General features: G+C 72.5%; 34 protein-coding genes (1 of these 34 running past the window's edge). 24 read left to right on the top strand and 10 right to left on the bottom strand.

Features of this window, described 5'->3' with window-relative positions; genetic code table 11:
* On the bottom strand, positions 1-47 hold the beginning of the coding sequence (locus ACYVL2_RS09115) for a helix-turn-helix transcriptional regulator (protein WP_460542428.1). 694 nt of this gene lie to the left of the window's left edge; 47 of the gene's 741 nt are visible here — the first part of the coding sequence; it begins with the start codon at positions 45-47; its stop codon lies off the left edge, out of view.
* Between the two features lie 118 nt (positions 48-165).
* Here ACYVL2_RS09115 and ACYVL2_RS09110 point away from each other — a divergent pair, with 118 nt between their 5' ends.
* The 4 genes from ACYVL2_RS09110 to ACYVL2_RS09095 all read left to right on the top strand — a co-directional run bounded on the left by ACYVL2_RS09110 (position 166) and on the right by ACYVL2_RS09095 (position 5,029).
* On the top strand, positions 166-1,785 hold the full coding sequence (locus ACYVL2_RS09110) for an FAD-dependent oxidoreductase (RefSeq protein ID WP_460542426.1): 1,620 nt from the start codon (positions 166-168) through the stop codon (positions 1,783-1,785).
* 61 nt (positions 1,786-1,846) lie between these two features.
* On the top strand, positions 1,847-3,178 hold the full coding sequence (locus tag ACYVL2_RS09105) for an ABC transporter substrate-binding protein (protein WP_460542424.1): 1,332 nt from the start codon (positions 1,847-1,849) through the stop codon (positions 3,176-3,178).
* Positions 3,179-3,326: 148 nt separating this feature from the next.
* Positions 3,327-4,178 (top strand): carbohydrate ABC transporter permease, encoded by an 852-nt coding sequence (locus ACYVL2_RS09100; RefSeq protein WP_460542422.1) that lies wholly within the window; start codon positions 3,327-3,329, stop codon positions 4,176-4,178.
* Complete coding sequence (locus ACYVL2_RS09095; RefSeq protein WP_460542420.1) at positions 4,175-5,029, top strand: carbohydrate ABC transporter permease; 855 nt, start codon at positions 4,175-4,177, stop codon at positions 5,027-5,029. The genes ACYVL2_RS09100 and ACYVL2_RS09095 overlap by 4 nt, the downstream gene beginning before the upstream one ends.
* Positions 5,030-5,168: 139 nt before the next feature.
* Here ACYVL2_RS09095 and ACYVL2_RS09090 read toward each other — a convergent pair whose 3' ends face one another.
* From ACYVL2_RS09090 to ACYVL2_RS09060, 7 genes are all read right to left on the bottom strand, one after another.
* A complete protein-coding gene (locus tag ACYVL2_RS09090) occupies positions 5,169-5,696 on the bottom strand; it encodes a DUF1697 domain-containing protein (RefSeq protein ID WP_460542418.1) in 528 nt (175 codons plus the stop codon).
* Between the two features lie 63 nt (positions 5,697-5,759).
* Positions 5,760-6,614, bottom strand: a complete 855-nt coding sequence (locus ACYVL2_RS09085) for a DUF6039 family protein (RefSeq protein ID WP_460542416.1) — start codon at positions 6,612-6,614, stop codon at positions 5,760-5,762.
* 80 nt (positions 6,615-6,694) lie between these two features.
* Entirely contained in the window at positions 6,695-8,200 is a 1,506-nt protein-coding gene (locus ACYVL2_RS09080; protein WP_460542414.1) for an ABC transporter ATP-binding protein, read from the bottom strand.
* Positions 8,197-8,988: an ABC transporter permease gene (locus ACYVL2_RS09075; protein ID WP_460542412.1), complete on the bottom strand. Its 792-nt coding sequence runs from the start codon at positions 8,986-8,988 to the stop codon at positions 8,197-8,199. The genes ACYVL2_RS09080 and ACYVL2_RS09075 overlap by 4 nt, the downstream gene beginning before the upstream one ends.
* Positions 8,985-9,941 carry an ABC transporter permease gene (locus tag ACYVL2_RS09070; protein WP_460542409.1) on the bottom strand — a complete coding sequence of 319 codons (957 nt, stop codon included), beginning with the start codon at positions 9,939-9,941 and terminating at the stop codon, positions 8,985-8,987. Before ACYVL2_RS09070 ends, ACYVL2_RS09075 begins: the two co-directional genes overlap by 4 nt.
* Entirely contained in the window at positions 9,938-11,443 is a 1,506-nt protein-coding gene (locus ACYVL2_RS09065) for an ABC transporter substrate-binding protein (protein ID WP_460542407.1), read from the bottom strand. The genes ACYVL2_RS09070 and ACYVL2_RS09065 overlap by 4 nt, the downstream gene beginning before the upstream one ends.
* 88 nt (positions 11,444-11,531) lie before the next feature.
* Positions 11,532-12,257 carry a Crp/Fnr family transcriptional regulator gene (locus ACYVL2_RS09060; RefSeq protein WP_460542405.1) on the bottom strand — a complete coding sequence of 242 codons (726 nt, stop codon included), beginning with the start codon at positions 12,255-12,257 and terminating at the stop codon, positions 11,532-11,534.
* Positions 12,258-12,605: 348 nt separating this feature from the next.
* Here ACYVL2_RS09060 and ACYVL2_RS09055 point away from each other — a divergent pair, with 348 nt between their 5' ends.
* The 5 genes from ACYVL2_RS09055 to ACYVL2_RS09035 all read left to right on the top strand — a co-directional run bounded on the left by ACYVL2_RS09055 (position 12,606) and on the right by ACYVL2_RS09035 (position 17,181).
* Positions 12,606-14,066: a class I adenylate-forming enzyme family protein gene (locus ACYVL2_RS09055; RefSeq protein WP_460542403.1), complete on the top strand. Its 1,461-nt coding sequence runs from the start codon at positions 12,606-12,608 to the stop codon at positions 14,064-14,066.
* Between the two features lie 74 nt (positions 14,067-14,140).
* The gene (locus ACYVL2_RS09050; protein WP_460542401.1) at positions 14,141-15,079 is read left to right on the top strand and encodes a DUF6039 family protein; all 939 of its coding nucleotides are present in this window, start codon (positions 14,141-14,143) and stop codon (positions 15,077-15,079) included.
* Positions 15,076-16,323: an NAD(P)/FAD-dependent oxidoreductase gene (locus ACYVL2_RS09045; RefSeq protein ID WP_460542399.1), complete on the top strand. Its 1,248-nt coding sequence runs from the start codon at positions 15,076-15,078 to the stop codon at positions 16,321-16,323. Before ACYVL2_RS09050 ends, ACYVL2_RS09045 begins: the two co-directional genes overlap by 4 nt.
* A gap of 85 nt (positions 16,324-16,408) precedes the next feature.
* On the top strand, positions 16,409-16,762 hold the full coding sequence (locus ACYVL2_RS09040; RefSeq protein ID WP_460542397.1) for a VOC family protein: 354 nt from the start codon (positions 16,409-16,411) through the stop codon (positions 16,760-16,762).
* 14 nt (positions 16,763-16,776) lie between these two features.
* Positions 16,777-17,181: a DUF3224 domain-containing protein gene (locus tag ACYVL2_RS09035; RefSeq protein ID WP_460542395.1), complete on the top strand. Its 405-nt coding sequence runs from the start codon at positions 16,777-16,779 to the stop codon at positions 17,179-17,181.
* Here ACYVL2_RS09035 and ACYVL2_RS09030 read toward each other — a convergent pair.
* A complete protein-coding gene (locus ACYVL2_RS09030) occupies positions 17,160-17,960 on the bottom strand; it encodes a 4'-phosphopantetheinyl transferase family protein (RefSeq protein WP_460542393.1) in 801 nt (266 codons plus the stop codon). The genes ACYVL2_RS09035 and ACYVL2_RS09030 overlap by 22 nt on opposite strands.
* A 141-nt stretch (positions 17,961-18,101) precedes the next feature.
* Between ACYVL2_RS09030 and ACYVL2_RS09025 the strand changes: the two genes are divergently transcribed.
* The 15 genes from ACYVL2_RS09025 to ACYVL2_RS08955 all read left to right on the top strand — a co-directional run bounded on the left by ACYVL2_RS09025 (position 18,102) and on the right by ACYVL2_RS08955 (position 56,812).
* The gene (locus ACYVL2_RS09025) at positions 18,102-19,304 is read left to right on the top strand and encodes a hydroxymethylglutaryl-CoA synthase family protein (protein ID WP_460542391.1); all 1,203 of its coding nucleotides are present in this window, start codon (positions 18,102-18,104) and stop codon (positions 19,302-19,304) included.
* Between the two features lie 3 nt (positions 19,305-19,307).
* Positions 19,308-20,069: a Clp protease/crotonase-like domain-containing protein gene (locus ACYVL2_RS09020; protein ID WP_460542389.1), complete on the top strand. Its 762-nt coding sequence runs from the start codon at positions 19,308-19,310 to the stop codon at positions 20,067-20,069.
* Complete coding sequence (gene fabD / locus ACYVL2_RS09015; protein WP_460542387.1) at positions 20,066-22,279, top strand: ACP S-malonyltransferase; 2,214 nt, start codon at positions 20,066-20,068, stop codon at positions 22,277-22,279. The genes ACYVL2_RS09020 and fabD overlap by 4 nt, the downstream gene beginning before the upstream one ends.
* Complete coding sequence (locus ACYVL2_RS09010; protein ID WP_460542385.1) at positions 22,276-31,914, top strand: amino acid adenylation domain-containing protein; 9,639 nt, start codon at positions 22,276-22,278, stop codon at positions 31,912-31,914. Before fabD ends, ACYVL2_RS09010 begins: the two co-directional genes overlap by 4 nt.
* A 332-nt stretch (positions 31,915-32,246) precedes the next feature.
* Entirely contained in the window at positions 32,247-33,488 is a 1,242-nt protein-coding gene (locus ACYVL2_RS09005; RefSeq protein WP_460542383.1) for a hypothetical protein, read from the top strand.
* Positions 33,485-34,165 carry a thioesterase II family protein gene (locus ACYVL2_RS09000; protein ID WP_460542381.1) on the top strand — a complete coding sequence of 227 codons (681 nt, stop codon included), beginning with the start codon at positions 33,485-33,487 and terminating at the stop codon, positions 34,163-34,165. Before ACYVL2_RS09005 ends, ACYVL2_RS09000 begins: the two co-directional genes overlap by 4 nt.
* Entirely contained in the window at positions 34,162-35,901 is a 1,740-nt protein-coding gene (locus ACYVL2_RS08995) for a non-ribosomal peptide synthetase (RefSeq protein ID WP_460542379.1), read from the top strand. Before ACYVL2_RS09000 ends, ACYVL2_RS08995 begins: the two co-directional genes overlap by 4 nt.
* A 59-nt stretch (positions 35,902-35,960) precedes the next feature.
* Positions 35,961-36,242, top strand: coding sequence for an acyl carrier protein (locus ACYVL2_RS08990; protein ID WP_460542377.1), 282 nt, complete (start codon positions 35,961-35,963; stop codon positions 36,240-36,242).
* Positions 36,243-36,250: 8 nt separating this feature from the next.
* On the top strand, positions 36,251-37,198 hold the full coding sequence (locus ACYVL2_RS08985; protein ID WP_460542375.1) for a 2OG-Fe(II) oxygenase family protein: 948 nt from the start codon (positions 36,251-36,253) through the stop codon (positions 37,196-37,198).
* Complete coding sequence (locus ACYVL2_RS08980) at positions 37,195-38,055, top strand: alpha/beta fold hydrolase (protein ID WP_460542373.1); 861 nt, start codon at positions 37,195-37,197, stop codon at positions 38,053-38,055. Before ACYVL2_RS08985 ends, ACYVL2_RS08980 begins: the two co-directional genes overlap by 4 nt.
* Positions 38,056-38,057: 2 nt before the next feature.
* The gene (locus tag ACYVL2_RS08975; RefSeq protein ID WP_460542371.1) at positions 38,058-54,221 is read left to right on the top strand and encodes an SDR family NAD(P)-dependent oxidoreductase; all 16,164 of its coding nucleotides are present in this window, start codon (positions 38,058-38,060) and stop codon (positions 54,219-54,221) included.
* Positions 54,218-55,144: an LnmK family bifunctional acyltransferase/decarboxylase gene (locus tag ACYVL2_RS08970; protein WP_460542369.1), complete on the top strand. Its 927-nt coding sequence runs from the start codon at positions 54,218-54,220 to the stop codon at positions 55,142-55,144. Before ACYVL2_RS08975 ends, ACYVL2_RS08970 begins: the two co-directional genes overlap by 4 nt.
* Positions 55,141-55,383: an acyl carrier protein gene (locus ACYVL2_RS08965; protein WP_460542367.1), complete on the top strand. Its 243-nt coding sequence runs from the start codon at positions 55,141-55,143 to the stop codon at positions 55,381-55,383. The genes ACYVL2_RS08970 and ACYVL2_RS08965 overlap by 4 nt, the downstream gene beginning before the upstream one ends.
* Positions 55,380-56,564 (top strand): hydroxymethylglutaryl-CoA synthase family protein, encoded by a 1,185-nt coding sequence (locus ACYVL2_RS08960; RefSeq protein ID WP_460542365.1) that lies wholly within the window; start codon positions 55,380-55,382, stop codon positions 56,562-56,564. The genes ACYVL2_RS08965 and ACYVL2_RS08960 overlap by 4 nt, the downstream gene beginning before the upstream one ends.
* Positions 56,565-56,569: 5 nt before the next feature.
* On the top strand, positions 56,570-56,812 hold the full coding sequence (locus tag ACYVL2_RS08955; RefSeq protein WP_460542363.1) for a phosphopantetheine-binding protein: 243 nt from the start codon (positions 56,570-56,572) through the stop codon (positions 56,810-56,812).
* A gap of 80 nt (positions 56,813-56,892) precedes the next feature.
* On the opposite strand, the gene ACYVL2_RS08950 is transcribed toward ACYVL2_RS08955, so the two are convergent.
* A partial coding sequence (locus ACYVL2_RS08950) for an RNA-guided endonuclease InsQ/TnpB family protein (RefSeq protein ID WP_460542361.1) occupies positions 56,893-57,671 on the bottom strand: 779 nt, incomplete at its 5' end.

Below are 57,671 nucleotides of genomic sequence, written 5' to 3'. Positions count from 1 at the left end.
ATCTCCTGCTGGCGCCGGGGCCCGATACTGGAACCGGCGGGCTGCACGAGCTGTCTCGCCGTCGCGTCCGCAATGCGGAGGCGACGCGCGTGGGCATCAAACTGGGACACAGATCAGTGTATTACAGCTATGTAAATAGTGGTTGAATACTGGTGTCATATCCGCATGAGTGAAACTGAGACACAGCTCCTGGTAGTAGGGGGCGGCGTCGGCGGCGTCATGGCCGCCGTGTCCGCCGCCCGCCGCGGCATCCGCGTGACGCTCACCGAGCCGACTGACTGGCTGGGCGGCGTGCTGACCGCCCAGGCGGTGCCGCCGGACGAGCACGTGTGGATCGAGCAGTTCGGCAGCACGGCGACCTACCGCGCATATCGGAACGCGGTGCGCGAGTACTACCGGCGGTACTACCCCCTGACCGACGCCGCGATGCAACGGCGGGCGTTCAATCCCGGCGGCGCGAAAGTCTCCGACCTGTGCCACGAGCCGCGGGTGACGGTGGCCGTGCTCGAAGGCATGGTGGCACCGCTCCGGGGCTCCGGGCAGCTGCGCATCCTCATGGAGCACGAGCCCGTCGCCGCCGAAACCGACGGGGACCGCGTCACGGCCGTGACGGTGCGAAGCAGGCGGACCGGCGATCCGACGGTGATCACCGCGCAGTGGGTCGTCGACGCGAGCGAAACCGGCGAACTGCTGCCGTTGGCCGGCGTGGAGCACGTCACCGGTGCCGAGGCGCAGCGCGAGACCGGTGAACCCCACGCCGCCGACGAGGCCGACCCGCTCAACATGCAGCCGGTGTCGGTGTGCTTCGCGCTTGACCACCGGACAGGAGAAGACCACACCATCGACAGGCCGGAGGGCTACGAGAAGTTCAAGGCCGCCCGGGCCGTCGACTGGCCGAACGGCCAGCTCTCGTTCACCGCCCCGCACCCCAAGACGCGCCGGACGGTCCAGCACCAGTTCTGGCCCAATCCCGACGACGATCCAGCGGCGATCCGGCCCGACTACGCCGATCAGCGCGTCGGCTCGATGGACCGGAACCTGTGGACGTTCCGGCGGATCGCGGCCCGGAAGTACTTCCGGCCGGGGGCGTATCCGAGCGACATCACCCTGGTCAACTGGCCGCAGATGGACTATTGGGGCGGCCCGGTCTTCGGCACACCGGAAGCCGACGACCATGTCCGGGCCGCTCGGGAACTGAGCCGTTCGTTCCTGTACTGGCTGCAGACCGAGGCGCCCCGGCCCGACGGCGGCACCGGCTGGCCGGGGCTGCGACTGCGCGGCGACGTCGTCGGCGACACCGACGACGGCCTGGCGAAATCGCTGTACATCAGGGAGTCCCGCCGCATCAGTGCCGAGCACACGGTCGTGGAGCAAGAGCTCTCCCTCGCGGTGCGGGGCGATGCCGGCGCGGTCGCACACCCCGACAGCGTCGGAGTGGGCATGTACCGGATCGACCTGCACCCCTCGACCGGAGGCGACCCGTACATCGACATCGGCTGCTGCCCGTTCGAGCTGCCACTGGGCGCGCTGATCCCGGTGCGCGTCGAGAACCTGCTGCCGGGAGCGAAGAACATCGGCACCACCCACATCACCAATGGCGCCTACCGCATGCCGCTGGTGGAGTGGAACATCGGTGAGGTCACCGGTCACCTGGTCGCCTTCTGCGCACAGCGCAAGGTCACTCCCCGGAAGGTCCGATCCGACGAGGCACTGCTGGCCGACTTCACCAGTGAACTGGACGAGGCCGGCGTGGAGCGGCACTGGCCGCGAGTCGCCGGCTACTGACGACAACCGCATACAGCGACGAACCCTTCATTCACAACAGATCATCAAAGGAGATGACGTCATGAGCAAGGCCAGAACGACAACAGCGGTGACAGCTGGGGCAGCTGCGCTGCTGGCGATGGCCGCCGGATGCGGCTCCGGTTCGGACACCGCCGACTCGGGCGAGGTGGTGATCACCTGCGCCACCTGCCAGGAGAGCCCGACCGATCCGTTCCTGCAGTACAACTACGAGGCGGCGCTGCGGTTCAACGAGGAATTCGCCGGACGGTACCGGATTGAGATGATCGAGAACCCGAACGCCGGATCCAGCGCCGACCGCCTGCAGTACTACCAGCGGCTCGCGCTCGCGGGCGACCTGCCCGATGTATTCCAGCTCAACTCCGGCGAGATCAAGGCGATGCAGGAAACCGGCAGGCTGCACGACTTCACCCCGGACCTCGAAGCGGACGGCGAGTGGGCCGAGACCTTCCAGGACGAGGCGTTCGACGCGTTGACCGGCTCGGACGGCCAGATCTGGGCCATACCGCAGCAGCGCGACGCGATCGGGATCTACTACAACTCCGAGCTCCTCGAAGCGGCCGGATACGACGAGTTCCCGACCACCTGGGACGAGTTCGAGGATCTGGCCGCCGAACTCGAGCAGCAGGGCAAGATCGCCATCGCCATGGACGGCGACTGGGCGACGAAACTCATGTGGGCCAACCTCATCGGCACCAAATCGGACGGCGCGGAGTTCTTGAACGAAGGAGTCGCCCAATCGGACGACTGGGGCGAGTATCCCGCGGTGGTCCGAGCGACCGAGCGCCTGCGAGACTGGCACGCAGCCGGCTACGTCAACTCCGACGCGTTCTCCGGCGACTTCCAGAACGCGGCCGCTCCTTATCTGACCGAGGAGGCGGCGATGGTCGCGAACGGGCCCTGGTTCGTCAAGACCAACCTCAAGACCGACGCGGCCGCACCGGGCTTGTACGAGCGCACCGGCTACGCGCCCTCACCGGGCTGGACCGAAGGCGACCAGGGCACAGTGGTCGTCTCCGGCGCCGGCTGGGTCTCCGGCGCGACCGACGAGCGGAAACTCGAGGCGGTCAATGCGTTCGTCAAGTTCATGACCTCCGAGGAGGAGGCCCTCACGCAGGCGCAGGAGACGGGCGCCAACCCGCCGGTGAAAGTCGACACCGCGGCGATCGAAGCGGCGGACCTGGAACCGCTGTCGGCCGGCCTCATCGCGGAAGCCGCCGAGCTGACGTACCGCTACCCGCACGCGCGCGTCCACGGCCCGGCCGGGCTCGACACGTCCTGGAAGAACCTCTGGCCCGCGTATGTGCAGGGAGACATGAACACCGACGAGTTCCTGCAGCGCCTGACCGACGAGTCCACGTCGAACGGGATGTAGGCGAACGACGATGAGTGCTTCCACCGCTCTCCGGCCGCCGCGCCCCGCCCCCGCCTACCGGCGGGGCGCGGCGGCCGGCCGGCCCGCAACCGGCAGACGACCGAAACGACCGGCGAGGCGCGGCTCCGGGACGAGAATCCCACGGGGTATGCGCGGACCGGTCGCGGTGTCGCTGCTGCCCGGAGCCATCCTGTTCGGCGCCTTCTTCCTGGTGCCGTTCATCGTCTTGACCGCCACCGCGTTCTCGCGATGGGGAGGCCTCGATTTCACGTGGACGGGCCTGGAGAACTACCGGCGGATGTTCGACGACCCGGTGTTCTTCAAAGCCTTCGGCAACACGCTGTTCTACGCTGCCGCATCGGTGTTCATCCAGGTCCCGCTCGGCGTCGCCGTCGGCATGGTGCTCGCGCTGCGGCCACCCGGATGGCGGGCACTGCGCACGGTCATCTTCATACCGTTCGTGATCTCGGGCGCGGCCTATGCCGTCATCTTCTCTATGTTCTACAACCCCAGGTCGGGGCTGCTGAACAACCTCCTCGGCGCGCTGGGGATGCCCGGCGACCGGGACTGGCTCTTCGACACCGCCACAGCACGATGGGCCGTCGCCGGGACGTTCGTGTTCATCATCGGGTTCGTCGTCGTGCTGGTGATGGCCGAAATCGCCTCGATCCCGAATGAGCTGTACGAGGCCGCCTCAGTCGACGGAGCCTCGACCTGGCAGCAACTCACGCGCATCACCCTGCCATTGCTGCGCAACGTCATCGGGACCGCGATCCTCATCCGCCTGCTGGTGGACATCGGCATGTTCGACCTGGTGTTCATTCTGACCGCCGGAGGACCCGACGACGAAACCGCGACACTGGCGCTGTACGCCTACCGGGCCTACCTCAGCGGTGAATGGGGCTACGCCAACGCGATCGGCTCGGTCATCATCGTCATCGGCCTTGCGTTGATCGTGACCGTACGACGCGTGTTCCGAATCGGGGAGCGAGCGCTATGACCAGTGCAGTCGAAACCACCACTACCGCGCGCCGTTCCGTGTGGGCATACGCGCTGATCTACGGATTCCTCGGCGCCGTGGCGCTGCTGTCGCTGACGCCGACGGTCTGGGTGATGGCCTCGAGCTTCAAGACCGGCAATCAGATCTTCAGCGGGGAAGGCTTCTGGCCCTCGCCGTTCACGTTCCAGGGATTCTCCGACGTCTTCACGCAGATTCATCTCCATGACTATCTGCTGAACACCCTCGTCTACGCGGGATTCGGGACCCTGGGCGCGCTGAGTGCAGCGTTCCTGGCCGCCTACCCGCTGGCCCGGTACGCGTTCATCGGCCGCAACGCGCTGGTGGCCCTGTTCTCGCTGGCGCTGGCCCTGCCGCTGGTGGGCTTGGCGACACCGGTGTTCTTCGTCGTCCGTGAGCTGGGGATGTTCGACTCCCGCCTGGGGATGGTGATCTTCTACTCGGCCCTGCAGTTCCCGTTCACCTTCGTCGTGCTCCGAGCGTTCCTCGTCTCGACACCGCCCGAACTGGAGGAAGCGGCGATGATCGACGGCGCCGGGTACTTCACCACACTCTTCCGCGTGGTGCTGCCACTGACCCGGCCCGCCCTGGCGACAGCCGCGGTCGTGGCCTTCGTGAACATCTGGAACGAGTTCTTCTTCGCGAACCTCCTGCTGGTGTCGCAGGAGAACCGGAATGTCCAACTGGCACTGGCCGGATTCAAGTCGCAGTTCGGCTTCAACGTCACCGCCGCGATCACCGGGGCGACGCTGGTGATGCTGGTACCGATCTGCATCTTCCTGATCCTGCAACGCCAGGTGATCTCCGGCCTCACCGCCGGAGCCGTCAAGTAAGGAGAGCGACAGAATGTCGACTCCACCGGACCGGTCGGGACTCGACGCCGAGGGCCACTCGGTCGCGGTCATCTCGGGTCGGGCGCTGCGCGAGAGGTGCTCGAGACCGATCGGCGCTCCGTCCGATGAGGACGGCATGTCACTGGCGGGCCATGTCGCGGAGTTTCTGGACCGTGCGCAGGTTCCGGGCGGTCACGGCCGCCTTGCCCAACGGCTTCCAGAACGGGGTCCGGTCGAGCTTGCTCTTGCCGATGCCGGTGGGGTAGTACACCCACACTTCCCGGCCGAGCGTGTGGGCCTCCTCGGGCCGGCCGTCGGGGACCGACAGGGTCTCGGGGGCCGGATCCGCCAAGAGGCTGACGATGACCTTGGACGGATCGAGGTCGCGCCCGGCGAACGGGTCGGCGGCCAGGATCGCCTCCAGCTCCTCGGCGGTCCGGACGATCACCGGGGTCTCGATGTCGAAGCGGTCGGCCAGCGCGGTGCGCACGGTCTCGGCGACCTGCGCGCTGCTCAGGTCCGAGTCGAAGACGGCGTTGCCGGACTGGATGTAGGTCGCGACGTTCGCGAAGCCGAGCTCGCCGAGGACGCTTCGGAATTCGGACATCGGGAGCTTGTTCTTCCCACTGACGTTGACACCGCGCAACATGGCCACCATTCGCGTCATAACGGGATGGTAGCGAAGCGCCGCGGTCCGACGGCGCGCGGTGCCCCTCGCGCCGTCGGCCGGTCAGTCCTGCGGCGGCGCGACCGGGCGCAGGACGGTCTCGGTGATGGAGCCGTCGAGGATGAGCCCTTCCCAGGTGCCGCCGCCCTTGAACTTGGGGATCCAGTCGCGGGCGAGCAGCTCGCGCATCTCCTCGTGGTCGCGTTCGAGCGCGCGGGCCCGGTCGAGGGTGTCCCAGTCGCGGGCGTGGACGAGCAGGTGCAGCCGGTCCTGCTGCCCCCACATCTCCTCGTAGAGGAACGCGGTGGCCTCGCCGGCGAGCAGTTCGGTGACCTTGGCGGCCCATTCGTAGCAGAACAGGCGCGCCTCCTCGCGGAGCGCGTAGGCGGCGTTGAGCGTGCGGTGCAGGATCAGCGGCGCGTTGGCGGTGTGCAGCAGCTGGTCGTACGGCAGCACGGTCTGGTGGCGCGCGGGCGGCTGGAACGCGGCCTCGTCGGGTTCGCCGTGTCCCAGGCCGTGCTGGGGGCACATGACCGTCTCCTGGATGCCGCGCTCGACGAACATGCGTTCCCAGCCGCCGCCGCCCTTGGTCGGCAGGCGGTCCATGTCGGCGATCTCCTGCCACTTCTTGTCGTGGTCGACCATGTCGAGCAGGCGGCCGTAGTCGTCGGGCCGGTTCATGTGGAGCATCCAGTGGAGCCGGTCGGTGTCGCCGAAGACCTCTTCGTAGAGGAACACCGACACGTGGCCGGCGTGGGCGGGGTTGATGAAGGAGACCAGCTCGCGGGCGAACGCGGTCGCTTCGCCGCGGAACTCGTACTTGATCTGGCCGGCGCGGTGGACGAGGAAGCCGGCGGTCGCCGAGTTGAGCAGTTGCTCCGCTGGGACCGCCGATTGTTCGGCTGCGGTGTGCGGCATGTCGTGCGCCTCGCATTCTGGGTGGGGGACAGGCGGCTTCATCATGGCCCGGTGCGGGGCGCGCGAATAGCCAAGATTGATCACCGGACGGCGTGCGCGGCGCTGTCGCCTTCGGGCGGCGCTCCCGGGTAGCGGGTCCACGGGTTGCTCGGCGAGGCCATGACTCGTTCGGTCGGCCCCGACTCGGAGATCCGTCCCTCGTGGAGGACGAGGAGCCGGTCGGTGTACCGGGCGATGAGGTCGAGGTCGTGGGTGACCATGAGGACGGCCGTGCCGAATTCGGCGCGCAGGTCCGAGAGCAGCGCCATGACCGAGTCCTGGGTCTCCGGGTCCAGGTCGGAGGTGATCTCGTCGCACAGCAGCACCCGCGGGTCGCACGCGAGGGCGCGGGCGATGGCGACTCTTCTGCACTGGCCCCCTGACAGCTCCGCGGACCTGCGGTGGGCGATCGCCTCGGGCAGCCCGACGGAGCCGAGCAGCCGGACGACCTCGGTGCGGACCGCGCGGCCGCGGAGCCCCCGCAGTTTGCGCAGCGGGGCCGCCAATGTGGAGCCGATGGAGTGGCGCGGATTGAGCGAGGCGGTGGCGTCCTGCGGTATCAGCTGTATCGACGTGATCGGTCCGGCGCCGAGCGGCATGGTTTCGCCGCCCAGCCGCAGGGTGCCCGAGCAGGCCGAGTGGCGGCCCGCCAGCGTTCGCGCGAGCGTGGTCTTCCCGCTGCCGGAGGCGCCGACGAGGCCGACGCTCTCGGCGCCTGCCAGTTCGAGGCTCACGTCGAGTACCACCGGGTACCGGTCGGCCCCTTGGCCTCGGAACGCGGTGACGTCGCGGGCCTCGAGCACCGGTTCGGCGTCGGCGGTCCCCGAATCGGCGCGCACTGGCGCCGGGAGGCGCGGCAGCGGGGCCGCCAGGTCGTCTCCGGTGGTGATCCGGCCGTTCTCCAAGGTGACGGTGCGGTCGGCGAGCTGGTCGCAGACTTCGCGGTCGTGGGTCACGATCACCGAGGTCAGGCCGCGCCGCCGCACGACGTCGTCGACGAGTTCGACGATGAGGCTCCGCGTGACCGCGTCGAGCCCGGTCGTCGGCTCGTCGAGGACGAGGACCGCGGGGTCGCCGGAAAGCGCGCGGGCGAGCGCGAGCCGCTGCCGCTGCCCGCCCGAGAGCTGGTGCGGGAACCGCCGCAGCATGCCGGGGTCGCCCGGCAGTCCCACTTCGGCGAGCCGCCGCAGCAGCTCCTCGGTCGTGCGCTTCTTCTCGGACAGTTCGGTGAGCTGGTCGCGCAGGCGCATCGTGGGCGTCAGGGAGATGGTGGGGTCCTGCGGCAGGTACGCGGTGACGTCGCGCCGGTAGGCGCGCAGTTCCTTGCGGGTCATGGAGAAGGGCCGCCGCCCGCGGCACTCGACGTGGCCGGCTTCCAGCCGCATCCCCGAGCGGAGGTGGCCGAGCAGGCTGAGCGCGAGGGTGGTCTTGCCGGCCCCGGAGCGGCCGACGAGGGCGATGCGCTCACCGGCGTCGACGTGGAGCGTCGCGTCTTCGAGCACGGGGCCGTCTCCGGCGGTGACGGTCAGGGAGCTGACGTCGATCAATTGACGAACCTCCTGGTGATGTCGTCCAGCAGGTAGTTCGCGCCGATGGCGAGGATGACCAGCAGGATCGACGGGGCGAGGGAGGCCCACATGTTCAGTGAGATCCCGGCGATGTTGTCGTTGATCATCCGGCCCCAGTTCGGGTCGCTGTCGGTGAAGCCGAGGAACCCGGCGGTGGCGGTGAGGCCGACGGCGACGCTGAGGCGCGTGCCCGCGTCGGCGAGGACGGGGGCGAGGACGGCGGGGGCGATCTCGACGGTCATGGTCCGCATCGGGCCCGACCCGGTGGCGGTGGCCTGCTCGACGTAGTCGCTGCGGGCGACGTGGACGGTCGCGGCTCTGGCCAGGCGCGAGACGAACGGGACGCTGGCGAACAGGACGATGAGGGTCATCGTCACCGCCGAGTAGCCGCGGTTGTGCAGCAGGAGCAGCATGAACAGCACCACCGGGATCGACAGCGCCACGGTGTCCACACGCGAGATGACCGAGTCGACGACGCCGCCGAAGTAGCCGGCGGCCATCCCGGTGGCCGTTCCTATGAGCACGGTCAAGGCGACGGCGAAGACCGGTATGAGGACCAGTTCGCGGCCGCCGGCCAGGAGCATCGCCCAGACGTCGCGGCCCATGTGGTCGGCTCCGAGCGGGAGCGCGCCGCTCGGCGGCGAGAGCGGGGCGGCGACGATGTCGGTGGGCCGGGAGACCGTGGAGGGGCCGGCCAGCGCGAAGGCGAGGACGGCGAGGACCGGAGCGTAGAGCGCCGCGGCGGTGAGTCGCTTGGCGGCCTTCATGGTTCGGTCCTGGCTCGCGGGTTGAACACGTAACCCAGCAGGTCGGCGGTGAGCAGCGCGGCGATGACGATGATGGAGAAGACCAGGCCGATCGCCTCGAGCACGGGGAAGTCGTGGTTGCGGATGGAGGAGAGCAGCAGTTTCGACAGGCCGGGGTAGTTGAACACCCGCTCGACGACGGTGGTCGCCGCGAACAGGCCCGCCAGGAGCCACGCGTAGGCCTGCGCCAGCGTGGGGGCGGTGTTCGGCAGCAGGTGCCGCCGTATGACGCGGCCGGCCGGGAGGCCCGCGAGCCGGGCGGCCTCCACGTTGGGGCCGTCGGCGTTCGACACGGCGGCGCGGACCATGCGGGTGGCCCAGGCGGCGCCGAAGCTGCCCAATGTCAGCACCGGCAGGACCAGTATCTCGGGCCGGTCGAGCCACGTCTCGCCCAGCGGTATGAGCGAGACGGCCGGGAGCCATTCGAGCGCGATGGCGAAGACGGCCGTCAGCATCACGGCGATGACGAACTGCGGGACGGCGATGATGACGACCGCCGCGCCCGAGAGCAGGCGGTCGCCGCGCCCGCCCGTCCGCAGCCCGGCGGCGATGCCGCAGGCCAGGGAGACGACGAGCGCGAGCGCGAACGAGAACGCCACCAGCACCGTCGTGTAGTACAGGGGAGCGCCGATCTCGTCGGCGACCGGCCGCCGGGTGATCATGCTGATGCCCAGGTCCCCGTGCAGGACGCCGGAGAGCCAGTCCGCGTACCGCTGCGGCAGCGGCCGGTCGAGGTTCCATTCCCGGCGCCACAGCTCGCGCTGCTGCGCTGAGGCGTCGACGCCGAGCACGGTCTGCGCCGGGTCTCCGGGGAGCGCTTCGACGGCGACGAAGAGCACGAAGGAGACCGCGAGCAGAGTGAGCGCCGCCGCCCCGATGCGGGCGGCGACGGCCAGAACGGTGCGCAGGGTCATGCGGCGCCGGTGAACAGGGGCACGCCTTGGCTGATGACGACTCCGGTGGTGCCGCTCCGCGCCGCGTCGAGCTGGTACGAGAAGGCCCACAGCAGATCGCCGCCCTCCTCGTAGAACTCCCGCTGCATCGCCTCGAAGGCCGCCTCGCGCGCGTCGTCGTCGACGAGGGTCTGGGCCTCGGCCAGCGCGCTCCAGTGGTCGGAGCCGGTGCCGGTGACGTTGAACGGCGCCTGCTCGTGCGTGGTCGCGGCCAGGTGCACGGCCGCGGGCCGGTTCGCGTAGTAGAACGCCTGGAACGGACGGGTCGCCAGCGCGGCGAGGTCGGCGTAGTAGGTGTCGGCCGGGATCTCGTCGAGCTGCAGCGTCACCCCGGCCTCCTCGAGGTTCTGCTTGAGGACCTGCGACGCGGCGGTCATGCCGGGCACGACTTCGGCGGTGGTGAGGGTCAGCTCGGTGACGCCGGCGTCGGCGAACAGGTCGCGGGCAGTGTCGATGTCGCGCTGCCGCGGTTCGAGGTCGGCGTAGCCGGGCAGCCCGGCCCCGACGACGTCGTCGGCGGTCTCGCCGTAGCCGTGGAGCGCGGCCTCGAGCATGGCCTCGCGGTCGGCGGCGAGCCGGACGGCTCGGCGCACCCGCGCGTCGTCGAACGGGGCGAGCCGCTGGTTCATGCTGAACGCGAGCGCGTAGGCGGTGGACAGGTCGCCGGGGAGGACCTCGACGTCGGGGTCGTCGGCGACGGTGCGCGCACCGGCGGCGCCGAGGCCGACGCCGTAGTCGATCTGGTCGCCGACGAGCGCGTTGAGGCGGGCGGTCGGGTCGCTGATCCGGAGGATCTCGAGCGTGTCGGGCCCGGTGCCGCGCCAGTGGCCGGCGACGGCGGTGAGTCGGACGGTCTGCTCGTCGCTGTCCTCGTAGCGGTAGGGGCCCGATCCGATCGGGTCGGTGAAGTCGGTGGTGCCGTCGGGGAACACGGGGGAGTAGACGACCAGGACCGATTCGCGGAAGTCGGCGCGGGGCTGGGCGAGGGCGACCTCGACGGTGCGGTCGTCGACGGCGCTCACGCCGTCGGGCGCGAGGGCGGCGTACACCGACGCGCGGTTGCTGTCGGGCCCGGCCAGGGCCGTGAGGCTGAAGGCGACGTCGGCGGCGGTGACCGGCGAGCCGTCGTGGAACTCCGCGTCGTCGCGGATGACGATGGTCCAGACGGTCGCGTCGTCGTTGGGCTCGACGGTCTCGGCCAGTTCGTACCGGTACTCGCCCTCTTCGAGGACCATGAGGGAGTCGTACAGGTGCCGGACGACGATCTGGCTGGCGCCGGCGCTGGCCTGGAGCGGGTTGACGCCGTCGATGCCGGTGGCGTCGGCCACGCCGATGCGCATGGTGGTGGGGGCGGTGTCGCCGCCTCCGGAGCCGCCCGCCGAGGAGCAGGACGCGGCGGCGAGGGCGATGGGGGCGGTGGTGACGAGCGTACGGCGCGTGAACGCGGTCGCTTTGGGAGGCATAGGGATCCTTTGCGGTGCGGGGTCGGGGACCTTACGGGGGGCGAATGATGTCACGTCTGCTGCGGATCTACTGCGCAGAATTGAGCGTTCAAGCGGAGATCTTCCCGCATTCGATGAAGTTTCTGAGTCGGGGTTCGTCGAAGACGAGGAGACGTCCGTCGGCGGTTTGGAGAATGCCCGATTCGCGGAAGCGCTTCAGGAAGAACCCGATGCGGGACCGGGTGGTGCCGACCATTGCGGCGAGTTCTTCCTGCGTTATCCGTTCACGGAGTTGCAGCGTGGTGCCGGCCCGGTAGCCCATTTTCTGCGCGAGGTGGAGCAGGATCGAGGCGAGTCGGCGCTCGCTGTTGACGGTGATGAGATCGGTGATGAGCTGCTGTTGTTCTCGGACGCGTTGGGCGAGGAATTCGATGAAGGTCCGCCGCAGGCCGTTGTCGGTCAGCGCGGCGAGCACATCGTTGTGGCACAGCCGTTTCACGGTTGCCGGGGTCATGGCGACGGCGGAGTCGAAGCGGCTTTCGGCCGCCAGGCAGCTCTCGCCGGCGAGGTCGCCCGGAGTGGCGATGCGCAGGAGCGATTCCTTTCCTTCGGGATTGACGGTGACGACTTTGATGCGCCCTTGGAGGACGAGATATAGACAGTTGTCGGTGTCGCAGTTGCTGTAAAGGTAATCGCGCCGTGAAAGCGCGACCGTGGTTGCGGAGATCGTTCGGTTCTGGATGAGGAGTTGGATCTGTTCGCCGATGGACGTGGGTTTCTGAGTGTCCAAGATCATTCCGGTCCGCTCTGTCCAGGGTGCGCCGTGGGGGTCCACGGGAGTGATCGGATCTTCAGTTGTGTATGGGATCACAAGCATCTTAGGGCAATGGAGCGAGGTTTGCATAGCGCTGCGTCAGCAGTTTGTCACGTGATCACCGAAGTCGGATGAGGCCGGTGGTCGGTGACGTGTAACGCACGGGCTGTGATCGCGCCTGATGGACACGATGCAGGTGGTTCCCCTTGTGTACCAAAATGATCGTCCTGCGCCGCAATGCCCGGTCCCGACGCCGGCGCCGCCGCGTACCGTCTCGTAATAGTCCTGTTTAGAACTCTTAATAAGACGTTCCCGAATATGCTCACTATTGCGCGTCCCCGAACCCCGAGCCGGCGGTATGAAGGCACCGTGGAACGCACCCCAGGCACCGGACCGGCCACGACCGCCCCGCAGCTGCTGCGGCAGCGGGCCGCCGAGGAGGCCGACCGCGTCCCGCTGACCGGCCCGGACGGCCGCGGCCTGTCGTACGGCGAATGGGAGGCCCGCGCCTCCCGAGTCGCGGCCGGATGCTCCGCCGCCGGCTACCGGCCCGGAGACGTGATCGGACTCCGATTCGACGAATCGGCCTGGGGCGACTACGCGATCGCCTACATGGCGGTCCTCAAGCTCGGCGCCGTGGCCCTGCACCTGTCCCCCCGGCTCGACCCGACCGAACTGCGCCGCCGCGTCCGCCAGTGCGACGCCGCCCTCATGCTCCGCTCGCCCGGGCCGGCGCCGGTCCTCGACCGGGTCAGGCAGGCGACGGTCGCCGAGATGGAAGCCGACACCGACGGGCCGTTCCTCGTGCGCGTCAACCGCTCGGCGCCCGCCGAGATCCTCTACACCTCAGGCACCACCGGACCGGCCAAACCCATCGCCAACCCCCACGAGAACCTCGCCCACGGCCACCGCCGCGCCGCCGGACGCGTCTTCGACGCGAGTCGCGCCATGCTCGCCCCCATGCCGGTCTGCACCCCCTCCAGCGCCTCCCTGGTCGGCATGTTCGCCCTCGTCACCGGCTCCCCGCTCATCGTGCCCAGCCCTGACGACATGGACGGCATCCGCGCCGCCCTCGACACCGGCGCCGTCGGATCGCTCATGGTCACCCCCTGGACGGCCCGGCGCATCACCGAGACCTACCGCGGCCCCAACCCGGCCGTGGCCTCCATCGGCATCGCCTCGGCCCCGCTCCCGCCCGCCTTCGCGCGCCGCCTCGCCGAGGTCTTCCCCAACGCGAGCGTCAACACCGCCTACGCGCAGAACGAGGTCGTGCCCGCGGTCGTCCTCGGCCAGTACGACCCGGACCGCCCGCTCGCCCTCGGCCGCCCCGGACCCGGCACCGAAGTGGCCGTCCGCGACCCGCGCGGCGACCAGTGCCCGCCGGGCACCGTCGGAGAGATCTGGATGCGCCACACCGACGTCCGCCGGCGCTGGCACTGGGGCCGGACCCCGCCAGCCGGGCCCGGCGAGTGGGTCGGCACCGGCGACTGGGGACACTTCGACGACGAGGGGACGCTGCACCTGTTCGACCGCGGCGGCGACCGGATCCCCACCTCCCGCGGCCCCGTCTCGTCCATCGCGGTCGAGAACGAGCTGTACGCCGATCCGAGCGTCCGCGAGGCCGCGGTCGTGCACGACCGCGGCCGGATCACCGCGGTGCTGGCCGGGCCGGTCCACGACCTCGACCGCGTCGAGAAGCGACTCCGCGAAGGCCCCCTGGCCGGAGTCGACGAGCCGATCGACGTCGTCGTGCTCGGCGAACTCCCGCGCGGCATCACCGGGAAGGTGCTCAAGGCCCGGCTCCGGAACCGGTCGCGTGCGCACCTTTGAGCAGAACGGACGCCCCGGCGGCCATACAGTGGCCGCCATCGAAGCCGCACACCCACCTCCCTAGGAGCACCGCGATGGCCGAGAACCCGCATCACGCCTGGACCGCGCAAGAACAGACCACGCTCTCGCCCGACGACATCCTCCACTCCGGGAACTGCGGAGTGGTCGTGGAGCGCGTCGGGCAGCTGCGCCCCGAGTTCCGGTCCGAAGGCCGGGCGTTCGCGCGCGACCTCGCCGAATACCTCAACCACAAGTACGCCGGCGTCGTCACCGTCCTGCTCTACGAGGAGACCTTCGGCACCGTCGACCGCATCCACTGGCTCATCCACCTCGCCTCCCTCGAGGCCTACGAGACCCTCGTCGAGATGGGCGTCAGCGACGAGGGCTGGCGCGAGATCATCATGCGCGGGCGCATCCCCGAGGAGCGCGGCGGCGGCACCTGGGAGCGGATGTTCGAGGTCGGCAGCCTCACCGAGACCGTCCTCATCCCGCACAGCACCGGCATCTACGGCACCTCCTCCACCGAGACCGCGTCCGTGTCCGCCCCCGGCGGCAAGGACCGCTTCGACGTCCCCGTCGCCGGACTCCAGTCGCAGCAGGCCCCCGAGGCGCTGCTGCACACCGGCAACTGCGGGATCCTCATGCACCGCACCGGCAAGCTCAAGTACGAGTTCCGCTCCGAGGGGCGCCAGTTCGCGCGGGCGCTCGCCGAGAACTGGAACCGCAGCCTCGAGGGCCTGGCCACCGTGTTCCTGTACGAGGAGGCGTTCGGGCTCTCCGACCGCGTCCACTGGTTCGTCCACCTCGAACGGCTCAGCTCGTACTACAACCTGATGGGATTCCGCGCCCGCATCGACGCCGAGTCCCGCGAACTGTTCACCAAGCAGTGGATCCCCGAGGAGAAGGGCGGCGGCGGCTGGGAGCGGATGTTCATCGACGCCACGCTGGAGGACATGGCCCTCACGCCCCAGCACCCGGGCATGAACGCCACGAACACCGGGCGCGAGCAATGACCGGCGACACCTACGACCTGGTCGTCGTCGGCGCCCGATGCGCCGGAGCGGCCACCGCGATGCTCGCCGCGCGCGCCGGCCTGCGCGTACTGGTCCTCGAGCGCGACACGTTCCCCTCCGACAAGCTCTCCACCCTCTACATCCAGCCTCCCGGCGTCGCCCGCCTCGCCGAGTGGGGGCTGCTCGACCGCGTCACGGCGACCGGCTGCCCGCCGCTGCGCACCGTCAACTACCGCCTCGGCGACGTCGCCCTCAGCGGCGAGACCGCCCGCGTCGGCGAGGCCACGTGCGCCTACGCGCCGCGCCGCCACCTGCTCGACGCGATCCTGGCCGAGGCCGCCGCCGAGTCCGGAGCCGAGGTCCGCTTCGGCGCCAAGGTCACCGGCCTGATCGAGGTGGACGGCCGCGTCGCCGGCGTGCGCTACACCGACGGCGGCGAGGCGACCGCGACCGCCGCGCTCGTCGTCGGCGCCGACGGCATGCGGTCGACCGTCGCCGACCTCGCCGAAGCGAAGACCACACTGGAGCACGAGCGCCTGACGTGCGCCTACTACGGCTTCTGGGAAGGAGTCGAGGCCGAGTTCGAGCTCTACGAAGGCGACGACGGCTGGGTGTCGTCGGTGCCCACCAACGAGGCCGTGCTCGTCTCCGCCTACTTCCCCCAGGAGCGGTTCGACGAGGTCCGCGCCGACGCCGAGACGCGCTACCTCGAGAACGTGCGCCGCAACGCCCCCGACCTGTGGGAGCGCCTCGAATCGGCCCGCCGGGTCGGGCGTCTCTACGGCACCGGCGACCAGCGGAACTTCTTCCGGCAGGCCCGAGGCCCCGGCTGGGCGCTGGTCGGCGACGCCGGCCACCACAAGGACTCGCTCACCGCCCGCGGCATCGGCGACGCCTTCGAGCAGGCGGCCATGCTCGTCGAGCACCTCGACGGCACCGACTTCGCCCCCGCCGACGTCGACGCCCGCCTCGAGCGGTTCGAGGCCGCGCGGGACGCCGCGCTCACCGAGTCGTACCACAGCACGCTCCTGGTCGCCGAGGCGTCGGCCCGCATGAAACGCAAGGCCCTCATCGCCGCCGTCGCCACCAGCGAGACGCTCACCCGCCGGTACTTCGACACCGTCGCCGGCGTCCGGCCGGTGTCCGACCTCTACACGCCCGAACTCCAGGAGGCGCTCGCGTCCGTCACCGGTCGGCCGTCCCCGGGAGCGTCACCGCCGCCGGACCGTGCCCCAGCCCACTAGCCTATAGAGTCGAAACGATGACTTTTCCCGCTCCCCATAGGAAAAAGGAGGATGCATGGACAATGCGTGCAAATATCTCGGGGCAGTGATCGACTGCCCGGACCCGGCCTCGCTCGCCGGGTTCTACAGCGCCCTGACGGGCATGCCCGTGGTCTTCAGCGACGACAACTACGCCGCGATCTCGGCCGGCGAGGGACCGTACATCAACTTCCAGAAGGTCGAGGACTACCGCGGTCCGCAGTGGCCCGGGCAGGAACAGGCCCAGCAGTTCCACCTCGACTTCGCCGTCGAGGACCAGGCGAAGGCCGTGGCCCTCGCATTGGAGCACGGGGCCGAGAAGCCGGAGTTCCAGCCGGGCGCGGAATCAGGAAAATGGACGGTGCTGCTCGACCCGGCGGGACATCCGTTCTGCCTGTCCGGCGCGGCATCGAGCGAATGAGGAGCAGCACTGACATGGCATTGAAAGAAGCGACCGGCACCTTCGAGATCGAGTCGAACGAGGAACCGGCATACGACAGCGCCGACGGCGTGGACCTCACCCTGGTTTCCATCTCCAAGACCTTCGACGGCCCCCTGAAGGGCGAGAGCTCCATGCGGATGCTCAAGGCCGTCACCTCCGTCCCGGGGTCCGCCGGCTACGTCGGGGTCGAGCGGTTCTCCGGCTCCCTCGAAGGCAAGGAGGGGAGCTTCGTGTGCCAGCACAACGGGATCATGACGCGCGGCAAGCCTGAGCTGACCGTCGCGATCGTGCCCGACTCCGGCACCGGGGAGCTGGAGGGCATCACCGGGACCTTGTCGATCAACGTGGTCGACGGACAGCACGAGTACACGATCGCCTACGGGTTCGACGAAGACTGAGACGACGCCGGGGAGTCCGGGCCCGACCCGCGAACGAGAACGCGCGGTCGCGCCGGACTCCCCCCGAACCACTCGGCCGGGCGCCGCCAGTCCGGCCGGCCCGACCTCACCGAGAGCGCCGACGTCCCGCGCGAGACGTTGAGCGCCGCCGACACCACGTGCCCTTCGACGCGCAGGCGGTGGAATACGTACTCCTCGGCGTCGCCGTCGGGCCGCGCCGCCAAGCGCGCCGACCCCTCGCCCAGGTCGAACTCGCAGCGCGCGAACGGCAGCCGCAGACCCAGCCCGCGGGCCTTCGCGTACGCCTCCTTCAACGTCCACAGCGACGTCGCGACCTCCGCCTCGCGGGCGCCGCTCGAACGCATCCGCTCCAGCTCCGAGTCCGCGAAGACCGCCGCCCCCAGCGAGGCGACCCGATCGGACACCGGCTCCACGTCCACCCCGCAGCCGGAGCCCGGCGCGACCAGGCACGCGACGCGCCCCCGCGAATGCGAGAGGTTGCAGTCCCACGGCCCCGCCCCGATCGCGAACGGCCGCCCGTTCGGCTCACGGCCGAACTCCCACGCCTCCGGCGCCGTGCCGGGAAGCCGGGCGCTGAGCGCGTAGCGGATCGCGGCGTGCGCGGTCGCGTACATGCGCCGGTCGACCTCGAAGACGAACCGCGAGGCCCGTTCGCGCTCCTCCTCCGACAGGACCGACTCGCATCGTTCGAGTTCGGCGCCGGCCGCGACCGGGAGCACCCACAGCCGGGCCGCTCGCCCGTCGTCGATCTGTCGCATGCCGACTCCCCATTCCGGAACCGCGGACCGCCACAGCGTAGAACCGGCGCGCCGGACCGCACGCTCAACGTTGAGCAGCGCGAACCCGCGTCCTCCCATACGCTCCAGTCCAATCGACGCTCCGGCTCCGAGGACGGGAAGATGACGGGAATCGAGGCGGTCAACGCCTATGTCGGCAGGACCTACGTGTCAGTGGAGGACCTGTTCGACGCCAGGGGACTGGACCGGCGACGCCTGCCCAACCTCATGATGCGGCGCAAGTCGGTCAACCTGCCGTGCGAGGACCCGGTCTCCAACGCCGTCAACGCGGCCGCCCCGCTCGTCGCCGCCCTGGAGGACCCGGGCGACATCGAGTTCCTGGTGGTCGGCACCGAGTCCGGACTCGACTTCGGCAAGCCCGTCAGCACCTACGTGCACGACCAGCTCGGCCTCGACCGGCGCTGCCGCTCCTTCGAAGTCAAGCACGCCTGCTACGGCGGGACGGCCGCCCTGCAGACCGCGGCGGCCTTCGTCGAGCAGCGACCCGAGGCCAAAGCGCTCGTCATCGCGGCCGACGCCTCGAGCGTGGCCGCCCGCGGCACCTATTGGGAGCCCTCGCAGGGGGCCGGGGCCGTGGCGATGATCGTCGCCGCCGACGGCGCCGTGCTCGAGCTCGACCCCGGAGCGAACGGCTACTACAGCCACGAGGTCATGGACACCCTCCGGCCGCGCCCCGACGTCGAGGACGGGGACTCGGACCTGTCGCTCCTGTCCTACCTGGAGTGCCTGGAGCAGAGCTTCCGCATGTACCGCGAGCGCGTCCCCGGCGCCGACGTGGTGTCCTCATTCGACGCCCTGGTGTGGCACACGCCCTTCGCCGGGATGGTCAAGGGCGCCCACCGGCAGATGATGCGGCGCTTCGCCGACCTGGACCCGGCCGCGGTCGCGGCCGACTTCGAACGCCGCGTGGCCGGGAGCCTCCACTACTGCAGCGAAGTCGGGAACATCTACTCGGCGGCCCTGTACCTGGCGCTGTGCTGCGTGCTCGACGGCACGCCGCAAGGCGAGCGGCGACGGCTCGGCCTGTTCTCCTACGGCTCGGGCTGCGCCTCGGAGTTCTACAGCGGCACCACCGGCCCGGGCGGGCGCCCGGAGCTGTCCAAGGCCATCGCCGATCGGCGCCGCCTCGCGATCGGCGAGTACGAACTGCTGTCGGACCTGGCCGCGCAGCGGATGTCCGGAGTGCGGGACCAGGAGTTCCATCCGGGCCCCTACGAGGCGGTGTACGCCGAGTCGGCCGAGGGCCGCGGCCTGCTGGTGCTCGACCGCATCGAGCGCTACCACCGCCGCTACCGGTGGAGCTGAGCCATGGCGAGCGTGGACATCGCAGTGCGCCAGGCGGTCTTGACGATCCGGATGGACCGCCCCGAGCGCGGCAACGGCATCGACGCCGAACTGCTCGACGGCCTGGCGTCGGGACTCGACGAGGCCGAGCGGCGCGAACAGGTGCGCGCGGTCGTGCTCGCCGGAAGCGACGGCGTGTTCAGCACCGGCATGGACTTCGACCGGTCGCAGGCGACCGGCGGCGGATCCTTCGAGGCGGGGGCGCGGCGCTACATCGACCTGCTGAGCCGGCTCGAGTCGTCCCCGTTCGTGACCGTCGCCTCGGTCGACGGACGCGCCATCGGCGGCGGCGTGGGGCTCGCCGCGGCCTGCGACCTGGTGTGGGCCACCGAGCGCAGCCGGTTCTCGCTCCCGGAGCTGCTGTGGGGCCTGCTGCCCTACAGCGTGTTCCCTTACGTGCGGCGGCGAGTCGGCGCCCAGGGCGCTCGCGCGCTGACGCTGTCGACACTGCCGTGGACGGCCGAGCACGCGTGGCGTCGCGGCCTGGTCGACGACATGCCCGAACCGCCCGAGGCGCAGCTGCGCCGGCTCGCCGGACGGGTCGGCCGCCTCGACCGCGACTCGATCGCCGAAGCCAAGGCCTACGCGCGCCGCTTCGACGCGGTCGGTCCGGCCGACCGGGACTACGCGGTCCGCGCGTTCGCCGAGCGGATGGACTCCGAGACGGTGCGCGGCCGCCTGGCGGCGTTCCGCGATCTCGGCGCGGTGCCGGAGCGGGGGCGGTGACGGCGGTGAAGGCGTGGCTGTTCCCCGGGCAGGGGTCCCAGCGGGTCGGCATGGGGGACCGGTACGGCGATTCGCCGCTGTGGTCCCGAGCCGAGGCCGTGCTCGGCCATTCGGTCCGCGACCAGTGCCTCCACGGCGCCGCGCCCGGCCTCGGCGACACCCGGCACGTCCAGCCGGCCCTGTTCACCGTCGGCGCGGTCATGTGGGAGCACGCCGCCGCGGACGGCGCGCGCCCCGACTTCCTCGCCGGGCACAGCCTCGGCGAGTTCAACGCGCTGCTGGCCGCCGGATGCTTCGACTTCGAGACCGGCCTGCGGCTCGTCCGCACGCGCGGACGGCTCATGGCCGAAGCGGGCGGCGGGACGATGACCGCCGTGGTCGGCGCGAGCGCCGACGAGGTCTCGGCGTGCCTGGAGTCCGCCCGGATCAGCGGAGTGGAGGCGGCCAACCACAACGCCGAGCGGCAAGTGGTCCTCTCCGGCACCGAAGAGGCCGTCGACGCGGCCGAGCGCGCCCTCCGCGACCACGGGCTCGGCCGGACCGTCCGCCTGCGCGTGAGCGCCGCCTTCCACTCCCGGCTCATGGCCCCGGCCGCCCGCGAGTTCGCCGCCGAACTCGAACGCGTGACCTTCGCCGAGCCGCGCCTCCTGGTCATCGCCAACGTCACCGCCCGCCCCTACGAACCCGGTCGGATCCGCTCGCTCCTCGCCCGCCAGATGACCTCCCCGGTCCTGTGGTGGCAGAGCATGTCGCACCTGCTGCGCGAAGGCGTCACCGAAATCCGCGAGCTCGGACCCGGCCGCGTCCTCACCGGACTGTGGAAAGAGGCCACCGAGCGTCCGCACACCCCGCCGCCTCCGGCGCCGACCGCCGCGCCCGACGTCTCCGAAAGCGACCTCGGCAGCGCCTCCTTCCGCCGCGACTACGGGCTGCGACACGCCTACATGAGCGGCTCGATGTTCCAAGGCATCGCCTCGGCCGAACTGGTCGCCTCGATGGCCAAGGCCGGGCTCTTCGGATTCTTCGGCTCCGGCGGGCTCGCCCCGAGCGCGGTCGAGAAGGCGATCGACCGCCTCGAAGGCGAACTCGGCTGCCCCGGACGCTTCGGCGTGAACCTGCTGGCCTCCCCGGGCCGCCCCGAAGCCGAGGCCGAACTGGTCGACGTGCTGCTGCGCCGCGACGTCCGCCACGCCGAGGCCTCCGGCTACACGACGCCGACCGAGGCGGTGGTGCGCTACCGGTTCGCGGGCGCGGCCGCCTCCGGACCGCGGCACCTCATCGCGAAGATCTCCAGGCCCGAGGTGGCCCGCGCCTTCGCCTCGCCGCCGTCCGAGCGACTGCTGCGAAGCCTCGTCGACCGCGGTGAGATCACCAGCGCCGACGCCGCCGCGGCGGCACGGCACCCGGTCGCCGAGGACCTCTGCGTCGAGGCCGACTCCGGCGGCCACACCGACGGCGGCAACCCGTGGGTCCTGCTGCCGGCCATGGTCCGCCTGCGCGACGAGCACACCCGCCGCCACGGCTACGACAGGCCCATGCGGGTCGGCGCGGCCGGCGGCATCGGCACCCCCGAGGCGGCCGCGGCGGCCTTCCTGCTCGGCGCCGACTTCGTCGTCACCGGCTCGATCAACCAGTGCACCCTCCAAGCCGACACCTCGGCGACGGTGAAGGAACTGCTGTCCACACTCGACGTCCACGACACCGTATACGCCCCCGCCGGCGACATGTTCGAATACGGCGCGCGCGTCCAAGTGGTCCGCAAGGGCACCCTGTTCGCCTCGCGCGGCAACAAGCTCTACGAGCTGTACCGCCGCCACGACGGCATCGACGACCTCGACGCCCGCACCCGCACCATGCTCGAGGAACGCTGCTTCCGCAAGAGCCTCGACGAGGTCGCCCTCGAAGTCGAGCACCGGCTGCGACTCGGCGGGGACCGCGCACTCGAGCGGTTCCGCACCGACCCCAAGCACCGCATGGCGCAGATCTTCAAGCGCTACTTCTCGTGGACCAACCGCCTCGCCCGCGACGGCGACCCGGCGATGCGCGCCGACTACCAGATCCACTGCGGACCGGCCATGGGCGCGCTCAACGGCTACCTCGCCGGCGGCGACCTCGCCGACCACCGGCGCAGGGACGCCGCCGCGCTCGGACTGCGACTCATGCGCGACGCCGCCGACATCATCGGCCCGGAAAGAGGACGACGACCATGACGAACCCGGACCCGATCGACGCGCACCTGACCGCGCTGCTGCGGACCATCGCCGACACCGACGTCGGACCCGAGACCCCGCTGGCCGACCTCGGCATGGGCTCGCTGGCGCTGACCCGGCTGCGGCTCGAGGTCAAGCGCCGCTGGGGCGTCGACATCGACGTGCGAGGACTCGCCGAGACCAGGGACGCGCGGGCACTGGCCGAGACGATCGCCGCCGCCGGCGGCACGGCACCGCCCGTCTCCGCACCGCCCGAGCCGCGACCGGCCGGCGGCGAGACCTACCCGCTCACCGAACTGCAGCAGGCCTACCTCGTCGGCCGCGACCCGCAGCTGACCGCCGACCCGGTCGGCTGCCTCGTCACCCGCGCCTTCACCGTCGACGACCTGGACGCCGAGCGCCTCCGCGAGTCCTGGCGGCGCGTCGTGGGCGCCCACCCGGCACTGCGGCTCGACATCAGGCCCGACGGGACGCAGACCGTCCGCGCCGAGACGCCCGAGATCGCCTTCGACGCCGACACCGGGCCCTTCGCTCCCGGCGCGTGGCCGCTGTGGCGCGTCGACGCGAGCGACGACACCGCCCGACTCGCCTTCGACGCCTCCATCATGGACGGCCAAAGCCTCGGCATCGTGCTCGCCGAATGGCACCGCTGCTATCAAGACGAGGCCTACACGCCCGGCGAAGACCCCGAAGCCCTCTCCTCGTGCCTGAACGCGCTCGCCACGCCGGCGACCGATGCGGACCTGGCCTACTGGCGCGACCGGCTCGCCGACGCCCCCGACGGCCCCGCCGAACTCCTTGAACCGCCGTCGCGGCCCTCCTACACCACGATGGAGACCCTGATCCCGGCCGAGTCGTGGCAGGCCATCCGGCTCTCGGCCCGCGACTGGGACGTCTCGCCGACCGCGGTGCTCCTGGCCGCCTTCGCCGACGCGCTCCGCGTCCGCCGGCAGACCCGGGACTGCACGCTCACGGTCACCACCAGCGAGCGTCCCCGGCTGCCGATGGAACTGGCCGACACGGTCGGGCCGTTCACCTCCACGGCCGTGATCCCCCTCGCCGGCGGCCACACCGACCGAGCCGAGGCCGCCCGCGGCGTCTACGACGAATTGATGGCGGCCCTCGAACACGGCTCGGTGTCCGGCACCCGCGCGCTCCGCGAGGCCGGGGGAGCGGCCCCGCCGCCGGTCGTCTTCACCAGCCTGCTGGAGACCGCCTCCGGCCGCCCAGACGGCTTCGCCGCACAGGTCACCGACCGCTCCTGCCTGACCGCCGGACTGGCCCTCGACTGCCAAGTGTGGGAAGAGCCCGACGGCCTGCGAATCCACTGGGACGCCGACGAGGCCCGCTTCCGCGACGGCGTCCTGGCCGAATGCTGGGCGGCGTTCGCCAACGCGCTGTCGAGCTTCGCCGACGCCGACGAGGACCGCGGGGAGCCCAACGCCCTCCAGCAGTCGTACATCGTCGCGCGCGCCGTCGAGGCCGAGTCGGACTGGGACGGATGCCAAGTCCACCTCGCCTTCGAACTGGACGCGCCCTGCGACGTCGACCGGCTCGCCGACGCCTGGACCCGGATGGTCGAACACTTCCCGCAGCTGCGGACCCTGGTCGACGCCCAAGGGACGCTGCGCCGCCGCGCGAGCGGCCCCGTCGCCGTGCCCGAAGTCCGCTTCACCGACCCCGCGACCGCCGCGGCGCACCGGGACCGGCTGCGCGACCAGTTGACCGGCCGCGCGTTCCGCAGCGCCTTCCGTCTGCCGTGGGACCTGCGCGTCGTCGCCGACCCCGAGACGACGACCGTGCACCTCACCCTCGACCTGATCGTCCTCGACGGCCCCAGCATCCACCGGCTCGCGCGACTGCTCATGCGCCGGTACGCCGGCCCCGAAGCGCCCCTGGAGCTCGGCGGCTCCGGCACCGCCCCCGAGCTGATGGACCGCGGTGAGGCGCGCGCGCACTGGCGGTCGCGCACCACCGGACTGCCGCCCGGACCGGCCGTCCCCGCGAGCGGACGCCGCCGCAGGCTCTCGCGCCGCCTCGACGGCTGGGACGACCTCGCCGCGAAGGCCGCCGAACGCGGCCTCGACCCCGACGCGGTCCTGGCCGCCTGCTTCGCCGCCGCGATCGCCCCGCTCCACTCCGGATCGTTCTCCTTCCCCTGGGTTCGCTGGACGCCGGCCTCGGCCGCGCTCCGCCCCGGCGAGCACACCGCCCTCAGCTGGCTGAACTGGACCGGCGGCGACCTCGACGCCGCCGCGACCGAGTTCTCCCGGATCGGCGCCGAGGACGCCGCCGCCGACGCCTGGGAAGGGCTCAAGGAGTACCGCCGCGAGGCGATGCGCCGCCGCGGCGGCGGAGGCGACTTCGCGCACCCGTTCGTCTACACCGGCCTGCTCGACCTCCGCGACGCCCCGGTGCCCGACGGCGTCCGGCGCGGCCCGTGGCTCACCTGCACCCCCGAGGTCGCGATCGACTGCGTCTCCCTGATCGACGGCGACGGCTTCGACCTGTACTGGGACGTGACCGAGTCCGCGCTCGACCCCGAGCGGGTCCAGCGCGCCTTCGACCGCTACGCCGAGGCCGTGGAGCGGTGGGCCGCCGCCGAGCCGGCCGTCGAGCCGGTCCACCTGCCGATAGCGCGCCGGGCCGCCGAACGGCCCGACGCCGAGGCGTTCCGCTGGAACGGCGGCTCGATGACCTTCGCCGAATACGACCGCCGCGCCAACGGCGTGGCCCACCTGCTCCGCGCCGAAGGCGTCGCCTCAGGGGAGGCGGTGATCGTGTCGGTGCCTCGCGGTCCGCTGCTGCCGGTGGCCGTCCTCGGTGTCCTCAAAGCCGGCGCGCACTACGTGCCCGCCGAACCGGGGGCGCCGACCGCCCGCGTCGAGACCATGGCGCGCCTGGCGGGCGCGACCGTCGCGCTCACCTCCGGCGACGCGCCGATGCCGTTGCGGACCATCGACATCGACCGTGCCGCTCCCGCCGACGAGCCGCCCGAGGCCCCCGTCTCCGCCGACGCGCCGGCCTACGTCGTGTTCACCTCCGGCAGCACCGGCGAACCGAAAGGCGTCCGCGTCAGCCACCGCACCGCCGCCAAACTCTTCGACTGGTGCGCCGACGCCTTCGACTTCGGCCCGGCCGACCTCGGCCTGAACGTCACCTCCCCGGGCTTCGACCTGTCCGTGTTCGACCTGCTCGGACTGCCCGGATACGGCGCGGCCGTCTACATCGCCGACGACGACGAGCGCCGCGACCCCCGCCTCCTGGCCGGCGTCATCGTCGCCGAAGGAGTCACCTTCTGGAACTCCGCGCCGACGATCATGCAGCAGTGCGCCGACTGGTTCGGCCGCACCCGGGGCCAGGCGCGGCTGCGCCTGGTCTTCCTCAGCGGCGACTTCACGCCCCTGAGCCTCCCGGACCGCATCCGCGAGCGCTTCCCGGCGGCCACGGTCGTCAACCTCGGCGGCGCGACCGAGGCCACCGTCTGGTCGAACTACCACATCGTCGACCGGATCGACCCCGAATGGCGTTCCATCCCCTATGGACGACCGATCCCGCACGCCCGCTACCTCGTCCTCGACGCCGACCGCCGGCCGGTCCCCGACGGCGAGGAAGGAGAGCTCTACATCGGCGGCGACTGCCTCGCCGACGGCTACGCCGGACGCGACGACCTCACCGCCGAACGGTTCGTCCCCGACCCGTTCTCACCGCACCCCGGCTCCCGCCTCTACCGCACCGGCGACCGCGTCCACCGCCGAGCCGACGGCGTCCTCTTCATCACCGGACGGGTCGACCAGCAGGTCAAGATCCGCGGCTTCCGCGTCGAACCCGGCGAGATCGAACACCGCCTGCGCGAACACCCGGACGTGTCCGAAGCGGTCGTCCTCGCGCCGCGGTCCGACGACGGCGACGAGCGCCGCCTCACCGCGTTCCTCATCACCGCCGACGGCCGCCCCGCCCCGTCCACCGCCGAGCTGCGCGCCTTCGCCGAGGAGACCCTCCCCGACTACATGATCCCCGTGCGCTGGGAACACGTCGACACCTTCCCGTCCACCCCCAACGGCAAACTCGACCGGGCCGCCCTCCTCGACGGCCCCCCGCCCGCAACGCCCGCAGGGGATTCGCGCGAGGCCGTCACCGCCGTCTTCACCGGACTCCTCGGACTCGACGACATCGACCCCGACGACGACCTGTGGGAACTGGGCGCCACCTCCTTCACCATGATCCGCGCCTCCGCGCTCCTGCACGAGCGGCTCGGCACCGTCATCTCCGTGGCGGTGCTGCTCGGCAGCCCCACCGTCGCCGCCATCGCCGCCGCCCTCGACGGCGCCGACTCAGGGCCCGACACCGCACCCTCCGAAGCGGACCGGCCCGACCCCGCACCCGAACCCCCGGTCGAACGGATCGCGCTGAGCGGCACGGCGGTCCCCGCCTCCGTCATCACCGCCCGCGCCACCCAGCGCGCGTTCGGCGACCGCAAGCTGCGCCTGGCCGAACTCGCCGCCCTCCTCGAACGCGCCCGCGAGCACGACCTCGACGGCGCCCCGCACCGCCGCTACCCCTCGGCCGGATCCACCTACCCCGTCCGCGTCTACCTGCGGGTCCGACCCGGAGCCGTCGACGGCCTCGACGGCGGCCTGTACTACCACCACCCCGCCGACCACGAGCTGCACCGGATCGACCCGGACGCCCGCATCGACCCGCTGCGCCACGCGGTCGCCAACCGGCCCATCGCCGAGAGCGCCGCCGCCGAGATCCTCCTCTACGCGCACCTGCCGGCCATCGAACCGCTCTACCAGCACCACGCCCGCGACTTCGCGCTCCTGGAGGCCGGCTACCTCGGACAGGCCCTCATGGAGGCCCAGACCGACACCGGCGTGGGCCTGTGCCCCTTCGGGACCGTCCGCACCGGCGACGACGCCGTCGAGACCGGCGACGTCTTCGTCCACGGCTTCTTCGCCGGACCCAGAATCCCCTCGGCCGCGCCCAGGCCCGCGGCCGAACCGATCGCCGTCATCGGCGTCGCCGGACGCTACCCCGGCGCCGACGACCTCGAATCGTTCTGGCGCGACCTCGTCGACGGCCGCGACGGCGCCACCGGCCCGCCCGCCGACCGCCGCTTCGGCGCCGAAGGCGGCCCCGGGGCCTTCATCGACGGCGTCCACCGCTTCGACCCGCTGTTCTTCTCCATCCCCCCGGTCGAGGCCGCCGCCATGGACCCCCAGGAGCGGCTCTTCCTCCAGACCGCCTGGCACGCCCTAGAGCACGCCGGATACACGCCCTCGCGGCTGCGCGAGACCACCGACCGCCGCGTCGGCGTGTTCACCGCCTCCATGTACAACGACTACCCGTACCTCGGCGGCGACGACACCGCCACCGGCTCGGCCTTCGCCGGCATCGCCAACCGCGCCTCCTACTTCTTCGACCTCACCGGCCCCTCGATGACCGTCGACACCATGTGCTCCGGTTCGCTCACCGCGATCCACCTCGCCGTGGCGTCATTGCGCTCCGGCGAATGCCGGGCCGCGCTGGCCGGGGGAGTGAACCTCACCCTCCACCCGCAGAAGTACGCCCAACTGCGCGAACGCGGCATGCTCGCCCCCGGCGGGCGCTGCCGCAGCTTCTCGGCCGACGCCGACGGCTTCGTGCCCGGCGAGGGCGTCGGCGCGGTCGTGCTCAAACCGCTCGCCGCCGCCCGCGCCGACGGCGACCGCGTCCTGGCCGTCATCGAAGGCAGCGCCGTCCGCCACGGCGGACGCACCACCGGATACACCGTCCCCGACCCCGACTCGCAGCGCGAACTCATCGAAGCCGCCATGCGCGAAGCCGGGGTGACCGCCGCCGACATCGGCTACGTCGAGACCCACGGCACCGGCACCGCCCTCGGCGACCCGGTCGAATACGAAGGGCTCCAAGCCGCCTACGCACCCCATACGGGACCCGGCACGGTGCCCTTCGGCTCCCTGAAGTCCTTCATCGGCCACCTCGAAGGCGCCGCGGGCATCGCCTCGCTCACCAAGGCCGTGCTCCAGATGCGGCACCGGACCCTGCCGCCCTCACTGCACGCCGACCGCCTCAACCCGGCGATCGACTGGGACGCGGGCGCACTGCGCCTCCAACGCGAAGCCGCCGACTGGCCCGACCGCCCCCTCCGGACCGCCGTCAGCGGCTACGGCGCCGGCGGCGCCGGCGCGCACCTCATCGTCAGCGCCCCCGCCGAACCCGAGCCCGGCCCCCGCGAGGACGCCCCGCGCCTCATCGCCGTCGCCGCCCGCACCGACGAGCGGCTCCGCGAGCAGTGCCGCCGCCTCGCCGACTGGCTGCGCCGCCACCCCGAAGCACACCTGAGCGACGTCGCCTACACCCTCGCCTCCCGCGAGCCGTTCGCCCGCCGCGCCGCGTTCACCGCCCGCACCACCGCCGAACTCGCCGACGCGCTCTCGCGATTCGCCTCCGGCGACGCCGCGCCCCCACCCGACCTCGGCGCCGACTCCCGCCCCTGGATCGACGGCGGCCCCGCGCTCGACCGCGACGTCGTCGCACCCGACGGCCGCCTCATCGACCTCCCCGGATACGCCTTCGCCGAGACCGACTGCCGCCTGCCCGAACCCGACCCGGGACCCCAACCCGCCGCCGAGGACCCGATCCCCGGCCTCACCGCCCGCACCACCACCTGGACCGAAACCACCCCGGACCGGCGCGAAGGCACCACCCGCCGCACGCTCTGCCTCGCGCGCATCGACCAGCGCGACCTCGTCGCCCGCCTCCGCGACGAGGCCGCGCTCGGCGGCATCGAGACCCGCTACGAGGAGATCGACTTCGACTCCGTCACGCCGGTCCACGTCCCCGAAGGCCTCGACGGCTGGCTCGACCTGTGCGCCCTCGGCCGCGGCACGCCCGCCGACGACACCGACGCCGTCCGCCGCGACGCCCTCCTCCGGGCCCTCCCCGGCGGCGAACGGCTGCGCGTCCTCCAACCGGTCTCCGGACTCCTCGACCCCGGCGACGACGCCCCGGCGGGACTGCTCGTCTCCGGACTCGTACGCGGACTGAACGACGAGTACCCCCACGTCGAGGCGACCGTCCTCGACCTCGACGACGCCTCCCACAACGCCGCCGACACCATCGCCGCCCACTGGCACCTCACCGGACCAGGGGAACTCGCCGTCCGATCCGGACGCGTGCTCGCCCCGACCACCGCCGAGGCCCCCCTGCCGTCCGCCGGCCGCCACCGCGTCACCCCCGCCGGCGTGTACCTGGTGACCGGCGGCGTGCGCGGACTCGGCGCGCTGGCCGCGCGGCGCCTGGCACGGCTCGGCGCCCGCCGCCTGGTCCTCGCCGGACGCCGCCCCCTGACGCCCCGGCCCGAATGGGACGGACCCGGCCTCGACGAGGCCCAGCGCGAAGCGGTCGCGACCGTGCGCGCCCTCGAAACCGACGGCGTCGACGTCGAGACCTGGACCGGCGACCTCGCCGACCGGACCGCCGTCGCCGCGCTCCTCGAGCGCGTCCGCGAACGCTGGGGACCGCTGACCGGCATCGTCCACTGCGCCGGAACCTTCCCGCGCACCGGACGGCCCCACGACTACACCGTCGACGAATGGGACCAGACGCACCGCGGCAAGGTCACCGGCTGGACGGTCCTGTCCGAACTCACCGCCGACGACCCGCTGGAGTTCGCCGTCCTCTACTCCTCGGCCGCCGCCGAACCCGGCGTCGGCACCGGAAGAGCCCCCTACGCCTCCGCCAACGCCTGCCTCGACCGGCTCGCCGCCGCCGAGCGGGCCCGCGGCCGCCCCGTCACCGCCGTCCGCTGGCCCGCATGGGGATCGGCCGACGTGCCCGGCGCCCCCACCATGCCGGTCGACACCGCGCTCGCCGTCCTCGACCGCGTCCTCTCCGGCGCGGCACCCGCCGCCCTCGGATTCGAGCGCGCCCCCGAGGCTGCTCCCGCCACCGCCGCCGAGCCCGCGCCGCCCCGCACCGGGATCGTCGCCGACGTCATCGCCGACTGCCTCGGCCTGCCGGTCGCCGACCTCGACCCCGAAGCGACCTTCGCCGACCTCGGCGTCGAATCGGTCCTGGCCGCACGGATCGTCACCCGCCTCGAAGAGGAACTTGGACGCCCCGTCGACCCCGCCCTCCTGCTCGACCACCCCACGACCGGCGGCGTCGCCGCGGCACTCGACGAACCCCGCCCGCGGCCGGCCCCGCCCCCGGCCCCCGAAACGCGCGACGCGGCCTCGGGCCGGATCGCCGTAGTCGGCATGGGCGTCCGCTTCCCCGGCGCCGACGACGACGCCGCGTTCCGCGAACTGCTCGACGACCGCGCCAGCGCGATCGGACCGGTCCCGCCGAGCCGCTGGGACGTCGAGCGCCTCTACGACCCCGCCGGTCGGCCCGGGACCAGCGCCTCCCGCTGGGGCGGCTTCCTCACCGGCATCGAACTGTTCGACCCCGAGCACTTCGGCATGACCGACGAGGCCGCCCGCCGCACCGACCCCGCCGTCCGCCTCACCCTCGAGCAGGCTGCCGTCGCGCTGGCCGACGCCGGCGTCGACCCCGCCGACCTGACCGGCTCCCGCACCGGCGTCATCATGGGCGCGCGCCTGTCGGACTACCGCAGGCGCGCCGAGGTCGACGGCCGGGCCGGACTCGGCGGCGACCAGAACTTCGTCGCCGCCGCCGTCTCGCACCACTACGACCTCCACGGTCCCGCCTACACCGTCGACAGCGCCTGCTCCTCCGGTCTGGTCGCCCTCGACCTGGCCTGCCGCGACCTCCGCGACGGCGCCGCCGACACGATGCTCTGCGGCGCGGTCGAAGTGCTGCTCGACGAGGAGCCGTACCTCGAGTTCACCGCCGCCGGGGCGCTGTCGCCGCACGGCCGGTGCGCGACCTTCGACGCCGCCGCCGACGGCTTCGTCCCCGGCGAGGGCGTCGGCGTGCTCGTCCTCAAGCGACTCGAGGACGCGCTCGAGGCCGGCGACCGCGTCCGCGCCGTCGTCGACGGCGTCGCGGTCGGCAACGACGGCAGGACCATGGGGGCGACGACGCCGGACCACCGCACTCAGGCGGCCGTCGTGTCCGAAGCCCTGGAACGGGCCCGGCGGACGCCCTCCGAGGTCGGCCTGATCGAGGCCCACGGCACCGGCACGCTCATCGGCGACCCGATCGAGCTGCGCGGTCTGAGAGACGTGTTCGGCTCGCGCGCGCCCGAACTCGCGCCGTGCCCGGTCGGCAGCGTCAAGTCCAACATCGGCCACCTGCTCAGCGCGGCCGGGACGGCCGGCCTGGTCAAGGCGATCCTGGCCGTCGAGCACGGGTTCATACCGGCGACGCTCAACTGCGCCGAGCCGAACCCGCGGTTCGACTTCGCGTCCTCGCCGCTGGCGCCCGCCACCGGTTCGGCCCGCTGGGAACCGGGCGTCCGCGTCGCGGGCGTGAGCGCCTTCGGCCTGGGAGGGACGAACGCGCACGCCGTCGTCAGCTCCGTGGACGCCGCCGTCGCCCCGGCACGGTCGCGGCTGCCGGCACCGGTCTTCCGCAAGCGCAGGCTCTGGCTCGACGCCGGGACCGATGCCGCCGGGCCCGCCGCCCCCGTCGCCTCCGTCCTCGATCTGTCGTTCCGTTGAAAAGGAACAATGTTGAGCAGAAGCCGTGAGTCGGACAGCCGATACTGCATTACGTCGACGGCACTTCGGACGCCGCGCCTCGACGGGCGGCCCCGCCGGTCCGCCGGCCGACACGTCTCTGAACGCGCTGACCTCGAGAGGGGGTGTCCCGCATGACCCTTACCGTTCGCAAGCTCGAGCCGGTGCTTACCAGCGCCTCGGCCCAGTGCAGCGCCCCTGCCTGACGCAACGCGCCCACGGGCGCCTGAGAGGCGGTCCGGTCCGGACGGACCGGACCGCCGCCCCCTAAGGCGCGTTTAACAGCCCCGACCGGACCGGACACAGGAACGCTCATGATTGAATCCCCATTGGACGAGCAGGTCGCGCTGAGGGAGTTCACGCACCGCCACGACGGCGACGAGGTCACGATCGCCCTCACCGGCAAGGACGTGTTCCTCTCCATCCCCGTCGAAGGCTTCCGGCTGCTCGAGTGGCTCCGCGACGGCGCGACCGTCGCCGAGGCCTCCGAGCGGTTCGAGCGGGAGTTCGGCGAGGCGCCCGAGATCGGCGGCTTCCTCGACGCCCTGCGGGCCGAAGGGTTCATCGCCGATCCCGGGACCGAACCCCAAGCGGCCGAATCCGAACCCGCCACCGACGGCCGCGGCCACCTGCAGTGGCTCACGCCCCGCACCGCGCGCCTGTTCGTCAACCCCGTCGTCGGCGCCGTCAGCGCCCTGATCGTCCTCGCCGGGATCGCCGCCGCGATCTCCCGGCCGCAAGTGGTGCCCCTCGCCGACGGGCTCCAGTTCGAGTCGCACTTCGCGCTCATGACGTGGCTGACGTTCGCCATCGCGCTCTCCGGCGTCATGGTCCACGAGTTCGCCCACGTGATCGCCGCCCGCGCGGCCGGCGCGCGCGCCCGGATCGAGCTGAGCAACCGGATGTACGTCGTGGTCGTGCAGACCGACATGACCGGCGTGTGGATGGCGCCGGCCCGCCAGCGCATGATCGCGTTCCTCGCCGGGCCGATCGTCGACGCCGTCTGCGTCGCGGCCATCATGATCGCGCTCTGGGGCCACGAGACCGGCCGCATCGAACTGGCGCCGATACCGCTCATGCTCCTCGAAGGCGTCGGATTCACCTACATCGCCCGCATCATCTGGCAGTGCCTCATGTTCTGGCGCACCGACTTCTACTACGCCGTCGCCACGCTCCTCAAGTGCAAGAACCTCATGATCGACACCGAGAACCTGCTGCGGAACCTCTGGCGGCGACTGCGGCGCCGCACCGACCTCATCGACCAGAGCGCGGTGCCGCCGAACGAGCGGCGCGCGATCGGCGTCTACGCCTTCATCTGGACCGGCGGCCGCGCCGTCGCCCTGTGGGCCTTCGCGGCCTTCACCGTCCCGCTGCTGATCTACTACACCACCGAGTGCGTCACCTACCTCGCCGGCGCCAACCCCGGATTCGGCTGGGTCGACTTCGCCACCGCCCTCGTGCTCGGCATCGGCACCAACGTCCTCGGCATCGTCCTGTGGGCCCGCCGAGGCGTCCTCGCCTGGCGCCGCAGCCGCGGCAGCGGGGCGGCCGCATGAGCACCGCCGTGGCCTGCTTCCCGCCGGCGGCCGCCGGACCCAGCTTCTTCGCCGGGCTGCGCGGATCGGCGGCGATGAGCGTCGTCGCCGTCGACCTGCCCGGCAAGGAGAAGCGCTGCACCGAACCGGCGCCGGACACCGTGGAGGCCATCGTCGACGGATGCCTCCCGCAGCTCGAGTCCCTCGCCGCCGAGCACGACGACCTCATCCTGTTCGGCCACTGCTTCGGCGCGCTCCTGGCCCACCGCGCCGCGACCCTCCTCGACGGCGCGACCGCCGCCCGGCTCAGCCTCGCCGTCAGCGGCTCGCCGCCTCCCGGCACCCGCGACTGGGACGACTACTCGGGACTCGACGGCGCCGCGTTCGTCGACGCGATGGCCCGCGTGGCCGGCCGCCGCAACCCCGCCCTCGACGACCCCGAGCTGCGGGAGTTCCTGCTCCCCACCGCCCGCGCCGACGTCGCCGCCCACGAACGCTACCGGCCCGAGGCCGCGACCCTGTCGATCCCCGTGCTCGCCCTTCGCGGGGACCGGGACGCGCTGGTCACCGACGACCGCAACCGCGCCTGGGCGAAGGAGACGACCGGCCCCTTCTCCTCCCGCGACATGCCCGGCGACCACCTGTACCTCCTGGAACGCTGGCCCGAACTCGAAGCGGCACTGAAGGAAGCGCTATGACCGGTGGACCCGTCCGCATCGAACGGGCCGTCCTCGACCACTGCCGCCGATCGCCCGAGCGCGTCGCGGTCCGCGGCGAGGCGGCCGACCTCACCTACGCCGAACTCGACGCGCTCAGCGCGAAGGCCGCGGCACGGCTGTCCGAACTGGCCGAACCCGGCGCCCGCGTCGCCGTGCACATGCGGCGCGGCGAGCACCTCGTCGCCGCCCTCCTCGCCGTCCTCCGCGCCGGAGCCGCCTACGTGCCGCTCGACCCGACCCACCCCGAAGGCCGGATCCGCTACATCCTCGACGACACCGGACCGGCGCTCGTCATCACCGACGACGCGAGCCCGGTCGCCGGAGCGAAGTCGGTCCGCTTCGCCGACCTCGTCGACGACGGCGACGCCGCCGACCGCACACCGCCCGCCTCGCCGAGCCGATCGGCGTACATCGTCTACACCTCCGGCACCACCGGGCGCCCCAAAGGCGTCGAGATCGCCCACGGCAGCGTCCTCGCCCTCGTCGACGCCGCCCGCGACGAACTCGACCTGGCCCCCGGCGCCGTGTGGAGCTGGTACCACTCGGTCGCCTTCGACTTCTCCGTCTGGGAGATCTGGGGACCGCTCACGACCGGCGGCACGGTCGCCGTCGTTCCCGAAGCCACCAGGCACGACCTGCAGGCGACCGCCGCGTTCCTCCGCAGCCGCCGCGTATCGGTCCTCAGCATGACCCCGACGGCGTTCCACGCGCTCGCCGAAGTGGCCTCGAGCGAGGCCGAGCCCTCCCCGGACCTCGTCGTGTTCGGCGGCGAGCCGCTCGCCCCGGCGTCGCTGCGCGACTGGAGCGAACGGCACCCGGCCGCCCGGCTGGTGAACATGTACGGGATCACCGAGACCACGGTGCACGTCACCGCCCGCGACGTCGACCGGGACGCCATCGAGGCGAACACGCCCTCGGTCGGCAGGCCGCTGCGCGGCTGGAAGGTCCGCGTCGTCGACGGCGACCTCGCCGACGTCCCGGTCGGCCGCGACGGCGAGATCCTCGTCGGCGGGGCCGGGCTGGCGCTCGGCTACGTCGGCAGGCCCGAGCTCACCGCCGAGCGGTTCGTGACCGACGCCGACGGCGAGCGCTGGTACCGCAGCGGCGACCGCGGGCGGCTGCGGCCCGACGGCGAACTGGAGCATCTCGGCCGCATCGACCGGCAGGTGCAGCTGCGCGGCCACCGGGTCGAGCCGGCGGAGATCGAGGCGGTGCTCGGCTCGCACCCCGAGGTCCGCAAGGCCGTGGTCGTGGCGCGCGAGACCGTCCCCGGCGCCGCGGCGTCGATGCGGCTGGACGCCTTCGTGGAGACCGAGGCGGACCCCGAGTCCCTATCAGAGCACCTGGCGCGTTTCGTGCCCGAGTACATGGTCCCCTCGGCCGTCGTCAAGGTCGACTCGTGGCCCGCGACCGCCAACGGGAAACTCGACGTCGACCGCCTCGTCGAGCGCCTGGAGGCTCCCGGCGGCGCGGACGAGCCCGAAGACCCGCGCACGGCGCTCGTGTCGCAGGTCTGGTCCGAGCTGCTCGGCGCCCGCCCCGGCCCCGACGACGTGTTCTTCGACCGCGGCGGCAACTCGCTGACGGCCGCGACGATGATCGCCCGACTGCGCGCCGAGGGCCATTCGCTGAGCATCGCCGAGCTCTACCGGAATCCGACCGTCCGCGGCCTGGGCGCACTGCTCGCCGAGAAAGCGCCCGACATTCCGCGATGAATTCCGGATCTGCTCAACAGTGGGCAGAACGCAATTCCATTCGTTCCTATGCTCCGAGCATGGGATACGACGATACGGCGACCGCAGCGCCGCGCACATCGCGCGACGACATCGAGTCCGAGATGACCGCCATTGCCGGCCCCCTGCTCGGCAAGAGCGAGGTGAGCGCCGAGAAGGACCTGTTCGACCAGGGCGCCACCTCGCTGTCCTTCGTCCGCCTGCTGGTCGAGGTCAAGCGCCGCTTCGGTGTCGCCGTCGATCCCGTCGCGCTCGACGGCGACGCGAGCATCGGGCGCATCGCCCAGACCGTCCACACGGAACTGACCGATCGAGAATCTTAGGAGTCGACATGTCGTTCGCTGCTTCCGGGCGGACTTTCGCCCTCACGGCGGAGGAGTACCGCGAATTCCACCAGAAGGGCTACTACGGTCCTTTCGACGTCTACGACCCGGATGAAATGGACCGGACCTGGCGTACGGAGCGACTCAACCTCATGGACCGCAGCAACGCCGCTTACGGCGAGGACGCGGCCAGTGGCAACACCAACATCTCCAATTACGACCGCCACCTCGACTCCGCGTTCCTCGCCCGGCACATCGCCCGCCCCGAGATCGTCGACCGCGTCACCGGCGTCCTCGGCGAGGACGTGTTCTGCTGGCGCACCGAGTTCTTCCCCAAGTACCCCGGCGACGAGGGCACCGACTGGCACCAGGCCGACACCTTCGCCAACGCCTCGGGCGCCCCGCAGATCCTGTGGACCGGCGACGAATCGGCCCACTTCGGCGGGACGATCACCGTCTGGACCGCCTTCACCGAGTCCAACGAGGACACCGGCTGCCTCCAGTTCATCCCCGGCACGCACGAGACGATGGTCTACGACGAGAGCCGCAAGATGTACTACGACCCCAACCGCATCAACCGCGAGGTCAAAGGCGGCGTGCGCCGCGGCTTCTTCGGCTACGACTACCGCGACCTCCAGATCGACCCCGACTTCACCCCCGACGAGTCGAAGGCCGTCTCGATGGTGATGCGCCCGGGCCAGGCGATCATGTTCTGGTCCACCCTCATGCACGCCTCCCTGCCGCACAACGGCAGCACCGACGCGATGCGGATGGGCTTCGCGGCGCGGTACGTCCCCACGTCGGTGCGCATCTACCCCGACACCGACGAGATCATCGAGTACGGCGGCCGGGTCAGCCTCGAACGCTACGGCGCGGTGCTCGTGTCCGGCAAGGACGACTACGGCTACAACAAGACCGTCACCGAGACCACCACCGGCCACCCCTTCGGCGAATGACCGGCGGCGACGGCGGAGTCCGCCGGTTCGAGGTGAAGGTCTCAGGCACGACGGTCCCCGCCTACGGCCGCGGGAGCGCCGACGGACCGGCGGTCGTCCTCGTCGTCCCCTGCGGGTACCCGGCCGAGCTGTGCGAGGCGTGGATGCGCGTCCTGGCCTCCGACCGCCTCGCTCTCACCTGGGAGACCCGCGGCATGTTCGGCGGCGACCTCGCTCCCGACGAGTTCGACGCGCTCGGATGCTCGGTCGACGACCAGGCCGAGGACCTGTGGGCCGTCCTCGACGCGGCCGGCGTCGAGCGGGCGCACCTGATGGGCCTGTGCGGCGGCGCCGTGATCGCCGCGCGGGCCGCCGGGCTCCGGCTCGACGCGGTCGAGTCACTGAGCCTGTGGCACGGCGACTTCTCCGGCAGCCTCGGCGTCCTCACCGAACACCAGCGGAACTTCAAGGCGCTGCTGGAGATGGCCGCCTCCAGCCGCGACGACGCCGCGCTCATCCGCGAGTCGCTCATGAGCCTCGCCCTCGACGGGCTCCCGGCCGGCACGGCGCGGCTGCTCGCCTCGCCGTACGGCAGCGACGAGCGGTTCTACCGCTACGCGGTCCTGGTCGAGGCGACGATGACGGCCGACATCGGCGTCCTGCTGCCGCGGCTGACCGTCCCGGCCATGCTGGTGACCAGCGACGACGACCACACCGCCCACCCGGACGGCAGCCGCTGGGCCGCGCGGGCCCTGCCGAACGCGCGACTGCGGATGCGCGGCGGCGGCGACCACCTGAGCGCGTTCGCGGCCGACGCCGAGTGCCGGCGCCTGCTGGCCGACTTCCTGAACGAGAACGCACGCCGACCGAGAAGGTGATCATGGACGTTGCACGGTGCCGGGTGACGATCGCCCCCGACGACTTCATCATGGACAACCACCGCGTCCACGGCGTCCGCGTGCTGCCGGGCGTGACCCTCCTCGACGTCGTCTGCCGTGTGCTGTCCCGAAAAGACATAGATCCCGCGGGCGTCACCCTGCGCGACATCGTCTTCCCCGAGCCGATCGCCGTCGGCGAATCCGCTCCCTACGAGTTCGAGGCCGCCGTCTCACTCGACGAGGACGGCGGGCGCTTCACCGTCACCGGCGTCGACAGCGGCACCGTCCACGCCCGCGGGCGCATCGCACCCGGCCCGCTCGACGTCCCCGACGCACTGGCGACCGCCCCCGACGCCGCCCGACGCGACATGGAGACCGTCTACGCCAGAGCTCGAGGCCGCGAGGTCGCCCACGGCGACCTCATGCGGTGCGACGGGCCGCTCTGGGACGACGGCGACGCCCTGCGCGCCGAAATCGCCCTGCGCCGGCCCGAGACCGAGCAGGGCTTCCACCTCCACCCCGCCGTCGCCGACGCCGCGACGCTGCTGGCCTTCTGCCGCCGCGACGAGGCCGCGGAGGCATACCTGCCGTTCGTCATCGACGCCTTCTGGGCGCCCCGGCCCCCGCGCGGGACGGTCACCGTCGAGGTGCCCGGACTCGAGCGGCTGCGCGGCGGCGGCGACCTCATGTCCAACGAACTCGTGCTGCGCGACGAACGAGGCCGGGTCTGCGCCGCCTTCCAAGCCCTGCAGTGCAAACGCATCCGCCACGCCGGCCTGATCGGCCGGGCCGACCCCGAGCCGCCGCGCGAGGCCGGAATCCGCGCCCACCTGCGCGGCCGCATCGCGCGGCTCGCCGGCACCGCCGAGGCGCACCTCGGCGACGACGTCGGCTTCTACGACCTCGGGCTCGACTCGGTGGCGCTCCTGCGCCTCGGCGAGGAGATCGAAGAGCTCGTCGGCACCACCCTCTACCCCACGCTCCTGTTCGAGTACAACACCATCGACCTCCTCGTCGAATACCTCGAGACCGAGCACGGGCCCCTCGACCCCCCGAGCGCCGACGCCCCCGAGCCACTCGACGAACCGGCCGCCGAACCCGCGACACTGCTGAACGAACCGATATGGACCCACCTCCCGGCCCCGCCGAACCGCACCGACCCTCGCGGCGCGATCGTCCTCGGCGACGCCCTGCCCGACCTCGCCGACGACCCCCGCATCGGCGACCTCCTCCGCCTCCCTTCGGACACCGACGCCCAACAGGTCGCGCGAGCCGCGGCCTCGCGCCCCGAATGCGACGCGATCCTCATGGAGACCGACGGCGGCGACCGTGCCGCCGTGCGGCTGTGGAACCTCGCCACCGCCCTCGTCGCACAGCGCCCGGCGCGCACGATCGACCTCGTCCAACTCGCCCCCGCACCACCGCGCCCCGGCACCGAGGCGCTGGCGGCGATGGGCGCCACCATCACCGCCGAGACCCCCTCGATCCGCTGCCGCCTCATCACCGGCGACGCCTCCGCCGCCGACGCCCTCGACGAGGCGGCCGCGCCACTCGAGGCGGTCACCCGCTACGACGGCGGACGCAGGCTCGTCCGGCGGTGGCGGTCCGCTCCCGTCCGCACCGAAACCGAAGCCTTCTCGTGCCGCGGCGCGCAGCTCATCACCGGCGGCTCGGGAGCCCTCGCCGGAGCCGTCGCCGAAACGCTCGCCGCCCGAGGCGCCGCGTCGATCCTGCTGCTCGGCCGCCGCGCGCCGGACGCCGCACTCAGCGACCGGCTGCGCGCACTCCAGTCAGCCGGGGCCGACGCCCACTACCTGCGAGCCGACGCCGCCGACGAAGCCTCCCTCCGAGGCGCCCTCGACGAAGCCCGGCGCCTCGCCGGACCGATCAAAGGCGTCTGGCACCTGGCCGGCGCGGTCGACGACGGCGTCTACTTCCGCAAAGACGAGGCCGCGCTGCATCGCGTGCTCGCCCCCAAGACCACCGGGACCGTCCACCTCGACGCCCTCACCGCCGCCGACCCGCTCGACCACTTCACCGTCTTCTCCTCCCTGTCGGCCTTCCACCCCAATCCCGGCCAGGCCGACTACGCCTACGCCAACGCCTTCCTCTGCGACCTGATCGCCGAACGCGAACGACGATCCGACCGCAGCGGAAGGAGCACGGCCATCGCCTGGCCCCTGTGGACCGAAGGCGGCATGAGGCCCGGCACGGCCGCCGAGCCCGGCGACCTCGCGCCCCTCGCGACCGACGCCGCCTGGAAGGCCCTCGACGCGATCTGGGCCGCCGAATCGTCCGTCACCGCCGTCACCCACGGCCCACGCCCGGACGTCCTGCCGCCCGAGCCCGCGACCGCCGAACCGACCGCCCCCGCCGCCGCACCCGCACGCGAACCGATCGCGATCGTCGGCCTCGCCGGCCGCTACCCCCGAGCCGAGACCGTCGCCGACCTGTGGCCGAACCTCCTGCACGGCCGCGACTGCGTCACCGACGTCCCCGCCGACCGCTGGCCCGACGCGGCATCCGACCTCCGCGGCCGCAAAGGCGGCTTCCTCGACCGCCCCGGCGCCTTCGACGCCGCGTTCTTCTCCATGTCCCGCAAGGAAGCCGAGCAGAGCGACCCGCAGGAGCGGCTGTTCCTCACCACGGCCTGGCACGCCGTCGAAGACGCCGGCTACGCCCCCCGCGGCCTCACCGGCCGCGTCGGCGTCTACGCGGGCGTCATGTGGAACCACTACCAACTGTGGCAAGAGGACGGCGTCGCGCCGCCGTCGATGCACGCCTCGGTCGCCAACCGCGTCTCGCACGCCCTACGCCTGAACGGACCGAGCATGGCCGTGGACACCGCCTGCTCCTCGTCCCTCACCGCCGTGCTGCTGGCCGTCGCCGCGCTGCGCTCCGGCGAGATCGACATGGCGATCGCCGGCGGCGTCAACGTCGCCGCCCACCCCCAGAAGTACCGCCAACTCGCCAAAGGCCGATTCCTCTCCGAGACCGGCCGCTGCCGCCCCTTCGGCGCCGGCGCCGACGGCTACGTGCCCGGCGAAGGCACCGGCGCGGTCGTGCTCAAGCCGCTCTCGGCGGCCCGCCGCGACCGCGACCACGTGTACGCCCTCATCGAAGGCGGCAGCCTCAACCACAACGCCGGATCCGCCGGCCTGACGGTGCCCGACCCGTCCCGGCAGGCCGCGCTCATCGCCGACGCGCTCGCCGACGCCGGCTGGGACCCCGAGACGGTCGGCCACATCGAGGCGCACGGCACCGGCACCGCCCTCGGCGACCCGATCGAAGCCGAAGCCCTGCAACGGGTCCTGCGCGGATCGCCCTGCCACGTCGGCTCGATCAAGTCGAACCTCGGCCACCTCGAAGGCGCCGCCGGGATCGCCGGACTCACCAAGACCGTGTTGCAGCTGCGACACCGCACGATCGCCCCGACCCTCCACGCCGACCCGCTCAACCCCGACATCGACTCGCGCGGCGGCCTCATCTTCCCCACGTCACCGCAGCCGTGGGACGCCCCGCCCGACCGCCCCCGCCGCGCCGGACTGAGCGCGTTCGGCGCCGGCGGCGCGAACGCCCACCTGCTGGTCGCCGAGGCCCCGCCCGAACCGGCCAGGCCCGACCCGGAACCGCGGCCCCGCCCGGTCCTGTTCTCCGCCAAGACCCCGACCGCGCTGCGAGCCGGCCTGGAAGCCATGGCCGCCTTCCTCGCCGAAGCCGACGCCGACCCGTGGCTCCTCGACGACCTCGCGTTCACCACCCAGGTCGGCCGCGAAGCGCTCCCGATCCGGTTCGCCGTCGTCGCCGCCACCGCGGCCGAACTCGCCGACGCGCTGGCACAGGCCCTCGCCTCCGGCGACGTCGACGGCCGCGCCGTCCACGCCCGAGGCGGCGACCCCGAACTCCAGCGAGCGGTCGAAGCCTGGACCGGCGGCGCCGACCCCGACCGGCCGAACTGGAACCACCCGGCGGCCAGGCGCATCTCCCTGCCCGGCTACGTCTTCGACCTCGAAGACCACTGGATCGGCCAGTGGAAGCGGCGGCACGACACCCACGAGGCGACCACCACCACCCGGGAAAGCGAGGGCACCGTGCGGACGCGGCGACTCGACGACGGCATCTTCCACCTCACCTTGGACGCCCCCTCCGGGCTGCTCACCGACGAGGCCACCGCCGAGCTCCGCGCCGGCCTCGACGCCGCCGTCGCCGACGGCGCCAGAGCCGTGGTCATCAGCGGCACCGGCGACGTCTTCAGCGCCGGCGCCGACCGTGACGCGCTCCGCTCGCTCCGGGACGGCAGCGCCCACTTCACCGACGCCCCGTTCGTCTACGAAGGCCTCGCCTCCTGCCCGGTCCCCGTGATCGCCGCGATGAACGGCCACGCCTCCGGAGGCGGCCTCGCGTTCGGCCTCCACGCCGACATGGTCGTCATGTCCCGCGACAGCGTCTACTCGGCCAACTTCGTGGCCCACGACATCACCCCCGGCATGGGCGCCACCTACATCATCGAGCAGCGATTCGGCCGCACCCTCGCCCGGGAGATGCTCTACACCGGACGCACCTACACCGGAGCGGAACTGGAGCGCCGCGGCGCCTCGGTCGCGTTCGCCGACCACGACCGCGTCCTCGACGAAGCCCTCGCCATGGCCTCGGGCGTCGCCCGCCGCGACGCCACGATCGTCGGGACGCTCAAAGCGAACCTCGGCCGCCGCAGCCTCGACGAGATGGCCCCGGTCATCGAGAACGAGTCGCACATGCACCGCGACCTCTTCGAGAACCCCGCTCCCGCGACGCCGCACCGCGACCGCGAACCCGACGCCGCCGCACCGGCCGAGGCCACCACCGAACGCGTCCGCGCCGTCGTCGAAGCCGCCGTCTGCGAGCAGCTCTACCTCTCGCCATCCGAACTCGACGTCGACCGCGAGTTCAGCGACGCCGGACTCGACTCCGTCGGAGCGGTCGACGTCGCCAAGACCGTCGCCGACGCGTTCGGCGTCGACATCGACTCCACGGCCGTCTACGACCACCCCACCCCCCAGGCCCTCACCGCCTACGCCGCCTCCCTCGTCGAACGATCCGAACGCCTGCGCGCCGGCGCCGCCCGCCCCGAAGCCGCGGTCCCCGAACCGGCCCCGGCCCCCACCGCCGCGCCGACCCCGCCCCCGCCGTCACCGGCCCCCTCCCCCTCACCGGCCCCCACCGCCGCCGACGAACCGCCGCCCGGCCCCGAGCCCATAGCCGTCATCGGCATGGCCGGCGTCTACCCCGACGCGCCCGACCTCGAACAGTTCTGGCGCAACCTCGTCGACGGCCGCGACAGCGTCCGCGACCGCGCCCGCTGGGGCGAGTACACCGTCGACGGCCGCACCCGGCCCGCCCGCGTCGCTGAGATCGACCACATCGAGCCCTTCGACTCCAAACGCTTCCGGATCTCCCCGCTCGAAGTCGAGGCCATGGACCCCCAGCAGCGGCTCTTCCTCCGCGTCGCCTGGGACTGCATCACCGACGCCGGCCAATCGACCGAAGCCGACGACGAGCGCCGCTGGGGCGTCTACGTCGGATGCAACAGCGGCGAATACCTCGACCTCATCGGCGACCGCGCCGACGGCGCGCACGCCTTCCTCGGCAACTCCAGCTCCGTGCTCGCCTCCCGCATCGCGCACCGCCTCGACCTCACCGGACCGGCCGTCGCCCTCGACACCGCCTGCTCCTCCTCGCTGACGGCCGTGCACCTCGCCTGCGAGGCCCTGCGCACCGGCGACTGCGACGCGGCCATCGCCGGCGGCGTCGCCCTCATGCTCACCTCCCGGATGCACCGGTGGTGCGACAACACCGGGATGCTCTCGCCCACCGGCACCTGCGCGCCCTACGCCGCCACCGCCGACGGCATGGTCCTCGGCGAAGGCGCCGGCGCGGTCATGCTCAAGCCCCTCAGCCGCGCCCGCGCCGACGGCGACACGATCCTGGGCCTCATCTACGCCGGAGGCATCGGCGGCGACGGCCGCACCAACGGGATCACCGCGCCGAGCGCGCGCTCGCAGACGCGGCTGCTGCGCCGCGTCCACGAACGCACCCCCTGGTCCGCCGACATCACCTATGTGGAGGGACACGGGACCGGGACGCCGCTGGGCGACCCGGTCGAAGTCAAGGCCCTCGGCGAGGCCCTCGGCCCCGACGGCCCGCTCGTGCACCTCGGCTCCGTGAAAGGCAACATCGGGCACACCACGATGGCGGCGGGCATCGCCGGGCTCCACAAGGTCCTCCTGGCGCTGCGCCACGGCCAGCTCCCGCCGACCCTGCACTTCTCCGAACCCAACCCGGAGATCGACTTCGGACGCACCCGCCTCCGCCCGGTCCACAAAGCCACCGAATGGTCCCCGGGCGAACGCGGTCGGCGCATCGCCGCCGTCAGCGGCTTCGGCTTCAGCGGCACCGGCGCGCACCTCGTCGTCGGCGAGGCCGACGGCGATACCGGACCGCGCCGGACCGAACGCGCCGACGCAGACGCGTCCGGGATGCTCTACGCCCCCGAATGGACCCCCGCCGACGCGCCGACGCCCGCCGTCGACGGCGACACGGTCGTCTACTACGGCCCGGGCGACGCCGAAGCCGCCGCCGCGATCGCCGGCGGGGGAGGACGCGCCCTCCCGTGGCCGCAGCCTTGGCAGGACCACTGCGACGCCGCCGACAACGTCGTGTTCCTCGCCCGCCAGGAGACCGGCGACGCCCCGCCCGGCGCGGCCGGACGCGCCCTGGTCCCGCTGCTGCGCTCGCTGGCCCGCGAGCACGGCGGCCGCCGCCTGCGCCTGACCCTGGTCACCGCCGGGACCGCCGACACCGGAGCCGAGGCCCCGCCGCGACCGGCCGGCTCGGAGCTCGCGGGCTTCGCCTCGAGCGCCCGCGCCGAGCAGCCGGACTGGGACGTCCGCCATCTCGACCTGCCCGCCGCCATGGACGCCGCCTCGGCGGTCTCGGCGCTGCGAAGCACGCCGACCGGATCGGCGGCGCTGCGCGAAGGCCGCTGGCTCCGCCGGGTCCTGCGCCCGGCCGCCGCCGGAGACCGGACCGGGGCCGCGTTCCGCGACGGCGGCGTCTACCTCGTCGTCGGCGGCGCCGGCGGCATCGGAGGCCGGTTGTGCCGCCATCTGGCCGAACGGCACCGCGCCCGCCTGGTCGTGCTCGGCAGGCGCTCCGAGCGGGAGGCCGCCGAGCCGCTGAACGAGCTGCGCGACTCCGGCGCCGAGGTCGCCTACGTCAGCGGCGACGTCGCCCGACGCGCCGACGTCGACCGCGCGGTCGCGACCGCGCTGGAGCGTTTCGGCGCACTGCACGGGATCGTCCATTCCGCCCTGGTGCTGCGGGACCGACCGCTCGCGGGCCTGACCCTCGACGAGGTCGAGGCCCAGTGGGAAGCGAAGCTGGCCGGATCGGTCCACCTCGGCGAGGTCGCCGAGCGCCTGGACATAGAGACGCTCGTGTTCTTCTCCTCGGCCGTCGCGTTCACCGACTCCCCGGGCCAGGCCGCCTACGCCGCCGCCAGCGCCTTCCAGGACGCCTACGCCCGCTCGCTGGACCGCCGCGTCGGCACCGCCGTGCGGGTGGTCAACTGGGGCTACTGGGGGAGCGTCGGCGCGGTGTCCTCGGCGGCCCACCGCGACCGGTTCGCGCGGCTCGACGTCGCGCCGATCGAAGTCGGCGAGGGCCTGGCCGCCTGCGAAGCGGCCCTGGCCGCAGGCCGCGTGCAGACCGTCGCCGTCAAAGTCGGCCCGGCCGGATACGCGCGGCTCGGCATCGACGCGGGGCCGGACCTCTCGGCGGCCCGGTCCGGTTTCGACGCCCTCGACCGCGCCGTCCCCGCGCTCGTCGCCGCCTCGCTGCGCCGCCGCGGCCTGACCGTCCCCGCCACCGGCGAAGTCCCTCCCGATTGGACCGTCGCCGAAGGCTGGCGCCCGCTCGCCGAGGCGGTCGCCGCCGCCCTCGCCGACCACGCCCCCGAAGCCGCGGACCTCGACGCGGCCCCGCGTCCGCTCGCGGAACTGCTGCGCGACTGCGCCGACGCCCTGCCCGACGTCATGTCCGGTCGACGGGCCGGCACCGAAGTGCTGTTCCCCGACGGCTCCACCGACCGGCTCGCGGCCTTCTACGCCGGAACGGACGGCACGGAGGCCTTCCACGACGTGGCCGCCGCGATCCTGGCCGAGCACCTCGCCTCCGCCACCGGTCCTTGCCGCGTGGTCGAGATCGGCGCCGGCACCGGCTCGGCGAGCCGCCCCGCCCTGGAGACCTGCCGGGCCTCGCGGCGACCGGTGACGTACGACTTCACCGACCTCTCCGAGGCGTTCGTGAAACGCGCGCGCACCGAACTGGCCGCCTCCTACGATTTCGCGCGCTTCTCGCGACTCGACATCGAACAGGACCCCGCCGCACAGGGCTTCGCGGCCGGGACCGCCGACGTCGTCGTGGCCTCGCACGTCCTGCACGCCACCCGCGACCTCGCCGAGACCCTCGCTCACGTCCGCGCCCTGCTCCGCCCCGGCGGCCGCCTCGTCATCGAGGAGACCACGAGCGCCAGGCCGTTCCTGACGGCCGTGTTCGGTCTCCTGCCCGGATGGTGGCGCGCCGCCGACCGCCTGACGCGGCTGCCGCACTCGCCGCTGCTGTCAGTCCCGGCATGGGAAGCGGCCCTGCGCGAAGCGGGCTTCGGCGCGGTCGCCGTCCACCGCCCCGAAGGCGCGGCCGGCGCCGACACCGACCACTGCGTCATCACCGCCGTCGCCGGGCCCGCCGAGACCCGCCCCGCCGACCTCGTCTCCTATGTCGCCGACGTCCTCGCCGAGGTCCTCAAGTTCGACCGCGACGAGATCGACGCCGACGACAACTTCGACGTGCTCGGCGTCGACTCGATCGTGGGTCTGGAGATCGTCGCCCGCCTCGAACGCGACTGGGGCGACCTCCCCGCCACGATCCTCTACGAGCACAACACGGCCGCCCGCCTCGCCCGCCACCTCGAACAGCTCGAGCCCGCGAGCCGTCCGGCCCCGGCGCCTTCCCCACCCCCGCAGGCACCCGCGCCCGACGACGGCATCGCCGTCGTCGGCGTCGCCGGGACCTACCCCGGCGCCGACGACCCCGACCGGTTCTGGGAACTGCTGCTGGAAGGCCGCAGCGCCGTCGGCGACGTCCCGCCAGGCCGCGCCGAACTGGTCGGCACCGACCCCGCCGACTGGCCTCGAGCCGGATACATCGACGACATCGACCGCTTCGACCCCGAGAGCTACGGCATCCTGCCGCGCGAGGCCGCCGCCATCAACCCCGGCGAGCGGCTCTTCCTCGACACCGCCCGGCACCTGCTCGAGCAGACCGGCCACCGAGGGGACGGCGCCGTCGCCCGCACCGGCGTCTTCGCCGGCAACATGTACGGCTCCTACGGCCAGATCGCCGCCCAGCACTGGCCGACCGGCGCCTTCCCGAACGCCCACGCCCCCTACTGGTCGGTCGCCAACCGCGTCTCCTACGTCTTCGACCTCACCGGCCCCAGCTACGCCGTCGACTCGGCGTGCTCGTCGTCGCTCCTGGCCGTCCACCTCGCCTGCGAGAGCCTTCGCCGCGGCGAATGCGACGCCGCGATCGCCGGAGGCGTCAACCTCATCCTCCACCCCGCCCACTTCCAGGCCCTCGACGGCCTGAACATGCTGTCGGCGCAGTCCGAATGCCGCGTCTTCGACGCCTCCGCCGACGGCATGGTGCCCGGCGAAGGGGTCGGCGCGGTCCTGCTCAAGCCGCTGCGCGCCGCGATCGCCGACGGCGACGACATCTGGGCCGTCCTGCGCACCGGCGCGACGAACGCGGCCGGGAAGACCAGCGGCTACACCGTCCCCAACCCGAACGAGCAGGCGCGCGTCATCGCCGCCGCCTGGGAGGCCTCGGGCCTCGACCCCGCCGAGATCGACTACGTCGAAGCGCACGGCACCGGCACCGCCCTCGGCGACCCCATCGAGCTCGCCGGGCTGCGCGGGGCCGTCCCCGACAGCGGCCGGGCACTGCCCCTCGGCTCGGTCAAAGCCAACATCGGCCACCTCGAAGGCGCGGCCGGGATCGCCGGGCTCACCCGCGTACTGCTGCAGCTGCGGCACGGACGCATCGCCCCGTGCGCCCGCCTCGACGACGTCAACCCCGCTCTCGACCTCGACGACGGACGGTTCGCGCTGCCGCGCGCGCCGCTGCCGTGGGAAGCGAACGGCCGCCCGCGCCGCGCCGGAGTCAGCTCCTTCGGCGCCGGCGGCGCCGGCGTCCACCTCGTGGTCGAAGAGCACCGAGGCCGCCCCGCACCGCTCTCCCCTTCCGAATCGCCACTGGCATCACTGCTCGTCCTCTCCGCCCGCGGCCCCGACGCGCTGCGGCGGCACGCCCGCGCCACCGCCGAGTGGCTCCGCACCCGTCCCGACGCCGACCTCGGCCCGATCTGCCACACCAGCCAGCGCCGCCGCCGCCCCATGCGGACCCGACTGGCCGTACGCGCCCGGGACCTCCCCGAGCTCGCCGACGCGCTCGAGGCGTTCGCCGACCTCGGCCAAGCCGACGGCGTGTGGCTCGACGCCGACGCCGTCACCGGCGACGACCCGGCCGCGGCGCTGAGCCGCCAGTGGCTCGAAGGCCGCCGCCCCGACTGGGCCTCCCATTGGGACGCCTTGCTGCCCAACGTCGCGCTGCCGGTCAGCCCCACCGAACCGTCCCGTCACTGGCTGGAGCCGCTCCCGACCCCCGAAACCGAGCCCGCCCCCGCCGCCCCGCAGGCCCCGGCGCCCGACGCCGACGACCTCCTCGAACACCTCCGCGCCGCGGCCGCCGAATTCCTCCTCGTCGAGCCCGCCGAAGTCGACGCCGACGGCGACCTGCTCGAGATCGGCTTCGACTCGGTCACCCTCACCGAACTGGCCGAACGCCTCAACGACACACTCGGCCTCGACCTGCTCCCCACCGTCTTCTTCGAGCACCCGACCCTCCGGCGCTGCGCCGAACACCTCCGCGACTCCCAGGCCCCGCAGCCGACCGAACCGGCCGCCCCCGCCCCGACCGAACCGGCCGCCGACACCCACGACATCGCGATCGTCGGCATGGCCGGACGATTCCCCGGCGCCGACGACCCCGACCGGTTCTGGGAGCTCCTGCGCACCGGAGCCGACCTCGTCGGGCCCCCGCCGCAAAGCCGCCGCGACCTCCTCGCCGACCCCGAACTCCGCGACGTGCAAGGCGGCTTCCTCGACTCCATCGACGACTTCGACCCGGCCCCGTTCGGCATCTCGCCGACCGAAGCCGACCTGATGGACCCGCAGCAGCGCCTCTTCCTCACCGCCGCCTGGCAGGCCATCGAACACAGCGGACGCCGCCCCGAACGACTGCGCGGCACCGCCACCGGCGTCTGGGCCGGCGTGTCCACCATCGACTACGCCGACGCGCTGCGCGGCTCCGGCGCCGCCGACCTGGCCCACACCGCCAGCGGCCTCTCGCACGCCGTGCTCGCCAACCGCGTCTCCCACCTGTTCGACCTGCGCGGCCCCAGCATGGCCGTCGACACCGCCTGCTCGTCCTCCCTGGTCGCCCTCCACAACGCCGTGACGTCCCTGCGCGGCCAAGAGACCGACTTCGCGCTCGTCGGCGGCGTCAACGCGCTGCTCAGCCCCGCCCTGTTCCGCTCATTCGAACGCTCCGGGATGCTCAGCCCCACCGGCCGCTGCCGCGGCTTCGACGCCGACGCCGACGGCTACGTCCGCGGCGAAGGCGTCGGCGTGATCCTCCTGCGCCGCCTCGCCGACGCCCGCGCCGACGGCGACCGCGTCCTGGCGGTCGTCAAAGGCACCGCCCTCGGACACGGCGGCCACGCCAACTCGCTGACCGCCCCCAACCCCGCCGCCCAAGCCGACGTGATCCTCCGCGCCCACCGCGACGCCGGTATCGACCCGGCCCGAGTCCACGCCATCGAGACCCACGGCACCGGGACCAGGCTCGGCGACCCGATCGAAGCCCAAGCGCTCACCGCCGCCTTCACCGAACTCCACCGCGACACCGGCCGCACCGAAGCCCCCAGGCAGCGCCTGCGCATCGGCACCGTCAAATCCAACATCGGCCACCTCGAGGCCGCCGCCGGCATCGCCGGAGTCATCAAAGCCGTGCAGTCCCTGCGGCACCGTGAACTGCCGCCCACCCTCCACGTCGACACCCCCAACCCGCTCCTGCGGATCGACGAGAGCCCGCTGCTGCTCAACACCGCCCCGCACCGCTGGGACGAGCCCGAGCCCCTCCACATCGGCGTCAGCTCCTTCGGCTTCGGCGGCGCCAACGCCCACGTCGTCCTCGCCTCCGTCCAGCCGCAGGACGAACCGGCGCTCGCCCCCACCGTCTTCAACCCCCGCCGCCACTGGTTCGACCGATCCGCCCCCGAACCGGTCGACCACGCCCGGCCCAACGTGCGGCTCGCCCCCGTCGACCGAGCCCGCCCCGCCTCCCCGCGCCCCGCCGCCGAACCCGCCCCGGCCCCCGCCCTCGCCGCACCCGCCGCGCCGCCGCCCGAGACCACCGACGACGACCTCGCCCTCATCGCCGGACACCTCGCCGACATCCTCGGCATCGACCCCGCCGACATCGGACCGGACACCGACCTGGACGCGCTCGGACTCGACTCGATCTTCCGCATGGACCTCGTCCGCCGCCTCCACCGCGACCGCGGCGTCACCTTCCCCGCCGCCGAGCTCTACGACATGGCCACCGTCGGACACCTCATCGCCAGGCTCCGCCACGGCGCCCCCGCCGACAGCGCCGAACCGGTCGCCGAAACCCTCGCCTCGCTCATCTCGGACGTCGTCGGCGCCCGCATCGACCCCGACGCCGACGTCGTCGAAGCCGGCATGACCTCCTTCCACATGCTCCGCGTCGTCAGCCGCCTCGAGAAACGCCTCGGCACCCTCCCCAAGACCCTCCTCTACGACCACCCGAGCCCGCGCGCGCTCGCCGACCACCTCGCGGTCGACCCCGCCCGCCTCGACGGCGTCCTCGACGACGACGCCGACACCGGCGACGTCTACCGCTGGGCCGCCGACGACGACCCCGGCTCGACCCGCGTGTTCCGCAAGAGCGAGACCGCCGCCGATCCCGACCTCGCCGACCGGGTCGAACGCATCACCGCCGCGCACGGCCGCGAAAGCGGCCTGGCCGGACGCGACATCGCGCCGCTCGGCTTCCTCGACGGCACCGGCGAGGCGTTCCTCCACTTCTCCCGCTCCGGACGCGACCTGCTGGCGTGGAACTACACCGGACCCGAATCGGCGTTCACCGGCACCGTCGCCGAATGGTTCGACTACGCCGAACGCCACGGCCTGCGCGCCAACCTGCTGTCCATGCGCCCCCTCGACCGCGCCGGCGACCACCGCCTCTCGGCCACCCCGTTCGGGGCCCTGCAGCGCCTCGAGAACCTCGCCGAGTTCACCCTCGAAGGCTCCCGCATGCGCCGCCTGCGCTACATGGTGGGCCGCTTCGCCAAAGCCGGGGCCGCCTCCGTCGTCGAGCACCGCCCCGGCACCGACCCCGACGCCGACGCCGCCGTCGTCGGACTCATCGGCTCCTGGGGCGAGGCCAAGACCATGGTCAACCCCTACGTCTCGGTCATCGTGTCCGAACTGGAGCAGGGACGCCTCGACGAGCGGCACCGCATGTTCCTGACCTACCTCGACGACCGGATCGTCAACGCCGTCATCGTCACCGACATCCCCTCCGAACGCGGCTACCTCCTCGACATGGAGTTCTACCCGCCCGACATGCCGCTCGGCGGCCTCGACTACACCATCGTCGAGATCATGGGACGCCTCCGCGACGAAGGCTGCGAGGTCTTCAGCTTCGGCGCCAGCTTCGGCGGCGACCTCACCGACGCCTCCCGCGAATCCGACACCGAACTGGCCCAGGCCCTCCGCCAACTGCGCGAAGTCGGCGCCTTCGGCCCCGGCAACTTCCAGTTCAAGAACAAGTTCCGGCCGGTCAACCACCCGCTGTACCTGTGCCAGTCCGCGACCGGCGACACCACCGGAGCGGCCGACGTCATCCTCATGATCGCCGAACCCGACCTGGAGGCCACCGCCCCCGGCCTCGCCCCGCCCCCCGAGTCCGCGCCGACCGCCGACCCGCGCGAGTCCGCCCTAGCCGCCGCCGACCACAACGTCACCGCGCTCGACGCCGAGGCCGTCGACCTCGACCTGATCACCGACTCCTGGTCCGAGTACACCGGACCGGCCGTCGCCGAACGCGCCGCCCGGCTCGCCGAGACCGCCGGCCGGCACGGCGCACTCACCTCGCCGCCCTGGCTGCGCGACCACCACCTGCACCCCGTGCCCTCCGGACGCGCCGCCGAAGCCCTCCTGTGCCGGCTGTGGCCCTACCGGCGCGGCACGGTCCTGCACGACCACGCGTTCCCGACCTGGATGACCGCGCTCGCCGAGCACGGCTTCGACGCCGAGGCCATCACCGACGAGCCCGGCCCCTTCGACCTCGCCGCCCTCGAACGCGCTCTCGAAGCCACCCCCGAAGTCGCGTTCGTCCTCCTCGAACCGCACAGCAACGCCGCCGCCGGCCGCCCGCTCACCCTCGACGACCTCGGCGCCGCCCGCGACCTGTGCCGCCGCCACGGGACACCGCTGGTCCTCGACGCCGCCCGCGCGCTCGACAACGCCCTCGACAACGCCGAGAGCGACCCCGACGCCGCCCCCTGGGAGATCCTGCGCCGCAGCCTCGCCGGGACCGCCGCGGTCACCTTGAGCCTGTCGAAGACCTTCGGCGTCGCCGGCGGCGGCGTGCTCGCCGTCGCCGCCCCCGAACTGCGACGCGCCATCGAAGCCACAGTGGCCGAACGCGGCCACGACGTCGACGCCGCCCGCCGCGCCCTCTTCGCGGCCGCGCTCCACGACACCGAATGGCCCCTCGCCGCGGCTCGCACCCGCCGCACCCGCGTCGCAAAGCTCCACCGCGCCCTCGCCGAAGCCGGAGCACCCGTGACCGACGACCCCGGCGGCCACGCCGTCTTCCTGCGCCGCGACGCCGACGCCCCGCCCGAGGCCGACGCGGCCACCGCCGCGTGGATCTACCGCCGCACCGGCGTCCGCGCCGCCCCGCACCTGACCCGAACCGGAGGACTGCGCCTGGCCGTGCCCGTCGGCATGGGCGACGACGACATCGACACCGCCGCGCGCCGACTGGCCGACCTGTGGCGCGAACGGCCGCCCGTCACCGAACTCGTCCGCGTCTCCGGGCCGGGGGAGCTGCCGCCGCGCTACCGGCCGGCCGACATCGTCCCCGACGACGTCGCCGCGTCACTGCGCGAGGCCGAGACCCCCGCCGGCGACAACGCCGCCGTGCTCGCCGAGTTCGCCGGAATCGAGACCACGACCGTGAACATCGACGGCGGCGCCGTCGAGATCGCCGACGGCGGCGAAGGCCCGCCCGTGGTCGCCTTCGGCCCCTTCAACGTCGGCGCCGGCGTCTTCGCCGACCTCTACCCCGCCCTGCGGGACCGGTGCCGCCTCATCGCCGTCCACCACCCCGGCGTCGGGGCCACCTCCTGGAACGGCGGACTCGACCTCGACTCCCTGGCCGACCTCGCCCGATCCGTGCTCGACGGGCTCGGCGTCGACGAACCGGCGATCGCGCTCGGCACCTCCTTCGGCGGCCTCATCGCCCAGAAGCTCGCGCTGCGCCACCCCGGACGCGTCGCCCGGCTCCTCCTGCTCGGCAGCTCCTACAAAGTCGGCAACCGCAAAGCCGAAGTCAACCGCCTGAGCCTGGTCGCCGAAGAGGACTTCGCGGCCGCCGACACCGACGCCGCCCTCCTGCCCCGGCTCCTGCGCTGCGAATCGATGGACCCCCAGACCGGCCTGCGGTACCTCGACGTCTTCGCCGCCGACCCCGACCTGCTGCCCGAACTGCCGAGCCTCGCGGTGCCCACGCTCATCCTCCGCGGCGAGCACGACACCGTCATCCCCGAACGGACCGCCCACCTGCTGCACGGCCTCATCCCCGGATCCGAATACCGGACCCTGCCCGGCGCCGGCCACTTCCCGACCCTCACCCACCCCGGCGCGGTCGCCGACGCGATCACCGCCCTGCTCGACGACCGGAGGCCGTCATGAGAGGCGTCACCGATGCCACCCGCACCGTCCTCGGCCCCAACCGCATCCGCCGCACCGAGACCGTCCGGCCCGCCATCAGCGGCTGCAACGCCCGGTTCTTCGGCCACGTCGGCGACTGGACCTGGGACACCGTCGCCGCGCACTGCGACACCGACGTGCTCCGCGCCGCCGACGCCGACGGCCGCCCGACCTACCTGTCGTTCTTCTACTTCCGCATCCGCTCATCGACCGGCACGCAGGCGCACCGGCTCGAATTCGGCGACCGCCTCCACGCCGACTCCGCCGTATTCGACGAGGGCACCGAATCCGTGCTCGCCCTCCACCGCATCACCCGCGCCACGCCGCCCGAACAATTCGACCTCGACGAGTTCTACCGCGGCGGCGACGACGACACCATGTACGTCGAGACGTTCAACCGCTGGGTCGCCCGCGGCGAGACCGGCGGCAACCAAGGCCTGCGCTCCTCGGCCCCCGAAGGCTTCCGCCACACGCACCTGCCCGCCGTCCCTCCCCAGCACTCCCCGCGGCGCCGCTTCCGCCACGCCCGCGACACCGGCGGCTTCGCGCCCGCCGACGACGCCGCCACGGCCCTGCCCGGCCTCCGCGTCGCGTTCCCCGTCGACCGCGTCACCGACATCAACGCCGCCGGGCTGCTCTACTTCGCCGGCTACTTCACCGTCATCGACCGCGCGCTCCTGCGGTGGTGGTGCTCGGTCGGCCGCCCCGAGGAGACCTTCGCCGAACGGACCGTCACCGAGCACGAACTGTGCTTCTTCGCCAACGCGAACGCCGACGCGACCGTCACCGTCGACATCGCCCCGCGGCGCGGCGCCGACACCGAGACGATCGACATGCGCATCACCGACGACGGACGGCTCCTGGCCGTCACCACCCTGCAGCTCGCCTTGAAAGGGCCGCGATGACCCACGACGACACCCGACCGGCCGTCCACGAGGCGATCAGGCGCGTCCTGCCCGGCCTCGACGCGATCGACGGCGACAGCCACCTCAAAGACCTCGGAGCCGACTCCATCGACCGCGTCGAGATCATCCAGGGCATCACCGGCCGGTTCGGCCTCGACGTCCCGCTCGGCACCTTCAGCGACGTCCCCGACGTCAACGGCCTCATCGCACTGGTCGACACGCTGAGGAGGAAGCCATGAGCCACGGCATCGACGACATCGGCGTGTGGGCCGGACGCGCCCGCATCGACGTGCCCGACCTGTTCGCCGGACGCGGCCTCGACCCCGCCCGGCTCGGCAACCTCGAGATGCGCTCACGCTCGGTCGGCATGCCCTGGGAAGACCCGGTCACCAACGCCGTCAACGCCGCCCGGCCCGTCCTGGACCGGCTCGACCCCGCCGACCGCGACCGCATCGAACTGCTCGTGGTCGCCACCGAATCCGGAGTGGACTACTCCAAGTCCGTCTCCTCCTATGTGCACCGCCACCTCGGCCTCTCGTCCGAATGCCGCGTCCTCGAAGCCAAGCAGGCCTGCTACGCCGCCACCGGCATCCTGCAACTGGCCACCGGCTACCTCGCCTCCGGCGCCTCCCTAGGAGCACTGGCCCTCGTCATCGCCTCCGACGTCGCCCTGGTCGACGCCCGCGCCGAATACGCCGAACCGGCCACCGGCCACGGCGCCGTGGCCCTGCTCCTCGGCAGCGAACCGCGACTGCTCACCCTCGACCGAGGCGCCTTCGGCCTCTGCAGCGCCGAAATGCTCGACTCGGCCCGCCCCGGACCCGACTTCGACATCGCCGACGTCGACCAGTCCCTGTTCGCCTACCTCGACGGCTTCAAAGCCGCCCTCGGCGCCTACCGCCGCCGCGTCCCCGAAGCCGACCCCGCCACCACCTTCGACCACCTCGCGATGCACACCCCCTTCGCCGGCATCGTCCGCGCCGCCCACCGCACCCTGCCCCGCGCCGAAGGCGTCGACGTCGAAGCCGACTACGCCAGGCGCGTCGCCCCCGGGCTCGTCTACCCCTCGCAGACCGGCAACCTGTGCTCCGGCTCGGTCTACCTCGCGCTGGCCAGCCTCGCCGACCATGTCGACCCCGAGCCCGTCCGGGTCGGCATGTACTCCTACGGCTCGGGCTCGTGCGCCGAGTTCTTCAGCGGCGTGCTGCGCCCCGGAGTCGACACCGGCGTCCAGGCGCACCTCGACGCCCGCCGCCGCATCGACTTCGCCGAGTACGAGCGACTGCTCGCCCTGACCCGCGACGTGCTGGTCCCGCACGAGCACCGCGACGTCGACCTCAGCGGCTACGAGGCCGCGGACGGCCCCGAACTGCTGTTCACGGGCGTGAAGTCGCACCACCGCCGATACGAATGGAGTTGATCGCCGTGACCGCCGACCCCGTCATGGACGCCGTCCGGGCCGCGCTCGAGGCCGTCCGGTCCGACATCGACCCGGCCCTGCTCACCCCCGACGTCACCCTCACCGAGCTGGGATGCGACTCGATGGACCGCGCCGAGATCGTCACCGTCAGCATGGTCGCCCTCGACGTCACCGTCCCGGTCGACCGGTTCGCCGACGTCAGCGATGTGCGCGGCCTCGTCGGCGTCCTCCGCGAATACTGCTCTTGACTTCCTCCCCTCCCTGTAGGGAGGGGATTCCGGTCGGTCGCCCGACTGGGTTTCCTGTTTCATCGACAGTCGCACTCGCCCTAGGAGGGTTCGTGTCTTACACCGTCTCCGCAGGCTGCGACGGCCAGCCCGGCCGCCAGAATGTTCTTCGCCGCGTTCACATCGCGGTCCTCGGTGTGCCCGCACGCGGGGCACTCGAAGACCCGCTGCGACAGCGGCACCGATGCTTTGAGCGTGCCGCACGCCGAACACGTCTTGCTGGAAGGCAGCCAACGGTCGACGGCGACCACGGTCCGGCCTGCCCATTCGGCCTTGTACTCGAGCATACGGCGGAACTCGGCCCAGGACGCGTCCGCGATCGCACGCGACAGGCGATGGTTCGCGAGCATCCCACGCACGTGCAGGTCCTCCATGGCGATCACTTGGTTCTCGTTGACCAGCCGGGTGGTGAGCTTGTGCAGGGAGTCGCGCCGCCGGTCGGCGATGCGGGCGTGGGATCGGGCGAGTTTGATCTGGGCCTTGACCCAGTTCTTGGAGCCTTTGGTCTTGCGGGACAGGTCTTTTTGTCGTCTGCGGATGCGCTCGCGGTCGCGCCGCTCATGGCGCGGGTTGGTGATCTTCTCACCGGTGGAGAGGGTGAACAAGGACGTCAGTCCGGCGTCGACCCCGACCGCCTCGGCGCGTCCGGGCCGGGTGGGGATGTCCTCCTCTACGAGCAGGGACACGAACCAACGTCCGGCCGCGTCGCGGGAGACGGTGACCGTGGAGGGCACCGCGCCGACCGGAAGTCTGCGCGACCAGCGGATCTTCAGAGGTTCGGACTGTTTGGCGAGCGTGAGTTGGCCGTTGGTGAACTTGA

This window comes from Glycomyces halotolerans (assembly GCF_054779575.1).
Note: the sequence above shows the minus strand (reverse complement) of the source record. Positions and strands in the feature narration are given on the sequence as shown.

What these genes read in the sequence shown, in the direction of transcription:
- ACYVL2_RS09025 (WP_460542391.1), top strand. Translation starts at nt 18,102, where the DNA reads ATGACGGGAATCGAGGCGGTCAACGCCTATGTCGGCAGGACCTACGTG.
- ACYVL2_RS09100 (WP_460542422.1), top strand. Translation starts at nt 3,327, where the DNA reads ATGCGCGGACCGGTCGCGGTGTCGCTGCTGCCCGGAGCCATCCTGTTC.
- ACYVL2_RS09020 (WP_460542389.1), top strand. Translation starts at nt 19,308, where the DNA reads ATGGCGAGCGTGGACATCGCAGTGCGCCAGGCGGTCTTGACGATCCGG.
- ACYVL2_RS09065 (WP_460542407.1), bottom strand. Translation starts at nt 11,443, where the DNA reads ATGCCTCCCAAAGCGACCGCGTTCACGCGCCGTACGCTCGTCACCACC.
- ACYVL2_RS09045 (WP_460542399.1), top strand. Translation starts at nt 15,076, where the DNA reads ATGACCGGCGACACCTACGACCTGGTCGTCGTCGGCGCCCGATGCGCC.
- ACYVL2_RS08985 (WP_460542375.1), top strand. Translation starts at nt 36,251, where the DNA reads ATGTCGTTCGCTGCTTCCGGGCGGACTTTCGCCCTCACGGCGGAGGAG.
- ACYVL2_RS08965 (WP_460542367.1), top strand. Translation starts at nt 55,141, where the DNA reads ATGACCCACGACGACACCCGACCGGCCGTCCACGAGGCGATCAGGCGC.
- ACYVL2_RS09030 (WP_460542393.1), bottom strand. Translation starts at nt 17,960, where the DNA reads ATGCGACAGATCGACGACGGGCGAGCGGCCCGGCTGTGGGTGCTCCCG.
- ACYVL2_RS09090 (WP_460542418.1), bottom strand. Translation starts at nt 5,696, where the DNA reads ATGACGCGAATGGTGGCCATGTTGCGCGGTGTCAACGTCAGTGGGAAG.
- ACYVL2_RS09000 (WP_460542381.1), top strand. Translation starts at nt 33,485, where the DNA reads ATGAGCACCGCCGTGGCCTGCTTCCCGCCGGCGGCCGCCGGACCCAGC.
- ACYVL2_RS09010 (WP_460542385.1), top strand. Translation starts at nt 22,276, where the DNA reads ATGACGAACCCGGACCCGATCGACGCGCACCTGACCGCGCTGCTGCGG.
- ACYVL2_RS08990 (WP_460542377.1), top strand. Translation starts at nt 35,961, where the DNA reads ATGGGATACGACGATACGGCGACCGCAGCGCCGCGCACATCGCGCGAC.
- ACYVL2_RS09050 (WP_460542401.1), top strand. Translation starts at nt 14,141, where the DNA reads ATGGCCGAGAACCCGCATCACGCCTGGACCGCGCAAGAACAGACCACG.
- ACYVL2_RS09035 (WP_460542395.1), top strand. Translation starts at nt 16,777, where the DNA reads ATGGCATTGAAAGAAGCGACCGGCACCTTCGAGATCGAGTCGAACGAG.
- ACYVL2_RS08980 (WP_460542373.1), top strand. Translation starts at nt 37,195, where the DNA reads ATGACCGGCGGCGACGGCGGAGTCCGCCGGTTCGAGGTGAAGGTCTCA.
- ACYVL2_RS08975 (WP_460542371.1), top strand. Translation starts at nt 38,058, where the DNA reads ATGGACGTTGCACGGTGCCGGGTGACGATCGCCCCCGACGACTTCATC.
- ACYVL2_RS08960 (WP_460542365.1), top strand. Translation starts at nt 55,380, where the DNA reads ATGAGCCACGGCATCGACGACATCGGCGTGTGGGCCGGACGCGCCCGC.
- ACYVL2_RS09110 (WP_460542426.1), top strand. Translation starts at nt 166, where the DNA reads ATGAGTGAAACTGAGACACAGCTCCTGGTAGTAGGGGGCGGCGTCGGC.
- ACYVL2_RS09095 (WP_460542420.1), top strand. Translation starts at nt 4,175, where the DNA reads ATGACCAGTGCAGTCGAAACCACCACTACCGCGCGCCGTTCCGTGTGG.
- ACYVL2_RS09070 (WP_460542409.1), bottom strand. Translation starts at nt 9,941, where the DNA reads ATGACCCTGCGCACCGTTCTGGCCGTCGCCGCCCGCATCGGGGCGGCG.
- ACYVL2_RS08970 (WP_460542369.1), top strand. Translation starts at nt 54,218, where the DNA reads ATGAGAGGCGTCACCGATGCCACCCGCACCGTCCTCGGCCCCAACCGC.
- ACYVL2_RS08995 (WP_460542379.1), top strand. Translation starts at nt 34,162, where the DNA reads ATGACCGGTGGACCCGTCCGCATCGAACGGGCCGTCCTCGACCACTGC.
- ACYVL2_RS09075 (WP_460542412.1), bottom strand. Translation starts at nt 8,988, where the DNA reads ATGAAGGCCGCCAAGCGACTCACCGCCGCGGCGCTCTACGCTCCGGTC.
- ACYVL2_RS09085 (WP_460542416.1), bottom strand. Translation starts at nt 6,614, where the DNA reads ATGCCGCACACCGCAGCCGAACAATCGGCGGTCCCAGCGGAGCAACTG.
- ACYVL2_RS09105 (WP_460542424.1), top strand. Translation starts at nt 1,847, where the DNA reads ATGAGCAAGGCCAGAACGACAACAGCGGTGACAGCTGGGGCAGCTGCG.
- ACYVL2_RS09005 (WP_460542383.1), top strand. Translation starts at nt 32,247, where the DNA reads ATGATTGAATCCCCATTGGACGAGCAGGTCGCGCTGAGGGAGTTCACG.